Annotated in this window: 44 protein-coding genes and 1 pseudogene (1 of these 45 only partly in view); 32 read left to right on the top strand and 13 right to left on the bottom strand. The window is 47.1% G+C overall.

Annotated features, from left to right (window positions below):
* Positions 1-35 precede the first annotated feature (35 nt).
* The 3 genes from QF049_RS18915 (at position 36) to QF049_RS18905 (ending at position 5,237) form a co-directional block, all read left to right on the top strand.
* Positions 36-2,183, top strand: coding sequence for an alpha/beta hydrolase family protein (locus tag QF049_RS18915; protein WP_307539692.1), 2,148 nt, complete (start codon positions 36-38; stop codon positions 2,181-2,183).
* Positions 2,184-2,647: 464 nt separating this feature from the next.
* Entirely contained in the window at positions 2,648-3,826 is a 1,179-nt protein-coding gene (locus QF049_RS18910) for an alanyl-tRNA editing protein (protein WP_307539690.1), read from the top strand.
* A gap of 139 nt (positions 3,827-3,965) precedes the next feature.
* Positions 3,966-5,237 carry a DUF1963 domain-containing protein gene (locus tag QF049_RS18905; protein WP_307539688.1) on the top strand — a complete coding sequence of 424 codons (1,272 nt, stop codon included), beginning with the start codon at positions 3,966-3,968 and terminating at the stop codon, positions 5,235-5,237.
* Between the two features lie 155 nt (positions 5,238-5,392).
* Here the strand turns inward: QF049_RS18905 and QF049_RS18900 are convergent, their stop codons facing one another.
* Together QF049_RS18900 and QF049_RS18895 are read right to left on the bottom strand one after the other, a co-directional pair.
* On the bottom strand, positions 5,393-5,740 hold the full coding sequence (locus tag QF049_RS18900) for a DUF1801 domain-containing protein (RefSeq protein ID WP_307539686.1): 348 nt from the start codon (positions 5,738-5,740) through the stop codon (positions 5,393-5,395).
* A complete protein-coding gene (locus tag QF049_RS18895; protein ID WP_307539684.1) occupies positions 5,737-6,312 on the bottom strand; it encodes a GNAT family N-acetyltransferase in 576 nt (191 codons plus the stop codon). The genes QF049_RS18900 and QF049_RS18895 overlap by 4 nt, the downstream gene beginning before the upstream one ends.
* A 181-nt stretch (positions 6,313-6,493) precedes the next feature.
* On the opposite strand from QF049_RS18895, the gene QF049_RS18890 reads away from it, so the two are divergent.
* The 3 genes from QF049_RS18890 (at position 6,494) to QF049_RS18880 (ending at position 8,890) form a co-directional block, all read left to right on the top strand.
* Positions 6,494-6,949 (top strand): GNAT family N-acetyltransferase, encoded by a 456-nt coding sequence (locus tag QF049_RS18890; RefSeq protein ID WP_307539682.1) that lies wholly within the window; start codon positions 6,494-6,496, stop codon positions 6,947-6,949.
* 192 nt (positions 6,950-7,141) lie between these two features.
* Positions 7,142-7,399, top strand: coding sequence for a hypothetical protein (locus tag QF049_RS18885; RefSeq protein ID WP_307539680.1), 258 nt, complete (start codon positions 7,142-7,144; stop codon positions 7,397-7,399).
* 138 nt (positions 7,400-7,537) lie between these two features.
* A complete protein-coding gene (locus QF049_RS18880; protein WP_210109711.1) occupies positions 7,538-8,890 on the top strand; it encodes an amino acid permease in 1,353 nt (450 codons plus the stop codon).
* Positions 8,891-9,489: 599 nt separating this feature from the next.
* Here QF049_RS18880 and QF049_RS18870 read toward each other — a convergent pair.
* Both QF049_RS18870 and QF049_RS18865 read right to left on the bottom strand, forming a co-directional pair.
* A complete protein-coding gene (locus QF049_RS18870; RefSeq protein WP_307539677.1) occupies positions 9,490-10,377 on the bottom strand; it encodes an SDR family oxidoreductase in 888 nt (295 codons plus the stop codon).
* 277 nt (positions 10,378-10,654) lie between these two features.
* Positions 10,655-11,002: a winged helix-turn-helix transcriptional regulator gene (locus tag QF049_RS18865; protein ID WP_307539674.1), complete on the bottom strand. Its 348-nt coding sequence runs from the start codon at positions 11,000-11,002 to the stop codon at positions 10,655-10,657.
* Positions 11,003-11,300: 298 nt separating this feature from the next.
* Between QF049_RS18865 and QF049_RS18860 the strand changes: the two genes are divergently transcribed.
* On the top strand, positions 11,301-13,112 hold the full coding sequence (locus QF049_RS18860) for a methyl-accepting chemotaxis protein (protein ID WP_307539673.1): 1,812 nt from the start codon (positions 11,301-11,303) through the stop codon (positions 13,110-13,112).
* A gap of 114 nt (positions 13,113-13,226) precedes the next feature.
* Here the strand turns inward: QF049_RS18860 and QF049_RS18855 are convergent, their stop codons facing one another.
* Positions 13,227-14,138, bottom strand: coding sequence for a LysR family transcriptional regulator (locus QF049_RS18855; RefSeq protein ID WP_307539671.1), 912 nt, complete (start codon positions 14,136-14,138; stop codon positions 13,227-13,229).
* Positions 14,139-14,470: 332 nt separating this feature from the next.
* On the opposite strand from QF049_RS18855, the gene QF049_RS18850 reads away from it, so the two are divergent.
* On the top strand, positions 14,471-15,514 hold the full coding sequence (locus QF049_RS18850; protein ID WP_307539669.1) for a 2,3-butanediol dehydrogenase: 1,044 nt from the start codon (positions 14,471-14,473) through the stop codon (positions 15,512-15,514).
* Positions 15,515-15,652: 138 nt separating this feature from the next.
* On the opposite strand, the gene QF049_RS18845 is transcribed toward QF049_RS18850, so the two are convergent.
* Positions 15,653-16,165, bottom strand: a complete 513-nt coding sequence (locus QF049_RS18845; protein WP_307539668.1) for a GNAT family N-acetyltransferase — start codon at positions 16,163-16,165, stop codon at positions 15,653-15,655.
* Positions 16,166-16,294: 129 nt separating this feature from the next.
* Positions 16,295-17,059, bottom strand: a complete 765-nt coding sequence (locus tag QF049_RS18840) for a helix-turn-helix transcriptional regulator (protein WP_307539667.1) — start codon at positions 17,057-17,059, stop codon at positions 16,295-16,297.
* 371 nt (positions 17,060-17,430) lie between these two features.
* Here QF049_RS18840 and QF049_RS18835 point away from each other — a divergent pair, with 371 nt between their 5' ends.
* The 5 genes and pseudogenes from QF049_RS18835 (at position 17,431) to QF049_RS18815 (ending at position 24,090) form a co-directional block, all read left to right on the top strand.
* The gene (locus tag QF049_RS18835; protein ID WP_307539665.1) at positions 17,431-19,752 is read left to right on the top strand and encodes a beta-L-arabinofuranosidase domain-containing protein; all 2,322 of its coding nucleotides are present in this window, start codon (positions 17,431-17,433) and stop codon (positions 19,750-19,752) included.
* Positions 19,753-19,777: 25 nt separating this feature from the next.
* Positions 19,778-20,104, top strand: a pseudogene (locus QF049_RS18830) (Uma2 family endonuclease); the annotation flags it as partial.
* A 394-nt stretch (positions 20,105-20,498) separates the two neighbouring features.
* Positions 20,499-21,230, top strand: a complete 732-nt coding sequence (locus QF049_RS18825; protein WP_307539663.1) for a hypothetical protein — start codon at positions 20,499-20,501, stop codon at positions 21,228-21,230.
* Positions 21,231-21,242: 12 nt separating this feature from the next.
* A complete protein-coding gene (locus QF049_RS18820) occupies positions 21,243-22,931 on the top strand; it encodes a vWA domain-containing protein (protein ID WP_307539661.1) in 1,689 nt (562 codons plus the stop codon).
* A gap of 19 nt (positions 22,932-22,950) precedes the next feature.
* Positions 22,951-24,090 (top strand): toxic anion resistance protein, encoded by a 1,140-nt coding sequence (locus QF049_RS18815; protein ID WP_017690481.1) that lies wholly within the window; start codon positions 22,951-22,953, stop codon positions 24,088-24,090.
* Positions 24,091-24,218: 128 nt separating this feature from the next.
* Here QF049_RS18815 and QF049_RS18810 read toward each other — a convergent pair whose 3' ends face one another.
* Together QF049_RS18810 and QF049_RS18805 are read right to left on the bottom strand one after the other, a co-directional pair.
* Entirely contained in the window at positions 24,219-24,728 is a 510-nt protein-coding gene (locus QF049_RS18810) for a hypothetical protein (RefSeq protein ID WP_307539658.1), read from the bottom strand.
* A 179-nt stretch (positions 24,729-24,907) separates the two neighbouring features.
* Positions 24,908-25,501 (bottom strand): TetR/AcrR family transcriptional regulator, encoded by a 594-nt coding sequence (locus QF049_RS18805; RefSeq protein ID WP_307539656.1) that lies wholly within the window; start codon positions 25,499-25,501, stop codon positions 24,908-24,910.
* Between the two features lie 192 nt (positions 25,502-25,693).
* Between QF049_RS18805 and QF049_RS18800 the strand changes: the two genes are divergently transcribed.
* Positions 25,694-26,452, top strand: coding sequence for an SDR family oxidoreductase (locus QF049_RS18800; RefSeq protein WP_074093664.1), 759 nt, complete (start codon positions 25,694-25,696; stop codon positions 26,450-26,452).
* Between the two features lie 169 nt (positions 26,453-26,621).
* On the opposite strand, the gene QF049_RS18795 is transcribed toward QF049_RS18800, so the two are convergent.
* Positions 26,622-27,656: a LacI family DNA-binding transcriptional regulator gene (locus QF049_RS18795; protein ID WP_192132664.1), complete on the bottom strand. Its 1,035-nt coding sequence runs from the start codon at positions 27,654-27,656 to the stop codon at positions 26,622-26,624.
* A gap of 442 nt (positions 27,657-28,098) precedes the next feature.
* Between QF049_RS18795 and QF049_RS18790 the strand changes: the two genes are divergently transcribed.
* The 4 genes from QF049_RS18790 (at position 28,099) to QF049_RS18775 (ending at position 33,318) form a co-directional block, all read left to right on the top strand.
* On the top strand, positions 28,099-29,385 hold the full coding sequence (locus QF049_RS18790) for a sugar ABC transporter substrate-binding protein (protein ID WP_150366265.1): 1,287 nt from the start codon (positions 28,099-28,101) through the stop codon (positions 29,383-29,385).
* 259 nt (positions 29,386-29,644) lie between these two features.
* Positions 29,645-31,000, top strand: a complete 1,356-nt coding sequence (locus tag QF049_RS18785; protein ID WP_105601002.1) for a sugar ABC transporter permease — start codon at positions 29,645-29,647, stop codon at positions 30,998-31,000.
* Entirely contained in the window at positions 30,997-31,833 is an 837-nt protein-coding gene (locus QF049_RS18780) for a sugar ABC transporter permease (RefSeq protein WP_017690474.1), read from the top strand. The genes QF049_RS18785 and QF049_RS18780 overlap by 4 nt, the downstream gene beginning before the upstream one ends.
* 198 nt (positions 31,834-32,031) lie before the next feature.
* Positions 32,032-33,318 carry an MFS transporter gene (locus QF049_RS18775; RefSeq protein ID WP_307539650.1) on the top strand — a complete coding sequence of 429 codons (1,287 nt, stop codon included), beginning with the start codon at positions 32,032-32,034 and terminating at the stop codon, positions 33,316-33,318.
* A gap of 326 nt (positions 33,319-33,644) precedes the next feature.
* Here QF049_RS18775 and QF049_RS18770 read toward each other — a convergent pair whose 3' ends face one another.
* Positions 33,645-35,801 carry an alpha-amylase family glycosyl hydrolase gene (locus QF049_RS18770; protein ID WP_307539648.1) on the bottom strand — a complete coding sequence of 719 codons (2,157 nt, stop codon included), beginning with the start codon at positions 35,799-35,801 and terminating at the stop codon, positions 33,645-33,647.
* A 447-nt stretch (positions 35,802-36,248) separates the two neighbouring features.
* Between QF049_RS18770 and QF049_RS18765 the strand changes: the two genes are divergently transcribed.
* The 3 genes from QF049_RS18765 to QF049_RS18755 are packed head-to-tail and all read left to right on the top strand — an operon-like array spanning position 36,249 to position 40,416.
* A complete protein-coding gene (locus tag QF049_RS18765; protein ID WP_307539645.1) occupies positions 36,249-37,628 on the top strand; it encodes an alpha/beta hydrolase in 1,380 nt (459 codons plus the stop codon).
* Positions 37,625-39,043, top strand: a complete 1,419-nt coding sequence (locus QF049_RS18760; RefSeq protein ID WP_307539643.1) for a cysteine peptidase family C39 domain-containing protein — start codon at positions 37,625-37,627, stop codon at positions 39,041-39,043. Before QF049_RS18765 ends, QF049_RS18760 begins: the two co-directional genes overlap by 4 nt.
* Positions 39,037-40,416 (top strand): ANL family adenylate-forming protein, encoded by a 1,380-nt coding sequence (locus QF049_RS18755; protein ID WP_307539641.1) that lies wholly within the window; start codon positions 39,037-39,039, stop codon positions 40,414-40,416. The genes QF049_RS18760 and QF049_RS18755 overlap by 7 nt, the downstream gene beginning before the upstream one ends.
* 337 nt (positions 40,417-40,753) lie before the next feature.
* Here QF049_RS18755 and QF049_RS18750 read toward each other — a convergent pair whose 3' ends face one another.
* A complete protein-coding gene (locus QF049_RS18750; RefSeq protein ID WP_307539639.1) occupies positions 40,754-42,526 on the bottom strand; it encodes an alpha-glycosidase in 1,773 nt (590 codons plus the stop codon).
* A 263-nt stretch (positions 42,527-42,789) separates the two neighbouring features.
* A complete protein-coding gene (locus QF049_RS18745) occupies positions 42,790-43,368 on the bottom strand; it encodes a hypothetical protein (RefSeq protein WP_307539637.1) in 579 nt (192 codons plus the stop codon).
* A gap of 424 nt (positions 43,369-43,792) precedes the next feature.
* Here QF049_RS18745 and QF049_RS18740 point away from each other — a divergent pair, with 424 nt between their 5' ends.
* From QF049_RS18740 to QF049_RS18690, 11 genes are all read left to right on the top strand, one after another.
* A complete protein-coding gene (locus QF049_RS18740) occupies positions 43,793-44,806 on the top strand; it encodes an ABC transporter substrate-binding protein (protein ID WP_307539635.1) in 1,014 nt (337 codons plus the stop codon).
* 97 nt (positions 44,807-44,903) lie between these two features.
* Positions 44,904-45,917 (top strand): FecCD family ABC transporter permease, encoded by a 1,014-nt coding sequence (locus tag QF049_RS18735; RefSeq protein WP_307539633.1) that lies wholly within the window; start codon positions 44,904-44,906, stop codon positions 45,915-45,917.
* Positions 45,914-46,957, top strand: a complete 1,044-nt coding sequence (locus QF049_RS18730) for a FecCD family ABC transporter permease (protein WP_307539631.1) — start codon at positions 45,914-45,916, stop codon at positions 46,955-46,957. The genes QF049_RS18735 and QF049_RS18730 overlap by 4 nt, the downstream gene beginning before the upstream one ends.
* A 13-nt stretch (positions 46,958-46,970) precedes the next feature.
* The gene (locus QF049_RS18725) at positions 46,971-47,792 is read left to right on the top strand and encodes an ABC transporter ATP-binding protein (protein ID WP_307539629.1); all 822 of its coding nucleotides are present in this window, start codon (positions 46,971-46,973) and stop codon (positions 47,790-47,792) included.
* Between the two features lie 580 nt (positions 47,793-48,372).
* Positions 48,373-49,389: an ATP-grasp domain-containing protein gene (locus tag QF049_RS18720; protein ID WP_307539627.1), complete on the top strand. Its 1,017-nt coding sequence runs from the start codon at positions 48,373-48,375 to the stop codon at positions 49,387-49,389.
* Between the two features lie 173 nt (positions 49,390-49,562).
* Positions 49,563-50,918 carry a diaminobutyrate--2-oxoglutarate transaminase gene (locus QF049_RS18715; RefSeq protein ID WP_307539626.1) on the top strand — a complete coding sequence of 452 codons (1,356 nt, stop codon included), beginning with the start codon at positions 49,563-49,565 and terminating at the stop codon, positions 50,916-50,918.
* 11 nt (positions 50,919-50,929) lie between these two features.
* A complete protein-coding gene (locus tag QF049_RS18710; RefSeq protein ID WP_307539623.1) occupies positions 50,930-52,345 on the top strand; it encodes an MFS transporter in 1,416 nt (471 codons plus the stop codon).
* Entirely contained in the window at positions 52,323-54,110 is a 1,788-nt protein-coding gene (locus QF049_RS18705) for an IucA/IucC family protein (RefSeq protein ID WP_307539621.1), read from the top strand. The genes QF049_RS18710 and QF049_RS18705 overlap by 23 nt, the downstream gene beginning before the upstream one ends.
* Positions 54,076-56,097, top strand: coding sequence for an IucA/IucC family protein (locus tag QF049_RS18700; RefSeq protein WP_307539619.1), 2,022 nt, complete (start codon positions 54,076-54,078; stop codon positions 56,095-56,097). Before QF049_RS18705 ends, QF049_RS18700 begins: the two co-directional genes overlap by 35 nt.
* Positions 56,094-56,870, top strand: coding sequence for an HpcH/HpaI aldolase family protein (locus tag QF049_RS18695; RefSeq protein WP_307539617.1), 777 nt, complete (start codon positions 56,094-56,096; stop codon positions 56,868-56,870). Before QF049_RS18700 ends, QF049_RS18695 begins: the two co-directional genes overlap by 4 nt.
* On the top strand, positions 56,867-57,671 hold the 5' portion of the coding sequence (locus QF049_RS18690) for a type III PLP-dependent enzyme (RefSeq protein WP_307539615.1). Its footprint extends 515 nt past the window's final position; 805 of the gene's 1,320 nt are visible here — the first part of the coding sequence; it begins with the start codon at positions 56,867-56,869; its stop codon lies off the right edge, out of view. The genes QF049_RS18695 and QF049_RS18690 overlap by 4 nt, the downstream gene beginning before the upstream one ends.

Genomic DNA, 57,671 nt, shown 5'->3' with positions numbered 1-57,671 from the left:
TATCTAACATTTTATATTTATTAAAGGAGTTTTCTATGAGAACAGTCACATCATTCTTGAAAAAACCGCAGGGGTTGCTGGTTTTATCACTAGTTCTGGTTATTTTCGGTAGCTTGTTTGCCGGAATGTTCAATACGTCCTTCTATTCCGTGAAGGTCAAAGAGATCAAATTCCAAGCTGAGCACGGAACACTGTCAGGCCTGCTCTACATGCCCAAAGGCGCGGGTGCAGATGACAAACGTCCAGTTATTATTACAACTCACGGGTATCTGAATACCAAAGAAATGCAGGATGCACCTGCCATTGAAATGTCTCGACGCGGTTACATCGTGCTTGCACTGGACATGTACGACCACGGCGATTCCCGCTGGAGTGCAGATATTCCTGTGAAGGACCTGTTTGGCACGTTCTGGATCTACTCGCAATTTGATGCCGCCAAATATATCTATGAGCAGGACTTCACCAAAAAAGATGAGCAAGGCAATGCCTATGTCGCAGTTAGCGGTCATTCCATGGGTGGGTTCTCAACATTGCTATCCATGTACATGGATGAGATGAGTTCTCTGCAAACCGGATACCGCATGATCTATACAGGTATCTCCGTTGGTTCGGATTTCTCCTACGCCGCAGCTGTTGCACCTCAAGATCAGCTTCAAGCAGCATATGGCAGCCGGACTGTAGGCATGATTGCAGGTAAGTATGACGAATTCTTCTTCAACAAATCAGATGAAGAAAAAACAGCGGCAGAGAAAGAAGTGCAAGGTACAGTAACTCGTAAGGACTTTGCTGCAACTGCTTCGGGTAAAGCTTTCCTTGGACTTACGCCAGATGCGCCAAAAGGCGAGACGGACCAATTTAAAGAAGTAACATCCGGTGATCTGACCGTGGATGGTAAGGTGGTACGTGCTTCTCAGACGGGTGAACACATTATGTTTACGCCGAATCAAACGCACCCATGGAACCATTTCTCGGGAACAACGACCGGTCACTTGATCGACTTTTACACGCATGCATTCAATGGTGTGACCTCACCCAACCAGACAAATGTGAATCTGGATTCCGGTAATCAGATCTGGTGGGCTAAGGAAGCCTTTAATTTTGTCGCTCTGATCGGGTTCTTCCTGATGCTTGTTCCGCTGATTACGTTGCTGCTCAGACTTCCGTTCTTGCGTAACGCGGCAACAGGTGAGATTGCAACCGTGTCCGCAGCGGTCAATGGAAAACAAAAAACAATGTATTGGCTCGCTATTGCATTCAGCACATTGATCCCAGCAATCTTGTTCCCTACCTTAATGGATAAAGAGGCGAGCGGACTGAATGTACTCCGCATCATTGCTCTGGTTTTGCTGATCGTAAGTGTGCTTGGTGCCATTATTGGATTCGTCGTGGCTGGAAGCAAAAGAAACAACTATACCGCAAGCCGTCGGGTAAACAATATTGCGGTGGGCAGTGTGCTTCTCGCGATCGTATCTCTGGTAATGTGGGTCATCTTCAACTATGCAGATAAGATTGTGGTTACAAGTTCGTATTTCAATGAACCAACAACAAACCAGATTGTGTACTGGGCGTTGGTATCGGCCTTAATTATGATCCTGGTAACCTTTGCATTCCACTATTTCTCCAAAAAGGATGCTGGGACCCGTTTCAGTGATTATGGTATCAGCCTGAACCCTGTCACGATAATTGCCAGCTTGGTAACCGCAGTACTCGCAGTAGTCATCGGGTACGCATTGTTATTCGTAGTACAGGCGATCTTCGGAACAGATTTCCGGATCTGGACGTTCGCGGTCCGTACGTTTGAGAGTGAACACTTCATTACCGCATTGCGTTATACCCCGTTTTTCCTGATTTATTACTTTGTCAGCGCGGTTGTCCTGAATGCCAATACACGTGGCAAACGTGGGGGTATGTTCCTGGCCATGGTACTGAATGTTGGCGGGTTGGTGCTGTGGTTGCTAGTGCAATACGGAAAAGACTTTATGACAGGTGTGGCGTTGTATCCAGGTCAGGCATTGAATGGCATTTTGCTCTTTGCACTGGTGCCTTGTCTCATCATCGCTGCGGTGTATGCACGCAAATTGTTTGAAAAAACGAATAATGTATGGCTTGCCGCATTTGTGAACACATTATTGTTCACCATGGTTACGGTGGCGAATACCGCACTGTTTTGGAATTTGGTTTAATGTGAAAAAGATATGGAATGCACCTAGGATTACACTTGACCACTCCGATTGCAGACCATACTTGATTTAGACACTCAGGAACTACACAGACAGAAAACCTTTCGATCTCTCTTATCCCCGGATTTTGATGATTTTCCCCCTGAAGGGAGAAATCCGGGGATAAAGGAGCACGCTTCGCTTCTTCAGGTCCTTTCTGTCTGCTTCGCTCTTGTGTCTATAATAAGTAATATAACTGCAATCTCCATTCCGGTGTAATCATGGGTCAAACCATATCCAACGTTACATTAAACGTGGATATAAGTAAGGGGACCGCTCTGTAGCTTGGCTTACAGAGTGGTCTTTTTGATATGGAGGAGCGATCTTGTGTGCCTTAAATTGGATTCGCAGTTCCAGATAGTGTAATCTGGAGGTTAGGTGCAGATCGGTAAAAAACCATTTGAACGAGAAGGGATCGGGATGATTCAATGACGCAAAAAATCTATTATGACTCTGCTTATACAAGAGAGTGGCATACAACGATTACAGGCAAAGTGGACAAGGAAGACGGCGTATATGTCACGCTGGCGGAGACTGCTTTTTACCCGCATGGGGGCGGACAGCCTTGTGATCTGGGACATATTGGCGGCATCGCTGTTCTGGATGTGAACATCGAAGACGGAGACGTGTGGCATAAGCTGGAACGCACCCCTGAACAGAACGAGGTACAGTGTGTGCTGGATTGGGAGCGCAGATTCGATCATATGCAGCAGCATACGGGTCAGCATTTGTTATCGGCAATCACTCTGAAGCTGACTGAAGCGATGACGCTCAGTTTCCATCTTGGAACGGAGTATGACACGATTGATGTGGCTGCGCCTGAACTGGGAGCGAATCAATTGACCGCCATTGAACAAGAAGTGAATCGCCAGATCTATCGTAACGCTCGCATCAACACGTCCTGGGTTACAGCAGAAGAGGCAGCACAATTGCCACTGGTGAAGCAGCCTACGGTAACGGAAGACATTCGTATCGTCGAGATCGAGGGTGTGGAGTATAACGCCTGCGGCGGAACCCATGTGTCGGCGACAGGCGAGATTGGCATCATCAAACTGTTGAAAACCGAAAAAGTGAAGGGCGGCACCCGCATTTATTTCAAATGTGGAACAAGGGCGCTGAATGAATTCACAGCTACACAAAACGTGCTCAACAGCATCATGGTTAAATTAAAGACCAGTAAGGACGAGTTATTGGAGCGCATTGAGAAAATGGAGCTGGAGCAAAAACAGCTGCAAACTGAGCTGAATGCAGTGAAAACAACGAACGATGCCTATTATGCGGAGGAACTTCTGGCCGCCCGGCAGGGGCTGGTGATTGCGCAGGTCTTTGAAGACAAATCGCTCAAGGATATGCAGAGCCTTGCCACCAAGCTGACGGCAGACCATGAAGGCCTTGTACTCTTTGCCAGTATCTCAGAGGCCAAAGTTGTTCTGGCACAGAACGGACAGCCGCCTGAATGGGCTTGTGGACCTTTCTTCAAAGGCAATCTTGGAGCCTACAATGGCAAAGGTGGCGGCAGTGAAAAGATGGCTCAGGCGGGCTTTGCCAGCAGTGAAGATGCGCTTGCCTTTTACGAATTCACCAAGAATCAGCTGGGACATCACTGATTCGCATTTTCCTTTATGAGACACGCAGGTATTGAAATATAAGTAGGGGGAAAGCACGTCACATTGTGGCGTGTTTTCCATTGCCAATAGTTGAAGGAGGTTGGAACATGACAGAACGAATTCCGTGTATACGTGAAGGGTGTCAAATACCATTTTGCCAGCAACGGCTGCCAGAACAAGTGGGTATTGCATGCCTTGCAAGCAAGAGATGGAGCGCGAGGAGCGCCAGAGGTACATTGAAGCGAATCGACGTGATGTGAACTTGTATGCAGATATCACAGACCCGGTTGAAATTTTGAAAATCATGCACAAACCTCAGGTTCGCGATCCACTAATTCGTTATACACCCTATGAACAATCCGAGGAACAGGTATATCTATCCTTGTCTGTAGAGCAACAAGATCAGATGAAGGATTACGCGATGCAACGGATTCGTACAGGTGATGAAGATATGGGCAAAGACATTCTGGTATATCTGGTCTGCTACCATGATATATCGTTAACTGCCGAAATTCCTGAGCTGCTGGAACAGGAAATCTATTATCCTGCCATTTTGTATAAAAGTGCCTCGGGTGAGGCTCGTGATCGTCTCTTGCAGCAGGTGAACACCGATGATGAGAATCGGAATCACATATTGCTCATGCTGGCCCATATCGGAGATGATGTTGTCGTGCAGCAGTTCCGGCAGTGGAGACAGTCTCCTCCATCTTGGGCGAGTAAATTGTACGTGGCACCAGAGCACTACACTACTGAAGCGGGTTGGGAGCTTACAAAAGACGGGCAGCGCAGGGAATTATTCATCACCCCAAGTTATTCACTCTATAAAGTAAAAGAGAGTGAAGCAACTAACGTGGCAATAACCGTAGGTTCGCTCTCGATGCTAACTCCGAGCACCAATTGCTGTCCATGGTGCGGTGGTGCGTTAACGACCTTAATTAATCTGGATGTTAAACATCCCGCTTTGAAGGAGGTGTCTTGGCATGCCCACCGACTTCAGATACAGACTTGCGTGATATGCAGCAGTTACGGTGTGGTTTACATGGAGTTGGACGCAGCGGGGGAACCGTTATGGAGTTCACATAATGTCATGCCTGCGGAAATGGACGAGATTGACCTGGACGACTATGGTAAACTTGCACCGGATGTTGGCCAGCAGTTTCGGATTGCGAATGCATCGCGTCATGCATTCCATGCCAGTGAGTGGGCGATGGAGCCATCGTTATCTCAGGTCGGCGGCCATCCAGGATGGGTTCAGGATGCAGAGTATCCAACATGTCCAAGCTGTTCCGCGAGAATGAAGGCTGTCGCACAACTGGATTGGGGCGAGGTTGAGGAATACGGTGAGGGTATGTATTACATGTTCATATGTGAGCCGTGTCAGATGACCGCCGTATCATACCAGCAATCTTGATGGTGGAAGCAATTATAAGCCATTAACTTATCTATAATATTACAGGGCTGTTTAGGTTGTAATGACAGACAGTAGCATACAGACTATGACATAAAGAGGCATCCCGTAAGTTCTTGAACTTCAGGGGATGCCTTTTTAATGTACGTCAGATTTTCCTACAATTCCGCAGATGCCTGCTTCAGCAGTCCAGCCAGCCACTCATAATCCGGTGTATCTTTTTCCTTGAGCTTGATCGTTTTGCGTTCTTCCGGGCCTTCAAATATCCCATCGGGTAGATCAAGTCCGGTTGCATGAAAGATGGTGAAGGACACGGCTTGTTTGGATGGAGAGATGACCGCAGCGTACTTTCCATTTTTCAAAAAATGAGGTTTCTTGTATTGCACACGTTCCTGCACGTCAGGGATGGTGTCATGCACTAACTGGCGCAATTGTTCAGCGACCTGTACTTGCCAGGGGATCTGAATCTGTTTAATAAACGCAGTAACTTCTACATTCTTGGTCATGCATGTTCACCCTCCGTATGGATCTGATTGTGTATTTCCCATTCTGGTCTTAGGATTCCCATCATTAAGCGGTCGTAACGTTTACCATCACGATATACAGCGGAGCGTGCCCGTCCTTCCAACTGAAAACCAGCCTTCTCATAGGAGCGAATCGCTTTGGCGTTGTAGGCGATGACATCGAGGCCAACCCGGTCCAGATTCATCTCATGGAATGCATATCGTAAAATAAGATTCAACGCCTCCGTGCCATATCCCTTGTTGCGATGTTCGGCAAGTCCGATGCCAATGGCAAGCTGTCCGCAGCGGTTGTTCCATTCAATGCTATGAATGACGACAAAACCAATCAGTGTATCCTCTTCATGCGTGCGCAGTCTGAAGTACACTTCCTTGTTCTTTGTTTCGCCCTCATCTTCCAACTGTTTCTCTGAATAGGGAATAGCCAGATCAGTATCCACATTCCGTAGGTATTCCGGGTCTTCGTTCCAGTGCAGCATGGTCTGCACGTCTTCAGCACGTGGGGGTGTCATTTTCAATCGTGTGCTATAAAACAGGTTATCCGTTGTTAGTGTCATAGGGTTCTCCTTTTGGCATCTGATAGCCTCATCATACTGGAAATTATAGGTGGATCACAATAGAACATTTCAGTGCATGTAAGTATGCTCTTGTCATGAAACCTAACACGGTAGTAAGATGTAATCATCGATATACATTCAGTGATAGAACCAATAATAATGTCGGCGGGAGTGGTACGTTTTGGAGATCAAAGTGGATGATTTGAGTGGAGTACAAGTTAAGGCATTGATCGCGGAGCACTTGCAAGGGATGGCAGCGGATTCGCCTCCGGAGAGTATTCATGCGTTGAATCTGGATGGGCTTAAGAAACCTGAAATTACATTCTGGTGTGCTTGGGAAGCGGATGATCTATTGGGCTGCGGGGCCATCAAAGAACTTGATCCAGAGCATGCAGAGTTGAAGTCGATGCGCACGGCTTCAGCCCACTTGAGAAAAGGCGTAGCAAGAAAAATTTTGGCTCACATTCTGGAGTTTGCTGTAGAACGAGATTATAAGCGAGTCAGTCTGGAGACGGGTTCAATGGATTCATTTATCCCGGCACGGAAGTTGTACGAAGAATTCGGATTCCAATATTGCGAACCATTCGCAGATTATACATTGGACCCGAACAGCGTATTTATGACGAAAACAATCTAAATGGATTTACATGAGAAACCAGAATTCTGTTTTTTACAGGATGCTGGTTTTTTATTTATTTTGCAACATATCGTACATCTTAAAATTTGGAAAAAGAGTAGAATAAACTCAATAATACAGTATTAAAAAAACTTGACCTTGTGACGAATAATAAGGAGGGAGTTGTCCATAATTTACTGGTGGTTTGATCATATGAATCCGCTGTTTGCTGTCTTGGTGTTATGTCCCATCATTGCTGTAGTGCTTGGCATATGCAGTTTTTTTGTAAAATGGTTTAGACTTTGGGGAGCGCTGATCATATCTTTTATGCTGCCTTTATTGTATATCGCGAGTAATCTGTCTACATGGAGAGGCAACCTGGACGCTTGGTTCATTTATGGGGCAGGGTACATCTTGCTTACCTGGATTGTATACAGATTGCTCCGTGCCATTGTGGGGTATAAAACATAGGTTATGTCCACATATGTTTGGGATGAATTGGCCATAAGGAACTTCTGGGCTGATTGATGGACAATAGGGTATACTGGACATTATGTCTATGAAACAAGACAGCATTACAGACGTTTTTTACATCAGGAGGACTTTGAATTGGCTCAGACAGAAGGAACACTACAGAAGAAGCTTAAACCAAGACACATCAGTTTTATGGCTATGGGTGGTGTCATTGGAACGGGAATTTTCAAAGGCAGTGCAGAGACGATTGGACTCGCAGGTCCAGGCGTGATTGTCACGTACATTTTTGCCGGATTATTGCTGCTGGTGGTTATGGCCGCGATGGCAGAGATGGCTACGGTGTATAAGAACAAAAATATGAAAGACTTCGTGCAAGAGGCATTTGGTAGCCGAGTCTCCTTTGTTATGGGATGGATGTACTGTTTTCTGTGGTTATCGGTATGTGTCATTGAGGTGATTGCTGCCGGGAGCTTTTTGCAGTATTGGTTCACGGAAGTACCGCTGTGGATGCTGAGTCTGGCTTGTGCGGCGTTCATTATACTCGTTAATCTGTTAAGTGTAGGTGTGTTCGGGGAATTTGAGTTTTGGCTGGCCGGAATCAAAATTGCCATGATCATTATTTTTATCTTCCTGGGTGCCGGGTTGATCTTTGGCATTATCCCAAGTGATAACACTCCATATCTGCAAAATTATACGCAAGCAGGCGGGTTCTTCCCGAACGGATGGTCATCGATTTTCTCGGCACTGCTTGTGGTCATGTTCTCTTATGGGGGATCGGAGCTGATTGGTCTGACCCTGACCGAGACGGAGAATGCAGAAAAAGTGATGCCCAAAATCGTGGGCAATTTCATGCTCAGAATTATTCTGTTCTTCACCTTGCCAATTCTCATCATCTGTGGTCTTATCCCATGGAATGAAATTGGGCCGGAGAGCAGTCCGTTTGTACAGGTGCTCGCCTCCACGGGACTGCCGGGAGCAGCACACATAATGAACTTCATTTTGGTGACGGCAGTTCTGTCTGCTGCAAATTCAGGGATCTATGGTGCATCCCGGATGATGCACTCCATGGCAGTGGGCGGGGAAGCTCCGAAGGCATTGTCAAAGACGAATCGCAACGGTAGCCCTGTTAACACACTTCTGGTGTGCTCAGTAGTTTTGCTCGGAGGTTCCTTGCTTGGCCTGTTCGCGCAGGATCAACTGTTCCGTGTATTGCTCGCAGTTCCGGGGTTTGTCGTGATCCTTGTGTGGATCTGTATTGCCTCATCCCAGTTGAAACTGCGGAAGAAATATCCGGTTCAACCGACCTTCAAAGTTTGGGGATTCCCTTATATAACCGGAGTCGTGGTACTATGTCTCAGTGTGATTGCGGTGATGTTTGTGTTTGATGAAGGTAATCGGTTCAGCATTAGCATCTGTCTTGCCGTACTTGCGGTGCTGATCATCTGGTCCCTGATTCGATTCAGAAAGATGAATGGACGGACAGTTTAGTATAATTGGGTAGTCATAATTAATGAGAAAACTTTATAAGTAAAATAGGGACTGCTTTCAGCAGTCCCTATTTTATACACTTCTAAGCCCTTCAACAGTAAACTGAAACAACTTGGCATGCTAAGAAGTCACTCTAGGCGTGAGAATTGCCTAGACAATGCCTGTATCAAGTCATCTTCTCTCATTTAAAGACTGAGAAAATTACTTGAATGAAGCAGTAAGCAAAAGCGGATGTTGAGCAGCAAGTGAGCGAATATATTTTGTTCTATAACCAGAACTGATTGCTAGAATGGACATTAACACGTTCCTATTACAGATTAGACATATATCTAATCTTAGGGTAGCTTTTCCCAAGGGGCGGAGTACTGTGCGGCGATTAACTGCTCACTCGGATGAATGACGCTCATTGCAATTCTGACCAATATATCGCCTTCAGCAAGCTTGTAGTCAAAAGTCGTGGACTCCACACGAAGAACCTATTGGGGATCACCAAAGCGATACTGGATTATGCTTCGCTCTTTTTGTTTAAGTGCCATAACATGTCTTCCTTGCAAATAACTCTGATTTTTCTTAGAGTCAGGTTAGTAACATGTCAGCTTTCAATCTTCAACTTTAGAAAACTGAGATTTGATTTTAAAGAATTCCTTATATGTCATTGGTTTTCGGCCAATCAGACGTTCAAGATCCCCAGACGTCTCCGAGAATTCTCCAGTGTTGATTGCTCGCACCCAACCTAATAAGAAATCAGTCATAACAACAGGTAAGCCATTCGCTACCATAGTGTCTATATATTCTTTTTCGCTAATTGCCTCATAAGGGATATTGATCTCACTAATCTCCGAGAGGGCTGCAGCGATGTCTGCAAAAGAGCTTCCCTCGCTGCCACTTAGAGTATATGACTTATTTTCGTGTCCGTTTTGGGTGAGAACGGCTACGTTGGCTGCCGCCAAATCATCCAGAGATGCAGCGGCTACTTTACCGGAACCCTCTGGTACTCGCACGCCAACTTTAAGCGCATCTCCGAAATAGGAATGCATAACTTCAAGATACGGTGGATTCCGTAGAATGGTATAGGCTAATCCGGATGCTTTAAGTGTTTGTTCAGCAAATAAGTCGGACGTCGATACTTCCGGCACAACAAGATTTGAATTTTCTCTTCGTATGATCGACGTGAAGATCACTTGTTTAACACCAGCCTGTTTTGCAGCTGCAATCACATTGAAATGTTGCGTATTGCGGTCAGTAAATGCTTGTGCGGAAATAAGCATAACTTTTTCAACACCACTAAAAGCTCGCAGAAGGGAGTTATAATCAAAATAGTCGCCCTGGTGAGCTTCCACACCTTCTTTAACAAACCTTTCCACTTTATCAGATTCCGGATCACGGACCAATATAGCGACCTGACTTGACGGAACTTTTTTAAGAAGAAGCTCTAGTGTCCTGCTGCCGAGATTACCTGTTGCTCCAGTAATAAGTATTTTACCCATATTAATAACCCCTTTGAACTTTTATTAATAAACTGCTGTAATCTTCTCCGATCGTTCACCAGTTGTATGACCATAGACTGTCGCAGAAAGCTCCTTCCTTACCAGGTTTAAATTTTGAAACGGATATTAGAATTACTATTCTTTGATTTTCTTCATGGTCACAAGTCTCATTATGTACCATGTATTACTTTTAAAATAGTACGTACTTTTAGGTTATATAGTAACTAAAAGGTGATAATTGGGACGAAGAACAAATAACTTGGTTTTTGAAATTACTCTATTCTACATTTATTCTCTGATATTCATCCTTGCTCAATGTCTTCTCTGCATAATTCTGACCCCATTCACAAAGAGCTCGCAGAGTGGGTTCAAGTGACATACCCATTTCTGATATTGAATATTCCACTTTTGGTGGTACCTGATTGTACATTTTTCTTATAACTAGATTATCACCCTCCAACTCCCGTAATGACTGGACTAACATTTTCTGAGAAATTGTTGGCATGAGCCTTTTCAATTCACCGGTCCGTTTAGGACCTTTTAATAAGTAATACAGAATAAGAGGTCTCCACTTTCCGCCAATGACATCCAAGGTAATTTCCAGATCACAATAAAAAGTTTTCAATTGAGAAACACCATCCCTCTTTTAATTTCCTATTATCGTACATGTGTTGATTCAATCCACCTCTATTGCCTTAAATCGTATATCCGCTGACTCATTTATGAAAAAAACAACATCTTACAAGGTCGTGTAAAAATTGAATGATTAGTAGGCAAGAATATGAATAACAAAAAGAAGTGAAAGTACAGTGTTAATTATAAATGAGGATGCTTCAATAGGGGCACTTTTACACGAATACACACATTATCTAGCAAAGGTTTTCCAGGAATGAGTTCCCCTTTTCAGACTTGAACATAATCTAATGCCAGCAATGGAGTTCTTGCCTAATTCGACATACACGGGAGAAGAAGAGGAGCGGATGATCGGTTTTTTTAGAAAACGTTTGGTTGTACGCATTGTTGCAGTAGTTACACTGGTTATTACGATTATAGCCGTTGGAAGCATGCTGTTACAGGTGGCTAACATGAAACTGGCTACGCAGGGGGCCATTTCGAGTTACAATATCCAAATTGCTCAGAGTTATGTGAACCAGCTGGATATAGCATCGTATGCCGAGTTTGCCAAGGACCCCAAAGAGAATGACGCGTTCTTGAAGATTCGGGATGAACTGGATGATTTTCGCGTAAGTATCGGTGCGATGTATGTGTATTTCGTCAAAATAGATGACAAAGGTACCCCGCTTATTATGGTGGACGGTATGAAGGATGCGGATAAAGCTTCACCGATTAATGGTGTAACGGATATCCCTCAGGAGGCTGTGCAGAAGCTGTTGCTGGGGCAACCAGCCAGTTCTTCAATCATTAACAATGAGGAGTATGGCAACTATATTTCCTCTTACGCGCCGATGCTCGATAGTAATGGCGCTGTAACAGGTGTAATTGGTATTGATACGGCGGTATCGGTTATCGGAAGCATTGAATCGGATATTATGAAATCGAGTATTCCCTTTTATGCCTTATTGCTACTAATTACCCTTATAGGTATTGCCGTTGTCATGTGGTTTATCGTAAGGGGACTGCGACCACTTCAACCGCTGAAGGCGAGTGTGGAAAAAATGGCGCAGGGTGAGCTTGCAGAAGCTAACCGAATTCTGACGTCGTATCGTTTGCGGAGCGAAGATGAGATTGGAACAACATATCAAGCGATGATACATATGTCCGGTAACTTGAATAAGATTGTGAGTAACATGGTTGAAGGCGTGGCAGTAACCACCAATATTTTATCAGACTCAACCAAACAATTTAATCGCAGTACCGAAGAGATGCTTGAAATGAGCAAGACGGTTGATCAGTCAGTCGAACAGATTAGACAAGGGGCGCATACGCAGAAGCAGGGTGCGAGCGATAGCGCGCATGCGATGGAAGAGATTGCAAAAGGCATAACGGACATTTCCGAATCCTCCATGATTGTATCGGATGCGGCAACAAGTGCGCTTGCTACAGCAGAGTCTGGTAAACAGAGCATGACAATGATGAAAACACAGATGGAGAGCATCTCACATGTCTCAGGTGAAGTTGTAGCGATGGTTCAGGTGCTGAACAACTATTCCCAGGAGATTGGTGGTGCCCTGCACACCGTTCGTGATTTTGCGAGTCAGACGAAGCTGCTTGCGCTTAATGCATCCATTGAGGCAGCTCATGCAGGAGAACATGGCAAAGGCTTTGCGGTTGTGGCGAATGAAGTTCGCAAGCTTGCTGAGGCCTCCAGCACATCTATGGAACGGATCTCCGACTTGCTGCTTCGCATTCAACAAGAATCACAGCAGATTGGATCACAGATGGGGGTTACCGCACAGGAGATTGGACAAGGTGTTACAATTACCGCAGAAGCGGAGCAAGCTTTCGCCCATGTGGTTGATGCGTTCCAACTGGTGACTCGTCGCATTCAAGAAGTCTCCGCTGCGGCAGAGGAAATCTCGGCAGGTTCGGAAGAGGCCGCAGCCTCTGTCAATACGATCTCGCAGATATCTGCTGGTGTGTCGGATCATTCGGATGAAATCTATCGTTTGATGCGTGAACAGTCGGCTATGTTCAACAGGGTGGCCCAGACTTCCACCATGCTGGAGCAGCAGACCAATGAGATGAGCGAAGCTGTGCAAAAAGTGAAAGTATAGTTTGAGTAAGGTGTAGTAATAGTAACGCAAGAGGTAGTCAGAAAAGTGTTCCGCTCTTGGAGAAGTTGGTGTTCATCCCAAACTTCCTTCAAAGGGTGGAGCACTTTTTTAGATTTAAACTTTTAAATGATCCAGCTCTATCGCCTGTCTGAAGCGTCGGGCGAATCGTTCTGCGGCTACGGCGGCCTCCTTGGATTCCGTCTGCACGAAGCCAATTTGCATTTTCGGTTGATCGATTCCAGCGATTTCTACCATCTTCACCAGACCTTCCTTCCATAATGGATTTTGGTAAAAGGAAAAGTCGTGACCAATCGTGGCGGCAATATCGTTTCGTAACACCATGTTGATGGCTTCTGAATTATTTGTTTTAAACAGAATGGACAGAGACCCATGATCATAGGTGAATTCCCTGATGAAGTCTTCGATGAAACCATCTCGATAGAGTGCCAGCTTGTGTTCTTTTAATTGATCAGGTGAAACACGGCTGTGCTTGGCAAGTTCAGACAGGTGATGAGTACCAACTACCAGCTTGCCCGAGTACATGGGACTGAAGTGAAGTCCATCGAATTCCCGCAATTGTTTGGCATAGATCGCGATAAAGCCCAGATGGGTTTTGTTATTGCGAATATCCTCGATAATTTCCATGGAGCCTTTCTCTTCAATGGAGATGTTAAGTTGAGGGTGCTCACGCTTCATATCCGCAGCAGACTGGACAAGATAGGGCATGACACTTGGAAAAGTAGCCACATGAAGCTCTCCGCTAAGAGAAGAGGCTTCTGCGTTCAGGGATTTCAGTTCATCAATTCGCTGCAAAATGTCCAGTGCCTTGGCAATGAATTGTTTGCCTTCGGGAGTGGGGTGAGTTCCCTGCCGCGAGCGTTCGAACAGGATGATACCCAATTCTTTCTCCAGACGATGAACCGATTGGCTGATCGCCGATTGTGTAACATGCAGATGCTCCGAGGCGGCGGAGAATGACTGCGTTTTCGCGATTTCAACGACATATTCGAGCTGTTCCAGATTCATGATTTCATCTCCGTTTAGCATTAATACAACTAATGTTAACATTAGTATCTATAAATATGAATAATACATGAACAGCGATATAATATATAGACAAGCTTTATAGTTCTTTACTATATAAGTAGAACCTTACTTTTACACCAGAAACGCAGAGTGCAGAACCAATCTGAAGAAGCAGAGCGTGCGCCTTTATCACCGGATTTTTCCCTTGGATCAAGGGAATGAAGAAAATCTGGGGATAAGAGCGATCGAAAGATGGTACTGCAATCAGCGTAATTAGGTGTAACATTTCTAGTTCAACTTATATAGACAATCATATAAAGGGGATGAACTTCATGAAAGCAGCAGTATGGTATGCCCATAAAGACGTGCGTGTGGAAGAACGGGAGGTTCCGGTTGCTCAAGCGGGTCAGGTCAAAATCAAAGTGGAATATGCAGGGATCTGCGGCAGTGACTTGCATGCCTATCATCATGGTGTGGGCATTCAAGAAGGTGAGAATCATCCGCTCTCAGGACAGAAAGCGCCGCTGACATTGGGTCATGAATTTGCAGGAACCGTGAGTGAATTGGGGAGTAATGTAAGCGGTATCAGTGTAGGGGATCGAGTCGTGGTAGAGCCGTTGTACCATTGTGGAACATGTGAGTACTGTATCCAGGGGCGTTATAACCAGTGTACTCAATTTGGATTCGTTGGACTGAATGGTGATGGTGGTTTTGCGGAGTATGTTGTTGTTGAATCCTACATGGTTCATCCCATACCGGATAACGTAACTTTTGAAGAAGGCGCGCTCGTTGAGCCTACCGCAGTAGCCTTTCACGCGGTTCGTCATAGCAAGCTGAAAGTGGGGAATAAGGTAGCCGTATACGGAGCTGGTCCAATTGGATTATTGACGATTCTGTCTGCCAAAGCAGCAGGAGCCTCTGAAATCTATGCAGTCGATGTATTTGAGGAACGTTTGGACTTGGCAGCCAAGCTGGGGGCCATTCCGGTAAACAGTGCCAAAGTCAATGCAACCGAGGTGATCTTGCAACAATCGGGTGGCATTGATGTGGCTTATGAAGCAGCGGGTGTGCAACCAACGATGGACAGCGCGGTTGCGGTTGTCAAAAAAGGTGGAGAAGTTGTTGTCATCGCAGCAATTCCGAACCCGCTTCAAGTGAATTTCTTCGATCTTCTTGTCAAGGAAGCGAATCTAACGGCAACGCTGGCATATCGCCACATTTTCCCTGAAGTGATTTCATTGATTGCTGAAGGATCGCTCGATGTGAAACAAGTCATCACCAAGAAAATCAAACTGGACGACATCGTGCAGGAAGGACTTGAGCTGTTGATGAGCGACAAGAGCCATGCGAAGATTTTGGTGGAGATTGGCGGGTAAGGCTAAAAATCAATCGTGGTGTATTATTTCAATACGGATTGATCATCTATAAACGTAAAAAAGACCGTTCATGAAGATGATCGGTCTTTTTTACATTTCATTCTCTGCTCCCTGATCCCGTGTTGCTGTTAACCTCCATTAGGAGTCATATCGGTAACAGATCGCCTTGCCCCCGCTACTCTCGGAGCTGAATTCCTCATCCTCTGTAAATCCGAAACGCTCATATAAACGGATGGCATTGACCATCTGACCGCCCGTATATAAATACACCGTATTTTTGCCCATTTCTTTGGCAGATTCCACGCATTGTTGGAGCAATTCTCTGGCGATTCCATGACCTCTCCATTTTGGATCAACACCTAACAGCCGAATAAACGGATAATCGATTGGTAATTCAAAGTCTGGATAAGCCTTGCGTGCTGTTTCGAATAATTGGACTGTACCCACAATCTGATCATCAATCTTGGCGATCCATAATTGTGTCAGGTACGGATTAACCACAGACTCTCTAATATCTTTTAGGTAGGCCTCCCAGCGTTCATTTTGCTCAAAAGTCTCCCGATACTCGGCGTAACTTGCAATAAGGATATCTACAATCTCTGGATGGTCCGTTTCTGTGGCAGGATGAATCGTAACGGCAGCCGTTGTCATCTAATAATTCCCCTTCTCTTATGGGTTAAGTATGGAATATCGTTTTCTTGCATTTTACCATAACGGATTCAATCCGATTGATTCAAATATTCTATAGTAAACTCAGTCATTTCTATAGATCAAAGCATATCAGCGATTGAGCTGTGTGGAATACAGATGATTGCGATATTCGGTTGGCGTATTGCCTTCGTATTGCTTGAACATGCGCAGGAATAGTTTGTAATCGGAGAAGCCACACTGTCCGGCAATTTCTTTTACACTGGCATTGGTGTTCAGCAGCAGCTGTTTCGCACGGCGAATACGTTCGGTGAGGATATAGGTTTTGAGTCCAGTGCCTTTCTCGCGCTTCACCATTTTGGAAATATAGTCTTTGTTAAAATTAAAATTCTCCGCAATCTCACTCACCGTAATGTTTGTATGCAGATGAATATCGACCCACTTGCAGATATGGTCCACAATCGCATTGTGCGGGCGATAATCGGCCTCTATATTACGCTCCAGTTCTCTGAACAACAATAGCAATGCAGCGTCGGCTTCCTCCGGTGAGAAGGATGACACATGCAGCAATTGCTTGAATAACTGATTGGCCATGGAAGGTACCTGAATGGTGGCATGTGTCCTAAACTGGTTGAAATCTGCCAACATGGCATCATAGTGAACCCAGTAGAAGCTGACGGGGGCGTCGCTGATTTGGTAGCCATAGTGGGTGCGACCCGCGCGCAGAAACAACAGATCGTTGGCACGAACTACATATTGTTCCTCTCCTTCCGCAATGTACATCTCACCTTCCAGCATCAAAATGATCTCATGCACAGGCATGCTGCGTCTCATGTGGCTCCAGTTGCCTTCGGATATGAACTTGCCGCACAGGTAATGTTCCAGTGGCTTTTGCATAGGACGGATTTATCCACCTTTTCTTGGATTATGAGTCTGATGTAATTATATTTTATTTGATAATATGGGGATATTCAAGCTCTGAAGTGGATTGTTGAGTATTGGACATATGGAACAGAACACGGATTTTACCCCTTAAGAATGAATGGATATCTATATAAGTTGAACTAAGCATTTACATGATAACGGAGAGGACAGAAAAAACCTGAAAAAGCGAAGCGTTCGCCTTTATCCCTGGATTTTCCCTTGAGAAAGGGGATCAAAAAAATCTGGGGATAACAGCGATTGGAAGGTTATTCTGTCATCGTAGTGTTAGTGTAAATAATCTTTAGTTCAACTTATCTATTACATCCCGAGAAGGAGTGAGTGTCATGATTGATACGAAAAAAGGATTTCTGGGACCGGAACATGTAGATCTGTTAAATGGAGTGTTTCAAACATCACAAGAGGTGGGGGAGCGTTACCTGTTATCGCTGGATATTGATCGATTCCTGGCTCCTTGCTTCGAAGCTCATGGTTTGCCTGCCCGAAAAGAACGATACGCGGGTTGGGAGGCACGTACCATCAGCGGACATTCTCTCGGACATTATCTGTCTGCCTTGGCTGTGACATATCAGGCAACCGGGAATATCACGTTAAAAGAAAGACTGGATTATGCTGTCACCGAACTGGCGAGAATCCAGCAGACCACAGGGAGCGGATATATCGGCGGTTTGTCCGAAGAACCTTTCCACATGGCTTTTCGAGCAGAGAATATCGGTGGATTCAATATCGGTGAATACTGGGTTCCCTGGTACAGTGTGCACAAAATCTATCGAGGCCTGATTGATGCGTATAAACTCACTGGGAACGGACAGGCGCTTGAGGTAGTTATTCGATTTGCAGACTGGGCGGTAGAAGGTTTGCTCCCGATGACAGAAGAACAGATGCAGACGATGCTTCAAAGTGAACACGGGGGCATGAATGAAGTATTTGCACATTTGTATGGGATTACCGGCAAAGCCTTATACCTTGAGATCGCCAATAAGTTTACCCATCAATTGATCCTGAGACCCTTGGAACACAAGCAGGACGATCTTCAAGGCAGACACGCCAATACTCAGATTCCCAAAGTGATCGGTGCTGCCGAAATCTACAATCAGGACCATACCCATGAGAGTTACCGGACAGCGGCAGAGTTTTTCTGGAACACCACGGTGCATCATCGTTCTTACGTATTTGGTGCGACGAGCATCTCGGAGCATTACGAAGCAAGGGGTATGGAGAGTCTGGGCATCAAAACAGGAGAGAGCTGTTGTACTCACAACATGTTGCAACTTACCAAGCAACTCTTCGCCTGGAATCACGATAGTGCCTACATGGACTATTATGAAAACGCCATCTATAATCACATCCTCGGCACGCAGGACCCCGATACGGGGAACAAAACATATTTTGCATCAACGCTGCAAGGCCACTACAAAATCTATGGTACTCACGATACTGCTTGGTGGTGCTGCACAGGATCAGGCATGGAGAACCCGGGCAAATATGCCGAGGCCATCTATTTTGAGAATGAACAAGACCTGTACGTCAACCTGTATATCGCTTCCCAATTGGATTGGGCGTCACAGGGATTATCCCTGAAGCTTGAAACCGACTTTCCTTATTCGGAAAAGGTGACCCTGACGATCACCGGAGGCAGCGCCTCGGCTCATCTAAGATTACGTGTGCCCTCATGGCTGCAACAGCCAATGACGGCAACAGTTAACGGGGATACGGAACATCCGTATACACGGATGGAACCCGGCTATCTGTCCATCGACCGCACATGGTCTGCGGGCGATGTCATCACAATCACCCTGCCGATGTCACTTCGCCAGTACACCTCCCGGGATGATGCCCACAAGGTGGCATTCCTGTACGGCCCGATTGTACTCGCCGGTGCACTGGGAAACGAGGGTCTTCCAGAGGATACGATTGTGGATGAAACAGCACTGAATCCCAAGACCGCACCCGTACCTGTGATCTGGACGGAGCAGGAGGAAGTACAAGAGTGGATCAAGGTTGTAGATGCAGACACGTTAACATTCGAACTTAGCAAGGATGTCACTTCCACAGGCGAAGCCGTGAAACTCATTCCGTTCTATGATGTGCATCATGAATTTTATACCGTGTATTGGCCGTTTAACGATGAAGGTGATGCGCTCGAGAAAGAGTTGAACGATATCACCATCGACAGGGTTCAGGCTGACGGTCAGCAGGATGAGATTGGACATCAACTGGATAGCAACTGCCGTGGGGAGCATCACAACGGTTCAACCACAGATGGCCGTAAGAAGTTGCATATGTGGCGAGAGGCTTTTGGCATCAGTGGAGCTTATTTCAGTTATCAACTGGCAGTGGACCACGCCGCAACCAATTATTTATGTGTGGCCTATTGGGGTGGAGATCATTCCCCGTTTGAGCGGGAAGGTACGTTATATGAGAGACAATTCACCATTACCGTGGATGGGGCAGTCATTGGCGAGCAGCGAATTCATATGAACAAAATCGGCGAAGTGTTCTATGTGACCTATGATATTCCTGAGGCGGTTACATCAGGAAAAGACAGCGTTAAGGTGATGTTCCAGGCGAAGGGCAACAATGGCTGTGCCGGGAAAGTCGTAGAGGTACGTACTACACGAAGCAAACCGGAATCCATCTTTTCGTAATAAGAGGCATGGTGTTGACCAGCCAGATCAAGTTGTACAGCCTGATTTATCGGTGGTGTGCTCCAAAGACCAGATATCTAAAAATGGCTGTCACGGTGCACCTTCTTTAATTATCGAGGTGTTATCGCCTTCGACTGCGTTAAAAGATTTTAATGATAAATTTAACTTGTATCAGAAATATGGTGTGAACGAATACTGGATTGTTGACCCCGGCAATCAAACCGTCCATGTGTACACGCTGGAGGAGGGCAGTTACCAGACCCGTCATCTGTATACAGAGCAGGAAACGATTATTTCCGTCGTATATCCTGACTTGCACATTCCGCTGGATTCGTTGTTCAAGCTCAGGTAGAGGAAACAAAAAAAGTGAACCAACGCATAAGGGACGAAACCGGATGATCTCCGATTCGTCCTTTTTGCATTACTATTTTTCAGACAAGTCTTATATAAAAAATGACACGCATAGCTATTTTCCACGTATTACCTGATAACATTTCTTCTCCACAGTCTGCTGTCTCGTAAAACTCACTTTTTATGGATTGACCACAACATTTCCTGCCAAGTTCCACGTTGTCCCTGAAAATATGAAATGGGATAAGCCCAAACCACGTATATTATGAGTATCCAAATATCCAGTGATATCCACCTGAGAGCGTTAACATCATGTACAATAAGAATAAGCTTAACAGGGAAATAACGACATGAAGCACCAATATATAACATGAAAGGAGGGCGGATGATTGAACATGATCAAGTACATAAAATTGATGGGGTTAATCTTCGGTATTGTGGCTGTGAATGTTCTGGCATTCTCACCCGGCTTTATCGGGCTGAATTTCGGGGAGGGTGCATTCACAACTGCGCTATCCGTTACCCTGTTGTTCGGTAGTGCAATGGCACTTTTATATGGCAGTTATACCTTGTTGTTGAGACAGCCGATAGTCCTGCCCGTGAAGCATATTGAAACGCATGACGATTATGTGGAAGCTTTATCTTTTTATAGACGCATCAAAGTCCTCGAAGAAGATATTACACTGGGGCTGTCTCAACTTAGCCGGATGAAAAAGAAGAAAGAAACACTCCTGAATGTGCTTCATCAGCGGTTCGATCCGGGGGAACTAAGCTACAAAAAATTCGCATCGGTCACGCTGGAAGTGGAGAAGTTGCTATATCTCAACATCCGCAGTGTGCTGAACCGGTTGAATGTATTTGATGAAGCCGACTATGCCAACATGATGAAATCCAAATCCTCAAACCTTCCCCAAAAACTTTTTCAGGAAAAAACCAAGGTATACAACGATTATCTGTCTTATGTGAAGAATGCATTACACACCAATGAGGAAATTTTGCTCAAGCTGGATCAGTTGTTACTGGAGATTTCACGCCTCGACAGCTTTGAAGCCGGAGATATTGAACAGATGCCTTGTATGCAGGAGATTGATCAGTTAATCAAGCACACCAAATTATACAGACAGTGAGGGGTTGCTCGTATGGCCAAGAAGGGAAAGTTTTTTTTCATATCGATTGTAATGCTGGTACTCGTATTTGGTCTGGTCTATGCAGGGATTACACTGACGTCGAACTTTGGCAAGTCGACCACACAGGTGAGCACAGAGAACGCGGGTAAGGAACTGGGCAAGCTGTACGCGGACATTGCACCAGCAACGGCGGAACCGGTCAAAGGACAGATTGATCTCGATCCGGTCGACGTAGCGGAATCGCTGCCGGATATCTCCAAATTCGCAATTGCCGTAGAGAATACAACGAATGATTACGTCGAAATTTTCTCTTCCACGGAGAAGTCGGGCAGCGGGGTAGACGGCTGGTTAACCGAGGTGGGCGAGGAATTCAACAAAGCGAATATCACCGTTGGTGGAAAACCGGTATCGGTCAAAATCCGCAACATTGCCTCCGGAACGGCTACCGATTATATCAAGTCGGGCAAGTATATACCGGATGCATTCACACCTTCCAATGAACTGTGGGGCGAGATGGTTGAAGCCAGTGGGGTGAAGACAGAGATGGTCTCCAAGCGATTGGTTGGGAATGTTCCCGGTATTGTCATTTCTAAAGCCAAGTATGATGCACTGGTTGATACCTATGGCTCCGTTAATGTAAAAACCGTAACCGAAGCGATTGCCAACAATGAACTCGCGATGGGATATACCGATCCATTTGCCAGCTCCACCGGACTGAACTTTCTGGTGACTGCACTGAATACGTATGATAGCGCCAATCCGCTGGGAGAGAAGGCGATTGAGGGATTTGAGAAATTCCAGACGAATGTACCGTTTACGGCCTCGACAACCATTCAGATGCGGGAAGCTGCCAAGTCAGGCAGACTGGATGCCTTTGTACTCGAATATCAGACGTATGTGAATACCGCCGATCTGAAGAGTGGTTACGTCTTTACACCTTTTGGCGTGAGACATGACAGTCCGCTGTATGCATTGGGGCAATTGCCGCAGAACAAACAGGAGATTATCCAGAAGTTTGCGGAATTCGTAACCCAGGCGAAGTACCAACAATCAGCGGAAGAGTTTGGTTTCAACGGGTTGCAGGATTACAAATCCGAACTGGCCACTGTGGATGGCGGCACGTTGTTGTCTGCACAGAAAGTATGGAAAGAAAAGAAAAACGGCAGTAAACCGATTGCCGCTGTGTTCGTGACGGATGTATCCGGAAGCATGGATGGCGAACCCCTTAACCGACTGAAGGAATCCCTGCGCAAAGGTCAGAAGTATCTGGGTACAGACAACAGTATTGGCTTGGTTTCTTACTCCAGCGGGGTTACCGTGAATCTGCCGATTGCCAAGTATGATACGAACCAACAGTCCATGTTTGTCGGAACAGTGGATAGTCTGCAAGCTGGCGGAGGGACGGCGACCTTTGACGGGATCGTGGTAGCGATGAAGATGCTGGAAGATTACATGGCTGCTAATCCAAACGTGAAGCCTTTAATCTTTGTCCTGAGTGATGGCGAGACCAATGAAGGTCACACCCTGAAGGATATTCGGGATCTGGTCGAGACGTACAAAGTGCCGATCTATACGATTGGATACAACGCGGACATTAAGGCTCTGGAGAGCATCTCCAGCATTAACGAAGCGGCAAGCATCAATGCCGATACCGACGATGTCGTGTACAAGATCGGTAACCTGTTTAACGTACAGATGTAATCTAAAGGGGGAACTGTAGATGTCATTTTCAATGGAAATACCAAGCCAGAAGGAAATTCAGAAGGTGATTGAAGAAGAGGTAAAGCCCGTGCCCGCAGAGGTCGCGGAGCTTCAACAAGTGGCCAATGCCAACGTAGAGATGATCATGACACTGGATCTCGAATCCCTAGAGAAACGCAAAGAGATTTTGCAATCCATTGACGGCTTTGGTATGAACACGATGAGATCCTCTTCCGAGAAAAACGCCTTGCTTCAAGTCTCCGTTGGACATCTGTCCAAGACGGGAGACGAGGGCGGTCAGGTCGCCAAAGGTTTGACCGAGCTGCATATGCAACTGAAGGATCTCGACCCAAGCGTGGTCGACTTTGCCAAGACCGGTTTCCTCGGGAAATTGTTCAATCCGCTTCGCGCCTATTTCCTGAAATACCAGAAGGCTGACGCAGTCATCGCTGACATCGTAACCTCTTTGGATAAAGGCAGATCCACCCTGCGTAACGATAATACAACGCTGGAGATTGAGCAACAGAACCTGAGAGAACTCACCAAACGATTACAAAAGGAGATTCAGCTTGGCGTACTCATGGATGAGTCCATCGATGCGCAGATTGAAGCGGCCAAGGTTCGCAATGAGGACCCCGAGAAAGTCCGGTTTATTACGGAAGAAGTATTATTCCCGCTTCGTCAGCGGGTGATGGATCTGCAGCAGATGTTGGTCGTGAACCAGCAGGGCATCATGGCGATTGAAGTGGTAATTCGCAACAACAAGGAACTGATCCGAGGCGTAGACCGTGCGAAGAATGTAACGATCTCGGCATTGAAAATTGCCGTTACTGTGGCAAGTGCTTTGTATAATCAGAAGATTGTTCTGCAGAAGATTGAATTGCTGAACCAGACGACCAACGATCTGATCGCGGGTACATCCAAAATGCTCAAGGATCAGGGGATTGCCATTCAGAAGCAGGCGTATGAAGCCAGCATTTCTGTGGATACGATGAAACAGGCGTTCACCGATGTGTTGTCAGCACTCGATTCAATCAGTCTTTATAAGCAGGAAGCTCTGCCAAGAATGCGTGAGACGATTAACCAGTTCCGTGAACTTGCGGATACCGGAGAGCAGCAGATTCAACGGTTGGAGAAAGGGCAGAAGCTGGGGCTGTAAGTCAGAAGAAAAAAATTGGGATTTTAACGAATTTGAGTGTTGTCCTTATTTCTATAACTTAGAAAAAAGCGACCGTTCTCCATTAAGCATGGGGATGGTTGCTTTTTGGGCTTCTATAAAGATAGGTACTAGTTGTCATACCCCAAACTTCTTGCATAAGCGTATAACTGTTGTTCGCATTGGTCCATTAGAACACCAGCGGTGTTTACTTTGGCATTACCCTGTTTTAGTAACGTGTAATTCACCTTGTTCTTGGAGACTGCTTTTTGGTACAAGAGGTACCCTTCGAGCTGAGTGTAACTTGCCTTGATAAATGTGGCGTGAATTTTCTTAATTTGCGGGTTGGTAGGCTTGATTTGTTTTGCCTTGGATACCAATTTTGTATAATTGGGGATCACTGTATTCGTAAGTTTAAGATACATGGACTTGCGGTTCGTTGAAGTTACCTGAGTATCGATGCTTTCCAGAGCGGTAAAGGCTTTGGCCTCATAAGTTTCAAGAGCAAATAACTGAGTAGTGTACTCCTTAAATTCTTCATAACTCTGATCTGAATATGTAGAGGTTGCTACTTTGGTTGCATCGGCAGAAGCGGCTGGAGAGAAAAGCACTCCGCCAAGCAAAACAAAACTGGTAATCAATGATATAATCCACGACTTCTTCAAATGTAAGGTCATCCCCTTTTGTTTGTATTCCATTGGATAACCTAACATATAAATACCAGAAATTAAAGGAATTCATTTACATAATTTTGATTGTAAAGATTTCTTAAAATTCCTCTCAATCACCCTACTAGAGGCAAATATGGTAATTCAAAATTTCAGTCTCTTAACACGACATTGTCAGGCTTGTAATGAATGATCTTGAACAACTCCTCGGCCATGTAGACGGGGCTATGTTTGAAATCCTGTCTGATCCACTCCATGATCATGCCAAATATCGCATGAGACTGGTAACTTGCCAGCAGTTCAGGGTTAATGTGCTGCGGGAAGATGTGGTTCAGATCCTGTAAGGAAAGATCCCGAAGAACATCGCAGATCATACGCTGAAAATTGGAGGAGGCCTCCGATTTCACAACCAGTGTGTAGAATTGTGCATGCTGGTGCACATGTTCAAATATGGTGATGGCCGAAGAGGGCATCAGACCAACCTCGAACTCTTTCAACCCTTGATAGGGTTTGCGAAAAGAAGTCACCAGATCCTGGATCACATCATCGATAATCTCGTTGAACAAATCTTCTTTGTACTGATAATGCCTGTAAAAAGTACCTCGATTCAGGTCGGCGCGCTGGACAATATCCGTAATGGATATTTCTTTAAAGGGATGTTTTTGCATCAAATGGATGAGAGCATCCTTCAGCGCAGCTTTTGATTTCTTGATTCTTCTGTCCATCGAATTTGGGGTTTCAGACATCTATTTTCCTCCTCGCGAGTTCACTTTATTAATTAAAGAACATTTGGGCTTAGTAGTGTTGTTTAACGTACAACTGGACAAGCTTTTACTGATTGAAGTGAAACGCTATGACTTATTATACTAAGGATAAGAGTTAATGAACATTTGTTTGTTAACTTATTGTAAACGAATACACAAAGGAGGATACATGGAATGAAACTTCAAGATAAAGTGGCAGTTGTTACAGGTGCTGGTTCAGGTATGGGGAAAGCGATCGCGACGTTGTACGCTCAAGAGGGTGCAAAAGTAGTTGTATCGGATATTAACGAGGAATCCGCACAGGCGGTAGTGAATGATATTAAGGCACAGGGCGGGGAAGCGATTGTGGTTCTGGCCAATGTAGCCAAAGAAGAAGATGTGCAGAATCTGATTGATACAACGGTGAGCACATACGGTACAGTAGATATTCTGATTAACAATGCGGGCATTATGGATGGTATGGAGCCTGCAGCGGATATAACGGATGAGAAGTGGGAGAGATTGTTCGCTGTGAACACAACCAGTGTGATGCGGACAACACGGAAAGTATTGCCGATCTTCCTGGAGAAACAAAAAGGCGTCATCGTGAACATTGCTTCGGCAGGTGGATTGCACGGCGGACGTGCAGGAGCAGCCTATACGGCTTCCAAACATGCGGTCGTGGGCTTCACCAAAAATACAGGGTATATGTATGCTGAGCAAGGCATTCGTTGTAATGCTATCGCTCCAGGTGCCGTGGCAACCAACATCAGCGCATCCATGGCTGGTATTAGCCCATACGGTGCAGGGCGGCAACAGCTGGGCATGGCAATCAACCCACGCATTGGGACGAGCGAAGAGATCGCCAAGGTGGCCTTGTTCCTTGGGTCGGACGAGTCCAGCTTCGTGAACGGAACCGTTGTTACAGCTGATGCAGGCTGGAGCTCTTATTAATCCGTTCAAGCGCAGTCGAGCATGGAGCACTGAAATAGTGCGAACAGTCAGGAAGCCGCATAACCATATGCGGCTTCTTTTTTTGTGTTACTCCGAAAACGGTGGACCACAGTGTCATATCCCGTATTAGGACAAACGTTTGCATTACTACACGGATGCTCGAAATGGATCAATTTGAGGGTGGCTTTGGTTTGGAAAAGAGTGAGGATTCGCGCACGATCAGACGATGGGGGATAATGACCGGATTATGAGGTTGTGGTTCCCCGCTTAGAATTTTCAACAAGACCTGAACGGCTGTATAGCCCAGCTGATAGGTTCCAATGTCTATAGAACTTAATGGTGGTGAAGCCAGCTCCGATAGAGCAATATTGTTAAAACTAACCACGCTGATATCCTCAGGCACCAGATAATGAAGCTCGGCAAGAGCTCTCAGTACCCCAAAGGCCACATTGTCATCAATGACAACGATTGCGGTGGGTCTGTTCGGCAAGGACATGAACAGCGACATCGCCCTGAATCCACTTTCCTGTAGAAATTCGCCTTCCACAATCCAGTCACTATCGGCATCCAGCCCGGCTTGGGCAAGCGCCTTTTGGTATCCTAGCATGCGATCATGCGATAACGTAATGTCCGGGGGGCCGCTGACAAATCCGATTCGCGTATGCCCTTGGGCGATCAGATGATGTGTCGCATCATAAGCAGTCTGTACATTATCGTTATCCACCATGGGGGCATTGGGATGAGCTTCACTGCGACCGATTAACACAAAAGGAAACTTTTCCGCTTCCAAAAATGAAATAATGGGATCGTCTCGTTTGGACCCAAGCAACAGAATGCCATCCACTCTGCGACCATGAACAAGACGGGAGATCGCGTGCAGTTCATTGTCTGATGAAGTTTCAGTGGTTAGCAGCAATTCATAATTCATACGGGTGGCATGTGTAATAATACCCCGCAGCAATTCCCCGAAAAAGTAATTCTGAAACAACTCTTCAGCAGGACGCGGAAGCATAATGCCAAGGGTATGTGTCGTTTTGGAGACCAGGCTCTTCGCCATGATGTTGGGATGGTAGTTTAATTCTTTCATGATTTGCTTCACTTTGAGAGACGTCTTGGTGCTGATTCTGGGATGGTTGGAAATCACCCGTGACACTGTAGAAGGGGAAACACCCGCCAATTTGGCAATATCCTTGATCGTAATCATGTAAAAAATCCCTTCTGAACAATCGTATAAATATTCTCTATGGTAATCCAAAGGATACGATAAATCAATTGCTAACTGCCAAGTTAGAGATGCACAGGAAGTAAAATAAAGGAAGAAAGAGTCTGAACAAGGAAACAGGAAATTACTGTAGGTAGAAGAGGTAAATTGGTTAAAATTGAGCAAATATGGCTTGTGCAAACGTTTGTGCAAAGAAAGTACAGTATTGTATGATGTGATTGTTATTGTAGCGCTTACATCTGTGGATTTACATACTTCTTGACTTATTTCCCCCTACATATTGAACGGAGGAGTCATCTTGTCTTCCATTTGAGCAAACGTTTGTACAAGGTGAACATGGAATGCAAACCTGACAACATACGCAGACAAAAGGGTGAAAAGCGCGAACATTGTTGGACCAAGCAGAGGGAAGGGGACATTTTACATGAGAAAATGGCAAGGGGCAACATTGTCCGTCATGATGGCTTTTACACTGGCTGCGTGCGGGGCTGGAGGTGGAAGTCCATCTCCAACTACGGCAGGTGAGAACCCGGAGGAAGTGGTAGAGCTAACAGCCGAGAACCTTCAACCGGAAGAAGGGGCTACCCTGGTGATCTGGGAGGACAAAAATCAAAGCAGTTTTATTGAGCAAAGAGCCAAGAAATTCGAAGAGAAATATGGGGTAACGGTCAAAATGGAGGAATTACCTCCAACCGATCAGGTAACCAAACTAACGACGGATGGCCCGGCGGGTCTCGCGGCAGATGTCGTCGTTTTCCCACATGATAAGATTGGTAGCGCTTCAGAGGCGGGACTTATTCTGCCCAATGACATATTCGAAGCAGAGACCGTAGAGAACACCAGCGACAACGCACTGAAGGCGGTAACGTTCAAGGATATCCTGTACGGCTATCCGTACAGCGTGGAGACCTATGCTCTCTTTTACAACAAAGCATTGTATCCAGAAGCTCCGAAAAATTTCGAGGAGATTATCAGCTTCGCCAAGACGTTCAATAACGTGAAATCCAATCAATATGCCCTGATGTGGGAATTGCAGCAATTTTACTATAACTATGCATTCCTGGCTTCACAGGGCGGTTATATTTTTGGGGACAACGGGATGGATAGCGCGGATCTCGGTCTGAATAACGAAGGAGCCCAGAAGGGTGGACAGTTCTTGCAGAAGCTGAAGTCGGAAGTACTGCCGCTCAAGATGGGTGACGTGAACTATGATATCAAAAAAGGATTATTCTCCAGCGGCAAGCTGGCTATGGATATTAACGGTCCGTGGACCATTGCCGATTATCGCAATGCCGGTATTGATTTTGGCGTTGCTCCGCTTCCGGCAATTGATGGCAAACCGATGACCTCCTTCTCAGGTGTTAAAGCCTATTATGTAAATGCATTTACGCAATATCCGAATGCGTCGAAGCTTTTGGCAGCGTTCCTTTCCAATGAAGAGGCTCAGATGGAGAACTTTGATCTAAACGGTACACTTCCTGCGAACAAAAACGTGGCTGCTGATTCGAAGGTGCAGGAGGATCCGATCAATAAGGCGTTCTTGGAACAGTTCAACAACTCTACTCCAATGCCTTCGCTTCCTGCCATGGACAGCGTATGGGGACCGATCACGTCTGCCATTACGGATATATGGGATACCGATAAGGACGTGAAGGCATCGCTGGACAATGCCGTGAAACAGATTCAGGAAAGCCTTGCTACTGTCCAATAGGGACGAACGACGAATGCGAAGATATGCATAAGAATTGTATAGATTGAACTTAATATTTACACAAAAACGGAGAGGGCAGAAGGAAGCTGAAGAAGTGAAACGCTCGCCTTTATCACCGGATTTTCCCCATTGGAAAAGGGATCGAAAAAAATCTGGGGATAACAGCGATCGGAAGCTTGTTCTGTCATCGGAGTGGTCAGTGTAAGTACACTTTTGTTCAATGTATACAGGTTAGCAAGAGGCGGGGAGGAGAGAGCAAATGCAACAGCAGCATGTCCCGGTGCCCGTTGGACCGAACAGGGAAAGGCAACACCGGATGACAGCGGCTATATGTTCCATCATACTGCAAGGTCTTGGACAGCTGTACAATCGACAGTGGATTAAGGGGATTTGTCTATTGTTACTGGAGGGAGCAGGGCTTGCGTACCTGCTTCCTCGTCTGTCACAGGCTGTATGGGGCATATGGACACTGGGGGAAAATACACAGCGTTTTGTCAAAGTGAATGGGTCCACCGTACTTCAAAGGGGAGACCATTCCATCTTTTTACTATTGGATGGCATTATCGTACTACTGGTGTTTTTTGTGTTTATTCTGATCTATATTCTCAACATCCGGGATGCGTATGTCACGGGACTCGCAAGGGAGGAAGGGAAGAAGACTCTGGGCGCAGCGGCTTCGCTTCGGAACATGATGGACAAAAACTTTCCCTACCTGTTTCTGTCCATCCCGGCACTGGGCATTCTTTTCTTCACCGTTATGCCGATTCTGTTTACGATCACCATTGCATTTACCAACTACTCAGCGCCGGACCACATTCCGCCAGCCAAACTCGTGGACTGGGTGGGCTTCAAGACGTTCAGTGATCTGATTCAATTGAAATCTTGGAGCCAGACCTTCTATGGCGTGCTGACCTGGACGGTCATCTGGGCCATTCTGGCGACAGTCACCACCTATTTTGGCGGTGTGCTTGTGGCACTATTAATAGAACAGCGGGGCATACGCTTCAAGAAGCTGTGGCGTACGATTTTTATCCTGCCTTATGCGATCCCGCAGATCATTTCTTTGCTGCTCATGCGTAATCTGTTTAATGGCCAGTTTGGACCAATCAATACGTACATGCGTGCGTTTGGGCTGGAGGGGTTGCCCTGGCTGACAGATCCGTTCTGGGCCAAAGTCACCGTCATTGTTGTCAACATGTGGATTGGTATTCCCGTCAGTATGGTACTGATTCTGGGTGTATTGACAGCCATCCCTCGTGATCTCTACGAGGCTGCGGAAGTGGATGGAGCATCCGCATTTCAGAAATTCCGAATTATTACGATGCCGTTCATTCTTTTTGCTACAACTCCGGTACTCATCATGCAGTTCGCTGGAAACTTCAACAACTTCAATGTCATCTTCCTGCTGACGAACGGAAATCCGCTACGCGGAGATTATCAGTACGCGGGGGCGACGGACCTGTTGGTAACCTGGCTCTACAAGCTTACACTCGACAATAACAAGTTCAATATGGCTTCAGCGGTAGGGATTATTATCTTCCTCATCATCGCTTCATTCTCCATCTGGAACTTCCGCCGCTCCAAATCATTCAAGGAGGAGGACATGATTCAATGAAGACACGTAATAATCCGCTGCGTTTGGCCCTGAGTTATGTGCTGTTGCTGATCATCGCCGTTGTCTCCATCTATCCGGTACTCTGGATCTTTCTCTCTTCCCTGAGACCCGGTGCGGCATTGTTCAGTGAACGGTTATGGCCGGAAGCTTTCACGCTGACCCATTACGGGGAGCTGTTCAATAACCCGTCCTTTATGTACGGTAGATGGTATATGAATACGCTGAAAATTGCCTTTTTCACCATGATCTTCTCCACGTTGATGGTGACACTCGGGATGTATGCCTTGTCCCGCTTCCGCTTTCGTGGACGTAAAACGATTCTCTCCACCATGCTAATCCTCGGCATGTTCCCGAGTTTCATGAGCATGATTGCAATCTATATCATTTTGCTGCAAATTAAATTGCTCGACACCCATGCTGCGCTCATCCTGGTTTATTCTTCAGGGGCGGTACTGGGCGGATTTATCGTCAAAGGTTTCTTTGATACGATTCCGCGCAGTCTGGACGAAGCGGCGCGCATGGATGGTGCGAGTCACCTGCGGGTATTCACCAGCATCATCCTGCCCTTATCCAAGCCAATGCTGACCTATGTGGCATTAACCAGTTTTACTGGTGCGTGGATGGACTTTATCTTCGCCCGCCTGGTGCTGCGGACGAAGGAGAACTGGACACTTGCAGTAGGCATGTGGGATCTGGTCAACCGGTATCAGGACAGTAACTTTACGATGTTTGCTGCGGGGGCGGTTTTGATCGCTATTCCAATTACCCTGCTGTTTGTTTTCCTGCAACGATTCCTTGTTCAGGGTCTGACAGCAGGAGCTTCCAAAGGGTAAACGCAGACTCAGCAAGAAACATTATAGGTCTAGAGACAATTTCATCAGCTAAGCTAACGACGGCATGATTAGTCTCGATAGCGTAACACTCACTTAACTCAGGCACTTCCGTATTGTCATGTCTTTATCGACTGGCAATGCTGCGGAAGTGCCTGGTTCTGTATGGGCTCGAATCATGATTAGGGAGGAACGTGATGTATGGGCATGAACCCGTCCAGTGAGCCCGAGATTATCGGATACCAAGATGGACAAGCTGCATTGCATGATACTAAAGCTCCGCGAACACTATGGCGTAATGTTACCTTTCGCAGGATATTGTACGGCTACGGCATCTCGGTCTTTGGGGATTGCTTCAATGGGATTGCGATCAGTCTGTGGGTGTTACAGACCACAGGGAGTGCAAAGAGCATGGCAGCCGTACAGATCTGCAATATGGCCGTCAGCTTTCTGTTTGGATCGGTGGCGGGTACGGTTGCAGACCGATTGGATCGCAGGAAGCTGATGCTGGTCTCGGATGTATTTCGGGGCGTAATGGCGGTACTGATTGCGGTTAGCTTATTCGGTTGGCATGCACCGTTTCCAGTGGTGCTGCTGTTGCTCTCACTCTCCATGTTTTCAAGCCTGTTTCAGGCCCCTGCATTCCATGCCTCTGTAGCAAGTATGGTGGGCAGAGAACATATTCAACAAGCGACCGGCACCATTCATATGGTGGATAATCTTGCCCGAATCAGCGGTCTTGCTGCGGCGGGCGTTGCTGTTGCTGCATTTGGCGGATTCGTTGCCATATTAATTACAGGGGCAACTTTCTTGTTGTCCGCAGTCTGTGTACTGATGGCAGGTCGCTTTCCAGAGGTACGGCGATCCGTTAGTCAGCAGACCACGTTTGCTCAGGAATGGCGTAGTTCGTTTGCCTACATCTATCGGAATCGTCTGATCCGTTCCATCGTATTGCTCAATCCCGTACTGATTTTGTTTTTCATGTCAGCCATGATGCTGGTTCAAGTGATGGCGGTCAAGGTGTGGGAGGCGAATCCGGTACAGTTTGGATTAATTGAAACCTGTATTCCACTCGGATATATGATTGGTTCTGGGCTATTGATTGCTTCGGGAAAACGATTGAAGCGAAGAGGGAGATGGGTATTTATCGGTCTAATTGTATTAGGGCCGATTTATATTTTTTTGGCGAATGTATCCTCACCAATCATGGCGTTACCGTTCATCGTGGGCGGAGGTGCGATGTTCGCCTGCTGTACGATGCTCACCCAGATTATGCTGAGGACAGCCGTTCCAGATGAGCTGCAAGGAAGGGTCTATGGTGTCGTTGGAACAATCACCAGTACAGCGCCTATTCTGGGATTGACGGTTGTATCCGTATTGGCAGATCAGTGGGGGGCAGCTTCTGTGCTGCAAGGCGTGGGCATATTACTGCTGGCGACAGGTATTCTGGCAGCGACAACGTTGAAGTCGATCCGAACCTATCATTAGAAATGTGAGATATAGATCCAATCTATATTAGTTGAACTATAAACATTTACACGATAACGGAGCAGTCAGTTGCAATCCGGAAAAACGAAGCGTTCGCCTAAAAGATTTCTAAAAGAAAGCTACATTGGAAGCATACGATAGCTCCAGATTTTCCCTGTATAGAAGGGAATTAAAACAACTGGGGGTAACAGCGATGGGAGATGGATCTGACCGTGTAGTGGTCAAGTGTAGAGTCATTTGTTCAATTTATATAGCTAATCCAATAGCAAAACCCGGAGCATACGCTGCGTTAGCGTAACTCCGGGTTAGCTTGTGGACTGAACATTCTATTGCCAGTTTACATTGACTGTGGCTGTACCGCTGGTTGGTGTGGTGAACGTGTGGTTGGAACCACCTTCCCACGTAATGGTTGCCCCATTTTTCTTGAAGAATTTGAACTCCAGTTGTTTCCCGGCTGGCACACTCACATCATAGTACCAAGTTGGGTAGGCGTGGATAACCTGATTGAAAGCAGGGCCGATAGCTGTTGTGCCCGTACTCCAGTTGCCCAGTTCTGCCACGTTACCTGTCAGATAGATGTTCTGACCCAGTGTGGTGGACGCATTATTAATGACAAATCGTACAGTGACCTGATCACCCGTAAGAATGGTAAAGTTGTTATACGCATTGCTGTTAACGCCGTTCGCAGCTACTTTCACAGCATAATTGCCTGCGGCAACAGCTGGGATCGTCACTTTGATCTGTGTATCTTCCCACGATGTGATTGCTGCACCGGTAACGGCTGTTGTACCGAAGTATACGGTACCTTTGGTGGAGCCAAATCCACGTCCGCTAATGGTAACGACATTACCCGGTTTGCCCATCACCGGACCTACATGTCCGATCGTTGGTGTTGTCTCGCTCGTTGTATATTGCCATACCGCTGTTGCTCCGGCCGCCAGTGTGAAGGAAGAGATGTTACCATTGGTGGAAGTGATGTTATTACCGTTCAGTGCGCCGCCCAGTACATCGGTGTAGTTGCCTGTTGGCAGTGAAGTGCTTAGATTCGCAATGCTTGCTGGTGTGGAGAGATTACGGTTCACCGCAACAACAGCTACACTTTTGCCAAATTTGCGTTCATAAACGTACACATCATTATTGATCCAGCGTTGCTGAGTAGAGCCATAGGCGATTGCTGGATTGGATTTGCGCAGAGGGGCCAGCTTGCTGATCACGTTAAAAGCAGTGGTTGTTTTGGAGAAGGAAGGCATTTTGGCCCGATTATCAGGGTCTCCGTTTCCAGTCAGATACTGCTCGGTACCATAATAGATGGCAGGTACGCCGCGGGAAGTCAGCGTGAAGGCCAGCGCTTGTTCCAGACGACGGTTGTTGACGGCACTTGTTTTGAACCGATCCATATCATGGTTGTCGATGAACGTGACTTGGTCATTCACCTGATTGTAATCTGCCGCTGTGCCTGTAATCATCGAATCCAGAGCATACATGTTGGATGTGTTATCCCGGAAGACATCACGCACGGCAGAGTTAAAGCGGAAATCAAGCAGGCTCATCCCGGATTCGTTAGCAAATTCCGTGTTATCCGCATCAGATGCAGCGGATCCCAGGAACCATTCACCGAAAGTGAATACAGGTTTATGTGCATAGATGGAGGACATCCAGCTCTTTTGCCAGCCGAGAGGCATATGTTTCACCGCATCAACGCGAATGCCATCCACGCCCATATCAAGCCATAGCTTGATTGCGTCTTTGAAATATTGATCAATGGTACTGTTATTGTGATTCAGGTCAGCGAGGTCATAGAGGTTTTTGTAGATACCATTCTCCAGGGAGGAAAAATCGGAGCCGCCGTTGTGATGGAAATATCCATTTGTATCATTTGTGTATCCGCCAACAAGATTACCGTTATCGTACAACTTACCATTCTCAGCAAAGGATGTATCGGTTTCCATGGCAGGAGACGTGTGGTTTGGTGCAAAGTCAATTACGATCTTGATGCCTTTGGCATGAGCGGTTGTAATCAGATTTTGAAAATCAGCCATCGTTCCGAAATACGGATTGGTCTTCTTGAAATCACGTGCCCAGTAACCATGATACGCTGTGTTGATCACGCCGCCGTAGTTGATCGTGGCAAAGATATTTTCGACCGGTTGGGAGATCCACAATGCCGTAACGCCCAGATCGCTAAAGTAGTTATCGTTGATTTTATTGATCAAACCCTGCCAGTCTCCTCCGCAATACAGCTTGAGGTTACTACAAGTGGCATCGTAGGCAGCTCCAGTCGGATTGTTGGAAGGATTGCCGTCCAGGAAGCGGTCCGTGAAGATCTGATAGATGACGTCTGTACTAAAGTTCTGCTTGTTGGTAACCGCGGTATCCGCATCGGCATAGATCGCTGAAGCAGGCAGATAGGGAAGTGCGCCCCCTGCAAGTAAACTGAGTGTCAGTGTTGTGCTGAGGAGTACGCGTTTGGCCATTTGAAACATAGTAATCCACCCTTCTCGTGAATGTAGTAGTTCAGATAAACAACCAACCTGGCTCTTGAATAATAGCGCTTTCAATACAGCGGAATGTTACGCAGTGGATTGAAGACTTCCCTCCTTTTGACACGCCAACAACCCCGGCATCTCCTTCGGGAGTTACCGGGGTTGTCCTAAACCGCTCAGGTTTAAAAGCATGGCCCTCGAGTTATGATCACAACGTTATCGTAAGAAATATTGGATCTTATGTCAATAACTTTTTTGGGAGCATTTATTTTCTATTTTTATGTTTACAAAAGCATGTCCGGGGATTTAAACTATTCGCAGATTCACAATATAAGGGCTATGTATCCCGGAACACTTACGTGTGTTCTGGGACAACCCCGTCTCTTCTGAGGCGGGGTTATTTGTATTATGCAGTCGAATTGGGAGAAGAGAGGTTGTTGATAATCGTTGAGTACCCATTCTGTCATCGAATGTTTGGAAGGCATTCAGGCGTCGAGGCTGGGCAATATCCGCAACATTTATGTGTACCTCCCGCCCGGTTACCATGAGCAGACAGCTCGGCATTATCCGGTTCTGTACGTTCATGCGGGGCAGCGGGCTTTTGGTCCATCCCGGACAGGCAATGAAACATGGAACATGGATCAGGCAGCGGACGGACTAATTGCCTCCGGGCAGATTGAATCACTGATTATTGTCGGTATTGCACATGTCCGTCCAGTCACGCACAACGAATTCTACCACTACATTGCTCCTGAGAGAGAGGCCGTGAGTGTGGGGTGCTCAGGCATCGACTATGAGCATTTCATCATTCATGAACTCAAACCGATCATTGACCATCGTTATCGGACGTTGCCAGACAAGGAGAATACCGGGCTGTTGGGTTCATCTGCCGCAGCACTTTGTACATTGCACATGGGGATGCGAAATCCGGATGTTTTCGGAAAACTGATCATGATGTCGCCATTCTATGTGGATGTGCAGCTGGACGAAACATCGGAAAGCGGGCTGTTGGAAGAAAACATGTATCGCTTGCCAGAAGAGGTACCCGACGTTCGGATGTGGATGGATATTGGAGACACGGAAGGTCTGTTTCTGCCTTCCCAGGTCAGAAGAGTAGCTCATCAATTGCTTGAACGGGGAGTCAGATCGGGTGCGGAATTGGCATTTCTGGAACAGCCGGGTGCCTGTCATCAGGAAGGTGACTGGGGAGCACGCGTTCATCTCCCGTTACTGTACATGTTCGGCCACTTGGGTAAGCCCTCCTCGCTCGAACTGCTTGGAAGGGATGTCATCGGACTACAGGGTGGAATGACCGTGTGTATCAATGCACAAATGCACTACGAGAGCGGATTGGTTCAGAGTCTGCTGCATGGGAATTATACTTCGAGTGACTCGAATGTACTTCAGGTTCATGCGAGTGGAGAGTTGGTTCCTGTCGGTATTGGAAGTGCATTCATTACGCTGACTGTGGGGGAACTGTCTGCTACACGCATCTACACTGTCGTTCCTGAAATGTCCACTCATGTGGAGGTCTGCATTCGTGCAGAGGTAGCTCCCGACGAAGACTCGGAGGAAACGATATATGGTGGCATGGGCATGAAGCTTGTCCGTTCTGGTAAAGGTCGATATGAAGGTGGTTACCGAGTCCCACGTGATAGTGGTTTTTCCTTCCGATTTACTCGCGGTTTCCGTCGTTTCGAGACCGATGTGGATGGCAAACCTATTGCCAATCGGGTATTTCGAGCGACAGATGATATGTCTGTGCATTACCTAATCCAATCCTGGGGCAGTACGTCAGCCAAAACGGAAACAGGAGGCCCAAAATGATCATTCCTTCATTCGCTCCAGTGCTGGACATTCCCTATTATTATCCCTGCAATTTTCCTCTGATTCATGAAGTGCTCCATCGACAAGGATCCATCACAAGTCTTGCACTGCTGGCGGCAAGTCGGTTGTACAGCCTTCCTTCGTGCGGGGATAACGGACTGGTGAAGCCTTATTTTCACAAACTGGATTATGTAGAGCCGATCTGGGAGATGTATGGTCAGCGACAGCTGGGAAGCTTCGAGGAAGGCAAGACGCAGATCCGGCAGTATATTGGCGAAGGTGAGCTTTTTTTGGCTACAGGAACCAGTTATCATTTGCCTTACTGTGAGGATTATCAGAATCCCGAGTACATTCGCAAACACGTGAAGCAAGGCTCCCGACTACATCTGGTAGACCATTGGATTGCCGTGTATGGTATGGAAGATGAGCATGTTCACGTCTACGATCCCGTGCCCTCCAAGTATAAGGGGAGGGTTACTCAAAGGGCCTTTCATGACTTCTGGAAAGGTAACCAAAGCATACCTGAGCTTGCGCAGGCCAAACGCAAAGAAGAACTCCGAACGTATGGAACCATGGACATTCGGGCGACTGTGAAGCTGGACTCTGACGGTTACCGAGACATGTTGATCCAGGCGTTAACAACGCAGATTGAAGAATTTCTGACAGGCCGGACGATTATACAAGGAGAGCGGAATTTTCATTTTGGACATGCGGTATCTCTGCAACTGTTAGATGCATTACATGCGGCGAATGAAGAGGAACAGGCCAATGAAATGCTAATATCCGGTCTGCTGTTTGATATGCGATGGAGTCGATATTTTCTTCGAGATCTTCTTCAGGAGTCTGCCTTATGGCTAGGTTCTCCACTTGATCAATATGCGAGAGAATTCAGCGAGATCATTGTACGTTGGGAGAAGGCCTACAATATGCTTCAGGTCAGTCGGATAAAACAGCGTGAGCAGTGGAAAGTACAGCTAACAAGTGTAATTAAAATGTTGGTCACCGATGAATGGCAATGGTATGAGTCACTTCGACAGTCCATACCTCAGGCAGATTGCTTCCCACGTCAGGCCGTGTTGATGATTGGACAAGAACACAGGGAGGATTTGCTCCGTATCGTATTGGATAGTTGTCGGGAGTTAAACGCGTACCATAATACAACGATTCCACTTTGTGAGGGTGGTAACGCTCCACTGTACGGACGAAGTGGGCAACTGGATTCGCTGGAACTCGTGTCATTGCTTGCAGTGGTAGAGCAGGGAATTGAAGATCGATGGGGAACAGGAATGGGCGCCGCTCTGGCGGAGATGGCTGCTGCTTCCATGCCGGAAAGCCCTTATCAGACCGTAGGTTCACTAGTCGATTATCTCGCACAGCAATGGGCGCCTGCCCGTGAGGAGGATGCAAGATGTTGAACCAATTCTTGCTTGAACGATTCGCGGAGCAGGGACAGCAACCTGCGCTGATCTGGAAGGATCAGGAGTACAGCTATCGGTGGCTGCTGGAACAGGTTGGCATCATGAGTAAGTGGATTACAGCAGAAGGGCTGACTGGGCAACTTGTAACGCTGGAGGAAGATTATTCCCCCTATGCAGCGGCAGCATTGGTTGCTTTGCTCGGACAAGGGTGTATCGTGCTCCCCATGGATCGGAACCTGGTTGAAGCCAAACGAGAGGAATATATCCAGCTGGCACAGGTGAAGTGGCGTTTGGGCGTTGAAGAAGGCAAGTTGTGCATTCGGCAAACATGTGAATTATCTGGAGAGGTTCCTGTGTTGTTATCCTCGCTGGCACAAGAAGGCGTAGGCGGACTTGTACTCTTTTCATCCGGATCAACCGGAGTGAGTAAAGCGACTGTGCATCGTGCAGATCGGCTGTTACATGGTTTTCGGCGGCAGGTTCGGCCTTTGCGAACGATTCCTTTTATGATGTTTGATCATATCGGCGGTGTGAATACCATGCTGCAATCCCTGTCCAGTGGGGGCTGCCTCTGTATCATTGCGGATCGATCTCCCGAAGAAGTGTGCCGAACGATTGAGAAGTTTCGTGTGCAGGCGCTGCCTGTCTCTCCAACATTCATGAATCTGTTGCTGCTGGGTAGAAATGATGAGGGGTATGATCTGTCGAGTCTCGAAGTTGTGTCATATGGATCGGAAGTGATGCCCGAATCCGTACTGGCAGCCTGGAACCGGAGATTTCCACAACTAAGGACGATACAAGCCTATGGCATGTCTGAACTTGGTATTCTGCCAACCCGCTCCAAAGAGCCAGGTTCTCTGCTGTTCTCCATTCAAGATGAAGAGGTCAAGTATCGGGTGGTGGAAGGAGAATTGCAGATTCACACGGAAACCGCGATGATTGGATATTTGAATGCACCATCACCCTTTACAGAGGATGGGTGGCTGCGAACAGGCGATGAAGCTGTGCTGGAGCAGGGGTACATTCGTATTCTGGGACGTCGTTCCGAGATCATTAACGTAGGGGGACGGAAAGTGTATCCTGCCGAGGTCGAGGGTGTTCTGGAAGAGATGGAATGTATTGAAGCGGCCGTAGTTTCGGGAGAACAGAGTGGTATCACGGGTCAGAGGGTGAAGGTGACTATCCGGCTGGCTACAGAATGTACTCTCACCGATCTGCGGCGATCCATCTGGGAATATTGTCAGGACAAGCTGCCTTCATACAAGATTCCGCAGAAAATCGTAATTACACAGGGAGCGCTCGTAAGTTCAAGAATGAAGAAAATACGAAAACCAATGACTTCGACACCCTTCGCCTCGGCTGGGAAATAGGTCGCAGCCTCGAAGAGTTTCACCTTGCTTGAATCGGTATCGCTAACGAACCTCAAACATCGTATTGAGGGGATAATCAAGAAAAGTAAAACCTAACGAATCTCAGTAACGTTATTGCTTCAAAAATACGGCTTCGGGTCTTGAAAATCGACGTATTGGACGAAATAAGGTCTCTCTGATTCGTTAGGCATTTAACCCGCGTATAATGAAGCGAATAAGGTGTGCTGGGTTCGTTAGAATATGACGTACAAGATGCAGAAGAGGCTGTCCTTGGTCGTAAATATGACCTGGAGGACAGCCTCTTTGAAGTTTTTTTTCCTTGTTAGCTGTATTCGTATCAGGCCTCAGCTGGTTGTTTCACCTCAAGTTGCATGAGAGAGAATCCGTATGCTTCCAGATCGAGGGTCAGTTTATTTTGCCGTGCTTCCACGGTGTTTGATGTGAACAGATTTCGCCAGATGTTACGATCTCCCAAGGGGAGTTCAAGGGTGCATGGTTCATCACCCGCATTAAGAACAAGAAGCATGCGCTCTCCCGTATGCGAATCCAATCGTTCGATGGCAAGACAAGGGTTTCCGGCTTTTGCATATACAATCTTCAGTTCCGTGCTGCGCAGGGCAGGGTGCTGTTTGCGAAGTGTAATTGTACGGGTGAAGAATTCCAGAAGCTCGCGATTCTGTTTGGTCTCATCCCATTCCATACACTTGCGGCAACCCGGATCATATCCCCCATCAAGTCCCACTTCATCTCCATAATAGATACATGGCACACCTGGATACGTAAGTAGTAACGTAACGGCAAGTTTCATCTTGCGCTCGTCTCCATCACATAAGGTCAGCAGTCTGGGTGTATCATGACTTCCGAGCAGATTGAAGGACGCTTCGGTCACAGGCTGTGAATAGGCTGCGAGCAGTTTGCCGATCTCATTGGCAAATGCGAGTCCGTCGAGCTTACCGTGCACCGTATAGTCCAATACCGAGTTGGTAAACGGATAATTCATCACGGCATCGAACTGGTCTCCCTGAAGCCACATGAGCGAATCATGCCAGATCTCACCGAGCAGATAGGCGTCAGGTTTGATGGCTTTTACCGTCTGACGGAATTCGCGCCAGAACTGATGATCCACCTCATTCGCCACATCGAGCCGCCATCCGTCAATGTCCATCTCCTCAATCCAGAAACGTCCTACCTCTAATAGGTATGCCTTCACTTCAGGGTGTTCCGTGTTCAGTTTCGGCATGAGCGGTTCAAAGGCAAAGGTGTCATAAGTCGGTATGCCATCCTCCACACGCGGCGGCCAGTCCTTGATATAGAACCAATCTGCGTAGGGGGAAGAGGGACCGTTCTTCATGACATCTACAAAAGGAGGGAACTCTCTGCCGGAATGATTGAATACCGCATCCAGAACAACGCGTATGCCGCGCTGATGACAGGCATCCACGAAGGCCTTGAACTGTTCATTGGTACCAAAGTGAGGATCAACCTTCATGTAATCACCTGTATTGTATTTGTGGTTCGTCGTGGCCTCGAACAGCGGACAAAAGTAGATGGCATTGATGCCAAGCTGACTTATATGATCCAGATGATCCAGCACACCTTGGAGGTCGCCGCCAAAGAAGTTCACGGGTGTGGGCTCCCCTCCCCAGGGTTCAGCATTTTTGGGACTGAGGGCTGGATCACCATTGGCATAACGTTCCGGGAAAATCTGATAAAACACAGCGTCCTTAACCCAAGCAGGCGGTTCAAAAATATCAACCGGATTCATAAATGGAAAATCAAAGAATTCGAGTGGATGATCAGGCAGCGCCTGCTCGAATCCACGCTCCGTCATCCAGACTGATTCCTCTCCCTGAATCAGTTGGAAACCATACCGTAATCGGCGATAGGGAGGTGAAGTCTCAGCTTCCCAATAATCAAACATTTCATCCCGGGCAAAGATGTGCATAGGGGTGTGTGTGATCGTCCGATCCCAAGCATATTTGTCTCCGGTAATCGCAATCACCGCATCCAGATCCCCACGTTTGGACCGAAGTCGCAGGTGCATGGTCGAGCGGTCATAAGCATAAGACCAATTGAGTTTGGGGCGGTGGTAAATAGCTTCAAGAATCACGTGAATCACTCCTCGTCAGATGATGAAATTCAGATAAAAGTGGCCATTAAACGCAAAAAAAGGCACAACCTCAATTGTTCACGAGGTTGTACCTTTCGGCAGCATAGCCTTTTGATTATAGTGCTATTATACGAACTAACTCAGCAAAAGAAAACACTTTTTTTCCTTAAATTTCAAAAATTCTTAAAAAGGATAAAACGATGATTCCATTCACACGTGAACGCCAGAATAGTGCAGTCTGACGTTATACATGTGTGGCTGTTTTACATTTGGTAGCCGAGTTTTTCGCCGTAGGCTTTGATTTCAGCATGATATTGTTGGATGCTTTTGATTCCTGATGCAATCTTGTCATTACCTTGTTTAAGGAGATTGCTGTTTACTTTCGTTTTGGCAACAGACTTTTTGAACAATTGATATCCTTCAAGCTGAGCATAGCTGCCTTTGATCAGTTTGGCATGGATTTTTTTCAGTTCAGCGTTCTCCGGTTTGATCTGTTTCAGCATGGAAACATACTTGGTGTAGTTAGGGATGGCTGTATTGTTCAGTTTCAGATAGAAGGATTTGCGATTGGAAGATGTAATGTACGTACTGCCACCTACTGCATCCAATGCTTTCTTCTCGTAAACGGCAGGAGTAGTCAATGCATCCAGATAGTCCAGGAATTCTGCTTCCTCTGCTGTAAGTTCCGGTTCTTCTTCTGTCGTGTCAACTTCATAGTATTCGTCTTCCGAATATGTAGTGGTTGAGTCATCCGCAGCAGAGGCATAGGACCCTGCAGGTGCAAATACTCCGCCAAGCAAGACAAAACTCATAATAAATGATAAAATCCAAGACTTTTTCACGTTATAATTTCCCCTATCTATAGATGTGATTTTATTCCAATGGATAATCTAACATAGTACGACAAGAAATTACAGGAATTGTTTTACAGTAAAAATCGGTTGAGTGTATATGAATGAATAATGATTCATTAGTGAAGAAGGACATGTATTAGATGAAGCTAGAAGTAAGAAGAGAAATTTGCATGTTAAGTTAGAGAGAAAAAATTTACATATATGGTTTATAGGAGAACGTATTGTATCGATATATATTATATTGGTTTAGTTAATATATCTCTATTTATTGTTGTTTTAAGAAGTCACAAGGTTCGACATGGAGTGAGGAGTTTATCCAAATAAAATGCTTGTATAATGGTTTCATCTCCATTACAATACAATTGATAATGAGATTCAATATCATTTACATAAAAAAGGGGAGTCGGGTTACATGTATAAAGTAAAGAAAAAGCTATACATTTATGCAGCACTTCTTCTGATGATTTCACTACTTGCTGGTTGTGCTTCGGGTGGAAGTGCCGAGACAACGAATACGTCCAGCCAAGCTGCAAGCAGCAATGAGAGCAATAATGAAAGTGATACAACTGCAAGTACGACTGAAGATCAGACCCGAGTGATCAAGCATGCCATGGGCGAAACCACAATCAAGGGAACCCCGCAAAAGATCGTGACACTGTTCCAGGGTGCGAATGATGTCGTTGTTGCACTTGGCGTGAAACCGACAGGGGTGGTGGAATCCTGGGTTCAGCAGCCAGTCTATGAATATCTGAGAGCAGATCTGGACGGAGTTCCACAAGTAGGACAGGAATCGCAGCCCAATCTGGAAGAGATCAACAAGTTGAAACCCGACTTGATTATTGCTACGAAGATCAGACATGAAGAGATCTATGAGCAATTGTCGCAGATCGCACCAACGGTAGTGACGGAGACGCTTTTTGACTGGAAAGAAACGGTGAAAACTGTTGGTGAAGCGATGAATATGGTTGAGCAATCGGATAAATTGTTGTCTGATTGGGATGGTCGTGTAGCTGATTTCAAAGAGAAGATGGGGGATCGTCTGCCAATTGAAGCAACTATCACGAACTTTAGAGCCGATCAGGTTCGTATTTTCTACATGGGATATGCAGGTAAGATTCTGAATGAACTTGGGTTCACCAGACCTGCCGGACATGACGCAGACACATGGGGAGTTGAATTGACTTCCAAAGAGAACATTCCGGATATGAATGCAGACATGATCTTTAACTTCAACTCAGGCACAGAAACAGATGCCATTCAGAAAAATTATGATGATTGGACCAGCAGTCCACTGTGGAAAAACCTTGATGCAGTTAAGAATAACCAACTGGTTCAGGTCGATGAAGTCGCCTGGAACATGGCAGGTGGATACACATCGGCCAACATGATGCTGGACGATCTATATAAGCAGTTCAACCTGAACTAACTAACAGGAGCAGGACCTGCCATGCACCAGAACATTCGTTAACGAAGTGTATGGTCAGGCAGGTCTTTTGTCATTTTACAGATGAAAGAGTGAGAGTATGTTTCCCCTTTTTACAAAGGCAAGTGCCAAGATCTATGGACTGGTGGGTTTATTCATATTACTTCTGCTTGCTTGCCTAGCCAGTATGATTCTGGGACGTACGCATATCACGTTTCAGATGGCATGGGAAGCACTGCAATTCTATGACGAGAGTTCTGTGGAACATGTGGTTCTGCTGACGGAACGGTTGCCACGTACAGTTATTGCTGCCGTTGTGGGAGCAAGTCTGGCCGTGGCGGGTGGACTCATGCAGGCATTGACACGTAACCCGCTGGCATCACCAAGTGTGTTCGGGATCAATGCCGGGGCGATCTTTTTCATTGTCATTGCCATTGTGGTATTGTCCGTATCCTCGCTAACCACCATGATGTGGTTTGGTTTTGCAGGGGCTGCTGTAGCCGCGGCAATTGTATATGGGCTAGGTTCCCTCGGTCGTGATGGCCTGACACCGATCAAAATTGTACTGGCGGGGACGGCCATCTCAGCATTGTTTGCCTCGTTCACACAGGCCATTCTGGTGCTGGATGGAACCGGATTGCAGGATGTACTGTTTTGGCTTGCAGGTTCAGTAAGTGGTCGGACGTTGGAAATGTTATATCCTGTTCTGCCGTACATGACAGCCGCAGCTATTGTCTCTTTGTTCATGGGCAGAGCCATCAATCTGCTGTTGACAGGTGACGATATCGCCAAAGGCATGGGACAGAATGTACTTTTGGTCAAGGTGCTCATGGGAATTGTTACGGTATTGCTGGCGGGTGGTTCGGTTGCCGTAGCCGGTTCGATCGGGCTCGTTGGTCTGGTTGTCCCACATATCATGCGTGCACTTGTAGGCAACGATTACCGCTGGCTCGTTCCTTACTCTATTGTAGGGGGAGCGATTCTGCTGTTGTCTGCGGATGTGGTGGCAAGGCTGGTGATTATGCCGCAGGAAGTTCCACTTGGTGTCATGACTGCACTGATTGGCGGACCCTTCTTCGTGTACATTGCCCGTAAGGGGGTGACGAAGATATGAGGAAGCTGTTGACTTTCCGCAACAAAAAAGACACCGTTTCGGTGCAAATGGAACGAAAATCATTGGTTGTCATTGGTATATGTATCCTTCTGTTCTTAGTGGCAGGGGGTGTTGGTACCAGTGTGGGTAGTGACTTTATCTCTCCGCTGGATGTGCTTCGAACGATATTCGGTCTGAATGCAGGGGAGCATGACTTCGTCGTGCTGACCTTAAGACTGCCACGGGTGTTATTATCTCTGCTCGTAGGAGCAGCCCTCGGTATGTCTGGCGCACTTCTGCAAGGCATTATCCGTAATCCGCTGGCCTCACCGGATGTCATCGGCATCACCGGCGGCGCGGCCGTTGCAGCTGTAGGTTTTGTTACGTTGCTGGGCGGAGCGGTGAGCATCAAGTTGTTACCACTGTTCGCCATTGTCGGTGCGCTTGTGACGGCATTGATCATCTACGTGCTTGCCTGGAAAAAGGGAGTCAGTCCGATTCGCCTGGTGCTGATTGGAATTGGAGTGTCAGCCATTACCGGGGCTGGAACGACCTTTATGCTGATCCTGAGTCCGTTCTACACGGCAGGTCAAGCCTATATCTGGCTGACAGGAAGTGTGTACGGCGCATCGTGGACCGATGTCCGAACCATTCTCCCGGTTATTATTATCGTTGTACCTCTGGCGATCTGGTTCGCTCGCAGCCTGAATGCACAGGAGTTCGGGGATGATCTGGCTACGGGGTTGGGTGTTACCGTTCAGCGGCATCGTTCAGCGTTGTTGTTATGCAGTGTACTGCTGGCGGGAATCGCCGTTGCGGTAGCCGGAACCATTGGTTTTGTTGGCCTGATCGCTCCACATATTGCCCGGAAGCTGGTCGGCCGGATGTTTGGCAGTATGCTGATTGTGTCTGGACTAGTTGGTGCTCTGCTTGTATTTGTGGCAGATCTGATTGCCCGCACTGCCTTTCTACCGCTGGATGTTCCCGCAGGGGTATTCACCGCAGGCGTAGGCGCACCGTTTTTCCTGTATCTATTGTTCAAGAATCGAAATCAGTTTTGAGGAGGAGAGAGCTGTGAGTATTCTGGAAGCCAAGGAGCTTACGATCTCCTATGGAGCAGATCCCATTATTGAAAATTTAAACCTGACCATTCCCAAGGGACAGATTACCGTCCTGATTGGCAGCAACGGCTGTGGCAAATCTACGCTGCTGCGTACGATGGCCCGGTTGCTGAAATCCAGCTCCGGTTCGGTGCTGCTGGATGGCGAAGAGATTGCAAAGCTACCGACCAAAGAGATTTCAAGGCGCATGTCTATCTTGCCGCAGGGCCCGACCGCTCCAGAAGGACTGACAGTGAACCAACTGGTCAAGCAAGGACGTTATCCGCATCAAACATGGCTCAAGCAATGGTCTCGTGAGGATGAGCGTATGGTCAAACTGGCACTTGAATCCACACATCTGACAGAACTTGCGGATCGACCTGTGGATGCATTGTCCGGTGGACAGCGTCAGCGTGCCTGGATTGCGATGACACTTGCGCAGGGTACTGAAACGCTGCTATTGGATGAACCTACAACCTATCTGGATATGACACATCAGATTGATATCCTCGATCTGTTGTTTGAGTTGAACGAACGGGAAGGACGTACCATTGTCATGGTACTTCATGACTTGAATCTGGCATGTCGGTATGCGCATCATATTGTGGCTGTTCACAATAAGTCCATCTACGCAGAAGGTAAACCAGAAGATATTGTTACACAGGACATGGTCCGTAAAGTCTTCCAGATGGAGTGTGAGATTGCAGTTGATCCACTGTTCGGCACACCAACCTGCATCCCACATGGAAGAGGGAGGAAGCTGAATGGGGAACAGCTTTACACTCAGCTGGCTTGAGCGTCAAAAAATCCGCTTTTGATTCGTTTAATAGTTATTCAAAACTCCAAATCAACTCCATTGTATGATCATACAGATGACAAATTAGGCAAGCCGTTGGTAAAACTATGTCCAATGCTTGCCCGGTTTGTTGTGCCTATTATTTGATAAAAGCATACCTGCATCGACTCAAACCCACACTAATTTCAATCTTATTTTTCCTTAAAAGTTTATTATTGACAATATAGCTCGAATTGCCATAAAATAGATTTTATGTGATATTGATAATCATTATCAATATTGAATTACAATAAAAATTGATGGACGTATGAGCAATATAAGTTGAATTAATCATTTACATGCAACGGAGAGGACAGAAAAAACCTGAAAAAGCGGAGCTAAAAGCTTTCTGCAAGAAAGCTGCATCGGAAGCATAAGCTGCGCCTTTATCCCCGGATTTTTCCCTTGAGAAAAGGGAATCAAAAAATCTGGGGATAACAGCGATTGGAAGGTTGTTCTGTCATTGTAGTGTCAGCGTAAATAATCTTTAATTCAACTTATATAGGAGCGAGTACCTTCATTCGATCGAGGAGGATTTTCAGTGTTTCCGAAAGGGATTCATAATCTGCAAAACCGACTCATTATAAGCAAAGCGAGAGAAATGGGCATCACCTGTGAGCCACTTCTTGAGGGATGCGAAGATTTTCTGAAGCTGACTGTAAGGGACAAGCAGATCATCATTAACAAGACCAGATCTCATCGTCTGCCGTTAATCGCTGGACTGCTCGCGAAGAACAAGCAGGCATGTAATATGTTGCTGCATGAACAGGGAATGCCTGTACCATCATTTATCGTGATCCCAGAGATGGGAAGCGAAGCAGTAACTTTTCTGAATAGATACGGCTCCATTGTAGTGAAACCGTTGGATGCGAGCAGCAGCATGGGCGTGACGCTGGATGTGCGTACTGAAGAAGAACTGGAGGCAGCCATTCGTCTTGCGAGTGTCCACGGCAGCAGCATTATGTTACAGCAATATGTGACCGGGATCGATTACAGAGTGCTGATCATCAACGGAGAAGTGGCGGCTGTGAACCAGTATCGGCCTGTCTATGTTGAGGGAGACGGAACTTCAACCGTTCGGGCATTGATAGAGCAGTTGAATCAGGATCGAATCGAGATGACGCACATTGGCGAGTATGAGGCTTTTCCTCAGGTTGATGCAGAAACGGAACGAGTGCTGGAGGTATTACATGCACAAGGGACAACTCTGGATGAAGTTCCTGCCGCCGGAAAAGAAATCGAGCTATACGATATCCGCAATTCTGCCGCCGGAAAAATCTGTGAATTCTACAAGGATTGTACCGAAATCATTCATCCCGAAAATGCCCGAATGATCATTCAGGCGGCAAAGACTCTTCAGATTGATGTAGCAGGAGTCGATGTTCGTTGTTGTGATATCCGCACGCCGATCTCCAGAGATCAGGGAGGCATCCTGGAAGTGAACGCCTTGCCAGATCTGACACACCACGTCTTTCCCCATGGTGGAACAACTCGTGATGTGGTTCGGTTATACCTGGAATACCTGTGTCAGGATCAACTTGAATATAAAGGTGTATAGCTTATAACAACGCATAGATGACAATATATAACGGATAACAGATGACGGATACCATCATTTAATACGGACCTCACCATGATTTTGAACCAATACCATGTCATATGCAAAATGCAGAACAAGAAACACAGGCAGCAGGTTCAGCCTGAATCGATTATAAGGAGCGTTAGAGGGCTATGTCAGTAGAGGTGCAGACGGAATATCTGAAGATGCAAAATGAGAAGGAATCCAATGCAAGATCGTACCCCAGACATTTCCCGCTTGTCATTAACAAGGCCCATGGGGTGAAGATTACTGATACGGAAGGCCGCGTATTCTACGACTGCCTGGCGGGTGCAGGAACATTGGCGCTGGGGCATAACCATGACACGGTGGTCAACGCCATTCGCGATGTCCTGGATCAGCAGATTCCACTTCATACACTGGATTTGGCAACGCCACTGAAGCTTGCATATATGCAAGAACTGTTCTCCATTCTTCCAGCAGAGATGCGAGATAAAGCCAAAATCCAGTTCTGTGGTCCAACGGGGGCCGATGCAGTAGAAGCAGCCATTAAGCTGGTCAAACATGCCACAGGTGGCAAGTCCATTCTTGCCTTTCAGGGAGGTTATCACGGTTCGACCCAAGCGACGATGTCGATGAGTGGCAACCTGAGCAAGAAACAACATCTGCAAAGCCTGCTGCCCGATGTTCATTTCCTGCCGTTTCCTTATGAATACCGCTGCCCATTTGGTGTTGGTGAAGGCATGACGGCCCGGTTAAGTTCACAGTATATCGAGAACTTGCTCGATGATTGCGAGAGCGGTATTGCCGCACCGTGTGGAGTCATTGTGGAAACGGTTCAGGGCGAAGGCGGGGCGATTCCGGCAGATATCGAATGGCTGAGGGAGCTGCGCCGAATCACAGCAGAGCGAAGCATTCCGCTCATTATCGACGAAGTGCAGACAGGCATTGGACGGACAGGCCGGATGTTTTCGTTTGAACATGCCGGAATTGTACCCGATGTAATCATCTGCTCCAAAGCAGTTGGCGGAAGTCTGCCCATGTCAGTTGTCATTTACCGAGAAGAACTGGATCAATGGCAACCTGGTGCACACACAGGCACGTTCCGTGGCAATCAGCTGGCCATGGCAGCGGGACTTGCGACACTTCGTTATATTCGGGAACAGGATGTTTTACACAACGTACATCTGCGCAGTGAGCAATTCATGAATCAACTGAATGCAATGAAAGAGCGGTATGCAGAGATTGGTGACGTGCGAGGCAGAGGACTGATGATTGGCGTTGAGGTGGTTGATCCAATGGGACGCAAGGATCGTCTGGGACATTATCTGCCTAATGGTGCGCTGGCTGAGTCTATTCAGCGTGAATGTTTCAAGAATGGATTAATTGTAGAACTGGGCGGGCGTCATTCAGCTGTTGTTCGTTTTCTGCCGCCGCTGAATATTACGGAGCAAGAAACGAGTGCAATCCTTGCGATCTTTGAGAAATCGGTAGCTGAAGCGATTGCCTTAGCAACAGCTGCATGTTGAAGCTATCCCTGATGAAAAGGCATGCAGTATTACTCGCGATTCTGATCGGTGCTTTTTCGCTGGTACTGACCAACAGTGCATTTAACCTGCTGCTGCCTTATTTTGTGCAATATTATCAGATCTCTACGACAGCAGGAGGATGGATCATCGCGCTGTACATGCTGGCTATGACTTTAACGATGCCGCTGGCTTCCCTGATCGTGGACCGACTGGGCCGTAAGCAGACGTATATGCTGGGAATCACCATCTATGGAGTGTTCTCGGTGGCAGGTGCGTTGTTTTATCACTCCATCGAAGTACTATTACTGGTACGTTTCATGCATGGCGTTGCCGCTGGGCTGATGATTCCGTTATCACTTGTGTTGCTGTTTGATGTATACGGACCGGAGGTAAGGGGGCGAATTACAGGAGCGTGGGGCTTGCTGCTTATGCTGGCTCCGGCTGCCGGACCAACGCTGGGGGGCTTCATCATACAGTATGGACGGCTTGAAATGTTGTTCTGGCTCAATGTGCCACTGGCTGTATTCTCGTTGATCGGGTGCGGTCGAGTCATTCAGACCTATGTCCCTGCCCGCAGGAAAAAATGGCATCCATCCAGTGTGATAATGCTGATCAGTGCTGTAGGTGCTCTTAGTCTGGGGGTACAGTTGTACGCGAGTCCAGTTGTGGTGGTATGGGTACCTTGGCTGCTGATTGCACTGGGTGTGGTATTACTCATTCGTTTTATCCAGACCGAGAACAGTCGCAAGGAACCATTGATCCGATATCAGTTGCTGCGGCGTAATGCTGTATTTCCACTGACCGTGCTGATATCGACCATTCAGGATTGTGTAATGTTTGGCGTGATCTTTGCATTACCATTGTTGTTCCAGGACGTCTTCCACCTGTCGCCGGCGTTGTCCGGTGCGTTGTTCATTCCCTTGTCGATCTGTACAAGTCTGTTCATGTGGATTGGCGGCAGCTTGCTGGATCGTGGTCGGTCCATGCAATTTATCGCATGGGGGACGTTGCTGGTGTCGATATCGATCTTGTCGTTTGCAGTTCTGCCCATGGGAGCATCGATCTGGATCATCGGGATGCTCATGGCGTGCCGCGGAATTGGCGTTGGTCTGTCAGGCATGAGTATCTCTGCGATTGGCCTGCAAGCATTACCGGACGAAGACATGCATGAGGGGTCGGTATTATCGACCACAATTGAGCGGCTCGCTTCTTCGTTTGCAGTGATGGGCTTGACCCTGTATTACGATATGCGTTGGCAATGGCTTGCCGGGGCAGGAACGTCCATGGAGATGGCAAAATGGGGAGCACTCAAAGAAATCTGTATCGGACTTGGCTGCGCCATACTGCTTACACTTCCCCTGGTCTTACTTATAACCCGAAAGAAGGTTGGCATCATTGTTCGAGATGGAAAACAAGCTCCGGTCTGAGGCTGAGCAGCAGGCTCATGAACATTCGTGCAAGCTGCTGTTGAACTGTTACATCCGTGAGCTTGCGCTAGAGAAAGAGAGCGATATTCGGATCAATCCAAATACGCTGACGTACACTGTTGCTTTTCAAGCCAGCGGGGTGACGGTGACAGGACGCTTGTCTTATTACTCTGCCATGGGGGAGCATGAATACCTCAGCATGGAAACTGGAAGGGAAGCGGTGCATCATCGTGACCTGGTACGTTGGATCACATCTGAGCTAAGTGGAAATGGGGAACAGGGAGCGAGTTCGGATCAACATGGAGTGAAGAAAAGTGTGATGGAAATGAAGCGTTCACTTGAGCTGGAGAATGTACATCCATGGGGTGAGAATATGAATCGTGTAGAGGCGGCGTATGCCAGAGATTTTGCACAAAAGGTAGATAACAGTGTGGGCAACCTTGCGTTGTATATCGAACAAGCAGCCGGTCTTGACATCCACGACTATTGTACATCTGAACAGTCACTGTTGTATGGTCATCCGTTCCATCCGTTCCCGAAGAACTCCAAAGGCTTTAGCGAGCAGGATGTACAGAAGTACAGTCCGGAGTTACGGACATCATTTCAACTCTGTTATATCGCCGTGAGGCAGGATGTCTACATGCAGGAATGGGTCGATGACGAGGCGGCAATGGATTTGCAAGACCTCCTGTGGAGCCATGTGGAGCCTATTTTAAAAGAAAAGAGTGAAATGTATGGGCTGCTGCCTGTCCATCCATGGCAATACGCATACATATCACGATTGTCTGAGGTACAGCACTATATTCGAGATGAAAAAATAATTCTGCTTGGCAGTGCGGGACCAACCGTCTATCCAACCTCTTCGGTCCGTACAGTTTATGTTCCCGAATGGAACTGCAATATCAAGCTGTCACTGAACATGCAGATCACCAACATGATTCGCACTAACAGTGCTGAGCAGATGCGCAGAACACTGGATGCCTCCAAGTACGTCAGGCAGCATGACTGCTTCGGTGCCGAACCGAACACGCATATTGCGTATGAGACAGGCGTAGCGACTTGTGCTTTTGAAGATGAAGAGTTAACCAGTCTGTTTACGATAGCATATCGACCCATTGAGTTTGATGTTGAGAACACGTATGTCTTATCCAGTCTGGTTGAAGCACCGCTTCCTGGGATGCGGTCAAGACTGATGACGATGCTGGGTGGTGGACGTGACATAGCTGAACGCTGGCTGGATCGTTATCTGGCATGTTCTCTGCTGCCGATTGTACGGGCGGCGGGTGAGAAAGGCATTCATTTTGAAGCCCATTTGCAGAATACCCTTGTGACATTACAGGATGGGTTGCCTGTGGATTTTATCGTCCGCGATCTGGAAGGGGTCAGCGTGGATGAGGAACTTATCCGTGAGCAAGATCATGCAGCGTCCGATTTATTATTTTATTCGCGAGAGAAAGCCTGGGCGCGGACATCGTACTATTTTATCGTCAATCATCTGGGTTCTCTGATCCATGCCATGGCGCGAGATGTGAACGTACCGGAGGAACATTTCTGGAAGCAGGTACGGGAGGTACTTGAGGATGAACTGGAACGAACAGGCAATGATTATGTGCGGTATCTGCTGACGACGGATGCATTTCTGGCCAAACAAAATTTGGTGAGTTGTCTAAGAGGGATCAGCCAGACCCCGGCCTACGTGCCGGTGAGCAATGCAATGAAACAAATGGGGAGTGAAGTACGTGGGAGTCGTGGGATACAGGGCTGAAGCAGGCGGCAGGACAGAAGCAGTCTACGTGGGTGTACAGGAGCGGATCATGCGGCAGACGTTGGAGGCGATGTGGTTCGAAGGCATTTTGGACAGTCAAGTAAGTGGCAGCGAATGGCGAACCAGTGGTCTTACATCTTCCGGCGATTCTGTAGCGTACACGTGTGAAGCTGAGCGAAAGTTTTCATTTGGCCGGGTGAAGGTGAAGAAGGATTCGATTCAAAGGGAAGGCGTACTCTGCACCGATCTGGATCTGTTTTTGGAAGAAATTGTGCTGAACGCGTTGAAGGGTGCAAATGTGACGGCTTTTATCCAGGAACTGCTCGAAACGATGGCAAAGGACAGCCAGTGCCGGGCAATATTACCCTTGAACATTCCAAGTGAGGATCGGCATTATGATGCGCTTGAAAGTCACATGACTGACGGTCATCTGTACCATCCGAGTTATAAGTCGAGGTTGGGATTTTCTTTGAAAGACAATCTGGCTTATGGGCCTGAATTTAACTCGAAGGTTTCATTAGTCTGGGTTGCTGTGAAAAAAGAATTTGCTCAGACCGCTGTATCTGCGGGTTATAGCTCGGAAGAATTGGTGGGGCAGCATCTGACCGTAGAGGATGTACAGCGATTCCATCAGATCCTGCAACAACAAGGTCGAACGGGCATAGGTGAGACGGTCAACTTATATGTGGCGGGTGCCAATCAGTTGGGGAGCAGTACCGAAGTTCGTGAGGGCGTTGGAGAGACAATCCAAGCGAAGCTTCATGGGGCAGTTCGTGAAAAAGGCGAAACAGTCCGTAGCGCGGGTAGGGAAGACGGCAAGGTTGGTATAGGAATAGGTTCTGACATTGGTGATCGATATGTGTTCATTCCGGTTCATCCATGGCAGTGGGAGCACCAGTTGGAGTCGGTATATGCCTGTCAACTGATGGATGGAGATGTTGTATATCTTGGTCCATCGTCTTCGCCCTATCGTGCACAGCAGTCGATCCGTTCGCTGTCGAACCGGGTGAACTCGGAAGCCCCTTACATCAAGCTGGCCCTTAGCATCACCAACACGTCGAGCACACGTATTCTGGCACAGCATACGACCCAGAACGCACCGCTAATCAGCGACTGGCTGGAAGAACTCATTCGTGAAGATGAGCTGTTGCAGCAGGTGCAGTTTGGCATTTTAAAAGAAATCATGGGACTGTCATTCCGTTATGAGCAGTTGCCTGCAACCCAGTATGGACGGGCCTACGGCACACTTGGTGCGATCTGGCGAGAGAATGTATCGGTTCATCTGAAGGAAGGCGAGACGGCGTGGCCGCTCAATGCATTAATGTTGGTGCAACCGGATGGTGTTCCATTTATCCAGGATGCTGTAGAACAACATGGTGTGGAAAAGTGGAGCGAGGCCCTAGTTCGCACAGTTACACTGCCGATTATACATTTACTCTATGCACACGGGATTGCGCTGGAATCTCATGCTCAGAATATCATTTTAGTGCTGGAAGATGATTTGCCGAAACGAATCATAATCAAGGATCTGCATGATGGCGTCCGCTATGTACCAAATCAACTGTTGCACCCGGAACGGGCACCGAAGCTGAACCCGGAGCCGGAAACCCATCGCAAGTTCAATCGGTATTCCTTCATCTATGCGGGAGATGTGTCGGAAGTCCGTGACTATACGTATGATGCGTTCTTTTTTATCTGCATGACGGATATTGCGCTGGCTTTGGAGAAGTTTGGTTTGTCGGAGGCAGCATTCTGGCAGCTGTGCGCAGGTGTAATTGTAGATTATCAGAAGCAGCACCCGGAATACGCAGAGCGGTTTGTTGCATTTGACCTTTTTGCCGAAGATGCACTGATCGAAGAGATGACCAAGCGCCGCCTGTATGGGGATGGGGAGTTGTATTTCCGCAAGGCGAGTAATCCGCTCAAGATATCAAAGGATGCACTTGAATCCAAGGGAACGCCCGAATTAAAGGGAATCGTCGAATGAGAATCAACACGCTGAAGGAAAAAATTGCACGCAAACAGCCTGTCTATGGCCTTTTTGTATCCATACCACACCCGGTCATCATCGAGATGATCGGACATGCGGAATATGACTTTGTCATTATTGATCTGGAACATGCCGCAACATCGATGGAATCGGTGGAAGAGTTGGTTCGTGCTGCGGAACTGGTGGGCCTAACCCCGCTGGTACGTATCTCGAAGGTGGAGCGAGCAGAGATTCTTAAAGTGCTGGACTGCGGTGCCCAAGGCATCGTCATTCCGCATGTCGAGCAATTGGAGCAGGTGGAGGAAGCGGTTTGTCACGCCTACTATCATCCGGTTGGTATGCGCAGCTTGAATAGTGGTCGTCCCGGTGTATTCGGAAAATATCCGCTCACGGGATACGTCGAGGAAGCGAACGAACAAGTGATGGTTGTACCCATGATCGAAAGTGTAGAGGGCGTTCGGCAAAGTGAACAGATTCTGTCTCACCCTCAGGTGAGTTTTGTATTGGAAGGGGCGGCAGATCTGTCGCAATCCCTTGGCGTGCCATGGCAGACAGAGCACCCGGAGGTGAGACGTTCGCTGGATGAATTATATGCTAACGCGCAGCAGTGCGAAGTACCTTATGCTACGGTCACCAGAGGTGTGGAGGATATGTCATTTTGGGCTGAGCGGGGAGTACATATATACGTGCTTGGTGATGATCGGAATACGGCATTTCGGGCGTATGCCCAAAAACGGAATGACTACAGGAATGCGGGTGGGCAGATATGAAACCAAGTGTATGGCAGGCGATCGATGAACTTCAACGAGGGATGGAAGACCCGGTATGTGCGTATATCTATGATCTGGCTGGCATTCAGGAACAGGTACGTCAGATGTTGGGCAGCATGCCCGTAAACACACAGTTGTTCTACGCTATCAAAGCGAATCCTGATCCGCGGATCATTGAGGCCTTGCTTCCATTGGTGAAGGGTTTTGAAGTGGCTTCGATTGGAGAGTTACTCAAGGTTAGAGCAATAAGTCGCGAGGTTCCAATTCTGTTTGGAGGTCCGGGTAAAAAGGAGAGCGAGCTTCGTCTGGCGATCGAGCATGGCGTGAGTTACATCCATGTGGAGAGTCTGCTAGAGCTGCGGCGCATTATTGCGATTGCGAAAGAGGGAGCGATGGAGCAGGAGCATGTGCAGGGGAGCAGGCAGAAGCAAGAAAATGAGCCGAAACAGAAGCAAGCGCAGGAAGTGCGCATACTGCTCCGAATCAACCTGCGAAGCAGTACGTTACCTCGGACGAAGATTGTTATGGGTGGTGGGCCGAGTCCTTTTGGAATCGATGAAGAGGCAGTGGAAGAAGCCATTGAACTTATTCGTGTGGAAGGCGCGGGTGTGGTTCGGTTAAGTGGGTTCCATTTTCACTCCTTGTCCAACAATATGGATGCCAGGCTGCATGCCGAGATGATCGAGCTGTATTTGCAAAAGGTGGAGCAGTGGCAGCAGCAGTATAACCTTCCTGTGGAAGTGGTGAACGCAGGAGGCGGATTCGGGGTGACATACGACGGCAGCCCAGGATTTGACTGGC

The organism is Paenibacillus sp. W4I10 (assembly GCF_030816325.1).
Classification (GTDB): domain Bacteria; phylum Bacillota; class Bacilli; order Paenibacillales; family Paenibacillaceae; genus Paenibacillus; species Paenibacillus amylolyticus_B.
This window is presented reverse-complemented; position numbering and strand designations above follow the sequence as displayed.

Coding starts and splice junctions, on each gene's coding strand:
- QF049_RS18790 (WP_150366265.1), top strand. CDS start 28,099: ATGAGAAAATGGCAAGGGGCAACATTGTCCGTCATGATGGCTTTTACA.
- QF049_RS18785 (WP_105601002.1), top strand. CDS start 29,645: ATGCAACAGCAGCATGTCCCGGTGCCCGTTGGACCGAACAGGGAAAGG.
- QF049_RS18850 (WP_307539669.1), top strand. CDS start 14,471: ATGAAAGCAGCAGTATGGTATGCCCATAAAGACGTGCGTGTGGAAGAA.
- QF049_RS18820 (WP_307539661.1), top strand. CDS start 21,243: ATGGCCAAGAAGGGAAAGTTTTTTTTCATATCGATTGTAATGCTGGTA.
- QF049_RS18695 (WP_307539617.1), top strand. CDS start 56,094: ATGAGAATCAACACGCTGAAGGAAAAAATTGCACGCAAACAGCCTGTC.
- QF049_RS18915 (WP_307539692.1), top strand. CDS start 36: ATGAGAACAGTCACATCATTCTTGAAAAAACCGCAGGGGTTGCTGGTT.
- QF049_RS18835 (WP_307539665.1), top strand. CDS start 17,431: ATGATTGATACGAAAAAAGGATTTCTGGGACCGGAACATGTAGATCTG.
- QF049_RS18800 (WP_074093664.1), top strand. CDS start 25,694: ATGAAACTTCAAGATAAAGTGGCAGTTGTTACAGGTGCTGGTTCAGGT.
- QF049_RS18735 (WP_307539633.1), top strand. CDS start 44,904: ATGTTTCCCCTTTTTACAAAGGCAAGTGCCAAGATCTATGGACTGGTG.
- QF049_RS18710 (WP_307539623.1), top strand. CDS start 50,930: ATGAAAAGGCATGCAGTATTACTCGCGATTCTGATCGGTGCTTTTTCG.
- QF049_RS18730 (WP_307539631.1), top strand. CDS start 45,914: ATGAGGAAGCTGTTGACTTTCCGCAACAAAAAAGACACCGTTTCGGTG.
- QF049_RS18825 (WP_307539663.1), top strand. CDS start 20,499: ATGATCAAGTACATAAAATTGATGGGGTTAATCTTCGGTATTGTGGCT.
- QF049_RS18840 (WP_307539667.1), bottom strand. CDS start 17,059: ATGCAAAAGCCACTGGAACATTACCTGTGCGGCAAGTTCATATCCGAA.
- QF049_RS18705 (WP_307539621.1), top strand. CDS start 52,323: ATGGAAAACAAGCTCCGGTCTGAGGCTGAGCAGCAGGCTCATGAACAT.
- QF049_RS18715 (WP_307539626.1), top strand. CDS start 49,563: ATGTCAGTAGAGGTGCAGACGGAATATCTGAAGATGCAAAATGAGAAG.
- QF049_RS18900 (WP_307539686.1), bottom strand. CDS start 5,740: ATGACCAAGAATGTAGAAGTTACTGCGTTTATTAAACAGATTCAGATC.
- QF049_RS18775 (WP_307539650.1), top strand. CDS start 32,032: ATGGGCATGAACCCGTCCAGTGAGCCCGAGATTATCGGATACCAAGAT.
- QF049_RS18815 (WP_017690481.1), top strand. CDS start 22,951: ATGTCATTTTCAATGGAAATACCAAGCCAGAAGGAAATTCAGAAGGTG.
- QF049_RS18870 (WP_307539677.1), bottom strand. CDS start 10,377: ATGGGTAAAATACTTATTACTGGAGCAACAGGTAATCTCGGCAGCAGG.
- QF049_RS18740 (WP_307539635.1), top strand. CDS start 43,793: ATGTATAAAGTAAAGAAAAAGCTATACATTTATGCAGCACTTCTTCTG.
- QF049_RS18770 (WP_307539648.1), bottom strand. CDS start 35,801: ATGTTTCAAATGGCCAAACGCGTACTCCTCAGCACAACACTGACACTC.
- QF049_RS18805 (WP_307539656.1), bottom strand. CDS start 25,501: ATGTCTGAAACCCCAAATTCGATGGACAGAAGAATCAAGAAATCAAAA.
- QF049_RS18910 (WP_307539690.1), top strand. CDS start 2,648: ATGACGCAAAAAATCTATTATGACTCTGCTTATACAAGAGAGTGGCAT.
- QF049_RS18845 (WP_307539668.1), bottom strand. CDS start 16,165: ATGACAACGGCTGCCGTTACGATTCATCCTGCCACAGAAACGGACCAT.
- QF049_RS18885 (WP_307539680.1), top strand. CDS start 7,142: ATGAATCCGCTGTTTGCTGTCTTGGTGTTATGTCCCATCATTGCTGTA.
- QF049_RS18860 (WP_307539673.1), top strand. CDS start 11,301: ATGCCAGCAATGGAGTTCTTGCCTAATTCGACATACACGGGAGAAGAA.
- QF049_RS18780 (WP_017690474.1), top strand. CDS start 30,997: ATGAAGACACGTAATAATCCGCTGCGTTTGGCCCTGAGTTATGTGCTG.
- QF049_RS18855 (WP_307539671.1), bottom strand. CDS start 14,138: ATGAATCTGGAACAGCTCGAATATGTCGTTGAAATCGCGAAAACGCAG.
- QF049_RS18760 (WP_307539643.1), top strand. CDS start 37,625: ATGATCATTCCTTCATTCGCTCCAGTGCTGGACATTCCCTATTATTAT.
- QF049_RS18795 (WP_192132664.1), bottom strand. CDS start 27,656: ATGATTACGATCAAGGATATTGCCAAATTGGCGGGTGTTTCCCCTTCT.
- QF049_RS18895 (WP_307539684.1), bottom strand. CDS start 6,312: ATGACACTAACAACGGATAACCTGTTTTATAGCACACGATTGAAAATG.
- QF049_RS18755 (WP_307539641.1), top strand. CDS start 39,037: ATGTTGAACCAATTCTTGCTTGAACGATTCGCGGAGCAGGGACAGCAA.